We start from the raw sequence: 53986 nt of genomic DNA, 5'->3' as shown, positions 1-53986 counted from the left end.
GCTTGTCCTTGTAGCGTTGCTGGATGAGGATGATGTTGCGAATCTTCTCCTTCAGCTCGTCCATCAGCTGCGGACTTACCAGACTGCGGTAGGCGGCTACCTTTTCCTTCTTCTCTGTTAAATTATCTTTAGCCATAACCTGTAGGATTTTTTTAGTTACCACTTAATAAATATGGTGCAAATATAATCTTTTTTATCTGCATTGTCAAGTATTGCGCTGAGTTTTTTCAAGTCTTTGGTCATTATTTTTCATCATGCCGCATGTCTCCGCCCACCCGTCCTGGCCGTTGTCCGCCGGCTGTCTCCCGTCCCTGCTGTCTGACTCCCTCCCCTGCCGTCAACATGTTGCAGACAAGTGAAAAACTGTTATGCCCCCACGTGTTCAGCCGCCCTTTAAGCCAAGAGGTGTTGACACATGTCAATAAAAGCAAAAAAAACGGCGATTTCTGCTGAAAAGTTTTGCTGTGTGCGCAAACAATCGTACCTTTGCACCGTCGAAAGACAAATAATAGATTGTTTAGGTTAGTAGTAATAGATTTAGGTTTTTAGTTATTAGGTTTTAAGGTAATTTGATAGATTGTTTAACAGATAACAATGAAGGCCGTGAGGTTTTCATTCGTTTAAGAAAAAGGATTTTTAGTTAAACATAAACTAAACGCCGGAGCTCGAGTTGAGTTCCGGCGTTTAATTTTTATGCCGGTACAACGTCGCCAACGATACTTTACTCATCAGCAACCAATTATCCTACCATCAACTCAATCCGTCATCCGCCGCTTTAAATTATCTCTTAACCTTCGGCAGCCAATCATCTAATCACCAACTCAACCCGTCATCCACTCTCCCCAACATGCCCTTCCAAGGTCATCGCTCCACCATCGTTTTCCGAAAGCGCAGCTTTGACCTTGCCAAAGGGCTGCTTTGAGCGTGTCATAACAGCCCTTTCGCAAAGCCATAAGGGGCCTTTCAACTTGTCATTGCACCCCTTTCATACAACCGAGGAAAAGGTATCACATTGTCAAGCGAAATGTATCGTGAAACAATGCCAAACGTATTGGAGTGCCAAGCAAACCGTATCAGTCTTTCTCTATCAGACAAACGGCATACGCCGAGATACCTTCCTCACGCCCCGTGAAGCCAAGTTTCTCCGTTGTTGTGGCTTTTATCGAAATCAAATCTTCGTCAATACCCATCACTTCGGCCAAACAAGCCTTCATAGCGGGCACATGTGGATTGATTTTCGGCCGTTCCGCGCAGATGGTAGCGTCGATATTACCTACCCGATAGCCCTTTTCGGCAAGAAGACTGATGACATCACGCAAGATGATTTTACTATCCATATCGAGCGTCGCGTCGCTTGTATCGGGAAAATGATAACCTATGTCACGCAGGTTGGCCGCTCCCAGCAGCGCATCGCTGATGGCATGGACCAACACATCTGCGTCACTATGGCCCAAAAGGCCCATGGTGTGCGCTATCTTTATACCTCCCATCCATAAATCGCGGCCTTCCACCAACTTATGGACGTCAAAACCCATTCCTACTCGTATCATAATATCAAGATAATTTGTATTTATTTTCTAAACAAGTCCTTTATTCCGTCCATGTCAAAGCTGACGGTGAAGCGCAACGTCTGGTCCAGTGGATTGCTCTTGGCGGTGGCTATGACGTAGCCGGCGTCAATCGACATGACGTTCATCTTGAAGCCCGCACCCACCGTAAAGTACTTCATGTTGCCCTTGTTCTCGCTCTCATGATGGTAACCCGCACGCACGGTGAACTTGTCATTATAGGTATATTCGCCACCCAGCGACCACTGCACTTCCTGCAACTCCTCCTTCATGCCGCCCGGAGCGTCGCCAAAGCTCTTGAAGATTCCGGCTATACTCGACACCTCGTAATAGTCTTTTTGCAGACGGGCGTCGTAGTCCGTGCCAGCCTCATCGGCCTTCTGAATAGGGTAAGTAGGCACCAAGAGCTTATTCACGTCGGCCGCCACCGTTATTTTATTGTAGCTGTCGATGGGCACCATCAACGAACCACCCAACCGAAGATTGGTGGGAATAAACTCGCTGTCGTCCGATCCGCCGAACGAAATCTTGCTTCCAATATTCGATATGTTCAATCCCAAGCCCAATTGGCACTCACGCTGTCCTATCGTAACATAGTCCTGATAGTACGCCGAAATATCCGCGGCGAAGGCACTTCCGGGCGTTGTCTCCTGCGTATAGTCGTAAGTAAGGTCGGAATAAATCCATCTTACCGCCGCACCCAAGGAGAATTTCTCGCTCAACATGAGCGAATAGGCCACGTCCAACGACATTTCGTAAGGGTGAATGCTCATGTCGTACTTGCCATCACCACTGCTACTGAAGCCCACCTCGCCCAATGAGAAATAACGCAACGAGCCACTCACGGCGCTGTAATTGCCGATACGATAGTAGCCCGAGAGGTAACCTAAGTTCATGTCGTTCACCAATTGGCGCAGCCATGGCGTGTAGCTGATGGCCACACCGGCCCTTGAAATGGTGAAAGGGTACTTCGCCGGGTTCCAATATTGCGACACCACGTCGGGATCAGTGGCCACACCCACGTCGCCCATACCGGCCGATCGGGCGTCGGGAGCTACGAGCTGTGAGGTTACGGCATATCTTACGGGATTGAAAATCTTATCCTTTTGGGCCGATATACCCAGCGTATATGCCAATAGGGTTATCAGTGCGAGGGAGCGTAAATGATGACTCATGATTCTGTCTTAGATGTTTCTACTTTGATTTCACTATCTCCATAAGAAACGATTTCTTTGGTTATTTATTGCCCGCGATGATGAGTTTCTGCGCCTTCGACGCCATTTTACCACTCTCATCGCCTACTTTTATCCGATAAATATAAATGCCCGGCTGTAGCTTGGCGCCGTTTCGTTGGCGCAAGTCCCAGCCTATGCGATAGTCGTTGCCCAACGACACGCCTTTCTCCACATGCGACCAACACGGCCGACCGGCCACGTCGAACACGTCGACCGCCACCTCTATCTTGCTGCCACGCCTGTCATGGCCGATGACAAAGGTCGTGGCGGTGCGCGCCGGATTATCGGTGACACCCACGCTGAGTATCTTTGGGGGCAAGCCTCGGGCCACATGAAAGGAGAGCTCGGCCGTGGAGGAATTGTTCAACACGTCCCACACCCTGAACAGCAGCCTATGATGGCCCTCCTTCAGCTCGGGAATGCTGAAGGCAACGCTGCCCTCGGTGTAACTTCCAAAGTTGAACTTGAAGTACTCATTCAGCTTATAGGTCTTGCTCATGTCGCCGTCTATCACCAGCTCCATGTCGTGACCAATGCCCGCTCCCGAAGTGTTGATACCGTCCTCGTCCTTCACTTCGGCCACGAACAAGGGCGTGGCATTCACTTTATCGCCATCGGTAAACCGCGAACTATTCAAGTAGCACACGATCGAAGGCCCGGTCTCGCTGTCATTCGGGGCGTCGGCGCCGTCCAGCAAGAAGTTTTCGGAGGCGCCATGGGCCGTCAGCCCCTGCGTCATATCCACGCCATAAAGATTGATAAGGCCCGTTCCGGCACTGTAATTCATGTCCTTCGGCACGGCAAAAGTCATGTCGAAACGGCCGTTCCTTATGCTATCGGTGCCACTGAACAAGGTATTGACACGGTCACGGTACACAAACGCCGTATCGGCACCTTCCTTATGGTTGAGCCGACATACGATGGATTCCTCCGTATCGCGCACCGTCAGGCTCACTACTCCGTTGAAAGTAGGCTGTCCTTCCACGTGTCCTACGACACGAACCTTCATCCCCGCCCGCAAACGAGGCGTCTCTCCGCCGCTCACATCCACGCCATTGATGGCGTCGATCACCATCCGACAGCCGGGAAGGTTAAGCGCCACGGCCGGATCACCTAACAAAGAGTATTGTAATTTATTGATAGTGAGGTCCAGCCGTGAGTCTATCATCTCTATCTTCGCTAACCGCTGGGCCTCGCCTATGGTGACCGGACGCCCGTCGCGCCGGCTAAGCACATGCTTCAAATAGGCTTCATTGAGCACCCTATTGTAGGATTCATACACCGTCCGGGTAGTTCCGTAGAAGGCAAAAGCCCCTCCTTGGGGATTGAGCACGGCCGTTTCGCCAATGGTGGGCACGTTACCGTCGAACGGCATGATGTCGCACGAGGCGGTAATCCATAGCGGCAGGTTCTCGTTTCTGAACGACTCAAAGTCGGTTATGCGCAGAACCGCCTCGTCAGAGAGCTGATATTCAATGCCATGGCCGGCATAATCCATCACCAAGGCGCCCGCCTGCTGCTGTCGGAGAATGGCCCTTGCGGCGTCAGCATAGCGATGGCCCACGGCTGAAGAGGTGCGTTCGTAGGCGTCCCACATGACTTTACGGGTCACATAGCCCGGATGAGCGGCCCCAACTTGGTCGGCCGCCTCATTGGCTTGAAACATGTGAACATTCTGATTGCCGTCATCGCCCATGAACATCAGCACGTTCTGCCAAGCGCCGGCGTTCTCGTTACGCACGTAACGAATGGTTTTATCGACCATGACACGGGCCTCCTCGGGCGTCACCACGGGCATGCGCCCCACGGCGACGTCAGACTTGCCGTAAGAATAGAACTCATCCGAGGTAACCAACTGCTCATCATCGTCCATGAGGGTGAAGAAATCATCCGTCACATAGCACTTGATGGCGTTAAAGGAGTTCTCGCTCTCGTAGCACAACAGATAGTCGTCGGGACGCCGGTCGCCGGCTTCGGCCGTCAACATGCGGTTGTCCCAAAAGGCGTCTCCCAAGAGCAAGAGGTATCGGGGGCGGTCGGTTTCCGACGCGGCCTTGTCGTACAGCATTTTCAGATAGCGTTTATAGGCCGTAGCGTCGGGCGTTCCGCTGGAGAACTCATGGTACAGTTTATCGGCCGTAACGGTTCTTACCCGCAGTCCGTCGTGCTCCTCATGGAACCGGCGGAGCCGCTCTGCCTGCTCCATGAGCTTGCCCGAGGCAGGCAGAATGATGACCATGTCAGCCGGACCATCGCCATGCAGGTTCTGATTTTCCACCTTTCCCACATATTCCGGGGCGAGAAAATCGGCCTGAAGGTCGGGAGCGGCCATCGGCTCGGCCCACGCCATCGACACATAGTCAAGCCTCATGGGACCTCCCGAGACCACCCGCAGCGACAGATTGTTGCGCTCCGCAAGGTCGGTAACTTGATAAACGCCGGCCGCCTCGCCACCATGGTCGTACTCATCGGCCGGCTCCACGGCTATCATGCCCAGCACCTTATCGTTCAACACCACCTCCACGGTGGTGTTCTTTCCCGCGCTCACGTTGACCGACAAAGTGCCCCGACTGCTCCGTTGCGGATTGTCGATGACGAGGCGGCGGGTCTGTCCCGTGGCGGTAGCTTCGGTATCAAAGAGGTTTCGCCCACCATGATACCACGAATAGCCATCGGTTTCGTAAAGCGAATGGTAGAAATCGGGCGATGGATAGAAAGAAGCCAAAAAATCATCGGCGCCGACAGACGCCACCGGAGCGTCGCTTTCGGTGAGGAAATAATAGCCGTAATCCGAATAAGGATTGCGAACACGGCGGACAGAGGCCTTATCGGGCCACGACACGGGCCCTTGGGCATAGAACAAATGCTTGCCACCAACCACGCAGCGGGTCACCTCGTGCAAGTCGTCATGGGCCAAGAGATAGTCGGCCGAGAGCACTTCGGGCTGCAAAGCGCCGCCATAACCGTAGATACGAACCTTGTTTATATCGGTAAATCCGGCCTTGCGGACCAGCTCATCGGTAAGCCGGAAGACGCCCGAAGACGGCACCCTCACCTTTACCCAGCGGCCCGAGGCCAGCACGGAGGAGGGCGCATAGCGGTCGGCAGGGGCCATGGGAGCCCGCCGCAGGCCATCGGCACGGGTGGCAGGAGCAGCGGCCCGGGCCGTAACACGGAGCATGAAACTCGTAAGATAGCGGTAACGGCGCTCACGAAAGACCACCGGCAGGAAATAGATTTGCAGCTCAGGCCGCTTTTGGTTGAACGCAATACGGCGGTCAACAACGGGTTGCGCCGGCGGCTGAAGCCCTCCCTTACGCCGATAAGCGGCCACTTCGGCCGGCGTAAGGTCGAGATATTCGGGGTAAAGGATTTCAACCTGATAGACGGAATCCCTATAATCAGCCGGCAGGGGCAGGGAGAACGCGAAACGAGGCAGCACGCTATCGACCCTGACCTCATCGTAAGTCAGGTGGAAAAAGCGATCATAGGCACGGGCCTGAAGGGTAGCCAACAGCGCCACAAGCCAAAAAACATACCTTAAATGCCTCATTCGTTTACTCTTATAGGTTAGCGTAAGCAAGCTCACTTGCAATTGAACTCAAGCACCTTACGGTCTTCCAAATAGCCTTCCACGTGGTCATCGATACGCACGGGGCCACAATCGGCGGGACAACCCGTGTAGAGTATGTCGCCGGTCTTGAGCGTAAAATAGCGGCTGATGTAGGCTATCAGCTCGTCCACCTTATATAACATGTCGCTCGTACAGCCTTCCTGCACCGTAGCGCCATTGACATCGAGGCGGAAACGGAGGGCCTGCACGTCACGAAACTTATCCAAATCGACCCACTGACCCATGGCGGCGGCCCCGTCGAAGCCCTTGCATAGGTCCCATGGCAGGCCTTCGGCACGTAGCTGTTGTTGCAATTGGCGGGCCGTGAAGTCCACGCCTACCGTCACCGCATCGTAATAACGATGGGCAAAACGCTGCGAGATGGTCTTGCCCAACTTACAGATACGCACCACCACTTCGGCCTCATACTCGATGGGACCCAAGTGGTCGGGGATGAAAAAAGGCTTGTTGTCCTTGAGCAAAGATGAGTCGGCCTTCGTGAAAATGACCGGTCGCTCGGGCCTGAAAGCCGATTCCTGCAACGATTTATTGTGACGGGGATAGTTCATTCCCACAGCAAATATCTTCATGTGGCTACGCTATAATGATTTGGTTTACAAAGTTCACCATTTTTTTTGATACGGGCAAACATATCCATCGTTTTTAGAAAAGCCGACCAACGCAAAACAGTCATACCCCTTAAGCCCAACCGCCACTCGACAAGTGGCCATGAGGAAAAAGGCAGGGGAATGGCTACGAGAATGCCATCGCGGGCCGGCGGCACCATAGGAAACAACACTACACGACATAAAACCCCTCTTCTGACAATTGCGAATTTATTTTACAACAACCCCATGAATGCTTGCGTTTTTTCGCACAAAAAGTTTTTCGCCGGCAAATAGGCGAGTTTTGAGCGTTTTCATACCCAATTGATAACCAATAACTTGCGATTTATTTACCCAAAATCATGGCCTTATGACCGTGCAAAACGTGGCCTTTCGAGCGTTCAAAGCAGCCTTTTGAGCGGGTAAACACGGCGCTTCGAGGGCGTCAAAGCCATGTTTCGAGCCGGCAAAAGCTGTGCTTCGGGTGAATCATTCCCCCGATTCGAGGCCCGAGCCCATGCGCTTCGACCTCATTCAAGCGCTCAAACCACGAAACGGGAAAGCCGGATGGCATTTTCCAAAAGTGTTAAAAAACACTCTGCTTTCTTTACAAAAAGAGAAGCCTTAGCAGGCTCTCACCCAAGGGGAAAGCAGTAAAAAGCGGGCCGCAAATTTGGAAAGAAGTATTTTTTTTATAATTTTTGTGTCACAAACGGCCTATTCCTACGTATTAAGAGTAGAAATAGCGCAAGCGAAAGCAACGAGAGTTAAGGCTTGAATTGCCGGGCGCAGCCTATTTTACCCATAGAATCCAAGAACCTCGATGACAGTCGACGAATATAAAAAGGAGGTCTGTCGCATCAGACCACAGCTGCTTCTCACGGCCCGACGCTACATGGGCGATGAGGACGAAGCCGAAGACGTGGTGCAAGATGTGCTGCTGAAGCTGTGGCATATCCGCGAAATGTTGCGGCTGCCGATTGACCGTTTGGCGATGGTATTGGTTCGCAACCACTGCGTGGATGAGCTACGGCGCAAGCGCAAAGGGCCGGCAGTAAGTGAGAACATGGTCGAGGAAAGCAGCGACGGCGACGAGCGGATAGAGCAAATGATGGCTATCGTCAACCGATTGCCCGGCCTGCAACAGACGATTCTCAGGCTACGCCACATGGAGAACATGAGCATGGAGGAGATAGCACGGCTCACCGGGAGCACGGAAGTGGCGGTAAGAAAGGCATTGAGCAGGGCCCGACAAGCCGTAAGACTGCATTTTTTAAAACAAAACGACAATGAATAGAAAGCACGATATACACCGACTGACGGAGCGTTTCTTTGACGGGGAGACGACGCGGGACGAGGAGCAGCGGCTTTATCGCTACTTCCAAGGCAGCGACATCAGCGACGATTTGCTCCCCATGCGTGAAATATTCTTGGCTTTCAGCGCCTTGCAGGTTCCACATGACGAGCATTCCATGGTGGCGAAGGTACCGTCCATCCAAACGAAAGCAAACTTATGGCTGCGATGGGGCAGGTTTGCCGCAGCGGCGGTTGTGGCCTTTGGTGTTTTCGGAGCGGCCACGAGGTCGTACCATGAGCAAAACTATTGCGAAGCGTATGTCAACAACCGGCGGCTGACCGATCGGGAAGTGGTCATGGACCGGGTGGCACAGACCATGCAGGTCATCGACAAGAGTGGGGCTACCGATGTCGACAACCAATTGCATGAGCTATTCGACGAATGACAACGAATCGTATTTTTTTTATAAAAATATCTTATACAAGAGCAACAATGAGCAGACGAATCTTTCTTATGATAACCCTATTTTGGCTTGCCACGGCGGTTCATGCCCAGCAGGGACTGCACATCAACGGTCTGTTGAGTGGCAAAATCATCAGCCAAGGCGAGATGGCTGCCATCGGTGGCGTGGAAGTGAGGGTGAGAGGCAGGGCTTTGAGCAAATATAATCTCAACTTTTACCACAGCTATCACTTCATGGCGACGGCCGGCCAAAAGGCAAAAGTAGACGAACTCATAACAAAAGACCGACTGAAAGCCATCAGCAGCGAGGTGACAACGAAAGGACGGGCCGTCACGACCATCCTTACCATGCCCGCCGAGGGGGCCAACAACCGCTTCATTTGTTACATTGTACGCCCCAAAGGCAAGGCTGCGGAGCTGACGGTGGTCTACATGGAAGGGCGGGTAAGGAATATTTCGGAACTTAGAAAATTGATAAAATAACTTTATAAAACAGCTACACTATGAGAATTTTACTACTCCTTATGGCGGCTACCATCAGCGGTCAGGCCTTGGCCAAGGACATTGCGCAGGGCGACACGGCGGTCATCGACAACCCTAAAAGGGTGACTATCATCACCAACGATTCGCTGCAATCTGTCTATGTGGAAGGTATGAATGGTCAGCCCGACTTCAAATGCAGCTATACCATGCGGCTGGGCGACGGTAATTTTACGAATGAAATGGCGCTCAATGACGAGACGTGGCTTTTTTCCATCGGTGGCATGAAGAAGAAAACGGCTAAATTGCCACGCTACGAGACTGCCATGACGTTTGCCGCAGGCTTCTGCGACGTATCAGGATTGCCCAACCGGGCGACCATCAGCCCGTTTAAGTCGTGGGAATTGTGGTGGATTATCGCCGATTGGCGCTATCGTCCCCATCGCAACCACCATGTGTTTTCCTATGGAATTGGCCTCGATTGGCGTAACTATCGCATGACGGACGAGCAACGCTTCGTTAAACAAGATGGTCAAGTGGTGATTGAGAATTACCCGGAGGGTACTGCGCCTAAATTCTCACGTATCAAAGTGTTCAGCATAACGATTCCTATACGCTATCATTACAGCGATGGCAAGCATTTAGGATTCAGCGTCGGACCGGTCATCAACCTCAATACGTACAGCAGTATCAAGACGCGTTACCGCCAAGATGGCAAGAAACATAAGGATGTGGATAAGAATCTGAAAGTCAATCCCTTTACAGTGGACTTCATGGCCACGGTAAATCTCCCCCACTCTCCTGACATTTACTTCAAATACAGCCCCTTTAACTTAATAAAGGATGGCCATGGCCCAAAATTCAAAACGCTGTCTTTCGGCCTCATATTCTGATATTCTATTTGGTGATTACGGCAAGAGAACAGCACGAAACCGCATGAAGTAAAAATAAAAAGGCTCAAATTGTCATGATGACAATTCGAGCCTTAACTTTTATATGTGCGATATTAACAAGTTCCACTCAGTGGACCTGCGTTTATTAATCAGCAACAAGAGTGAAGCGCTTGTAAGCGACAATCTCAAGACCTTGGCCTTTCAACCAATCCTTAACGGTTACTTTATCGCCTTCTGTGAACTGGAATTCCTGATCAACGAGGCAGTTCTCCTTGAAGAATTTAGCCAAACGACCATTAGCAATGTTATCAATCATAGCCTCATTAAGGCTTGCAGCCTTCTCAGCAGCTACGGTTTCCTTAATCTGCTTAGCCTTGTCAGCGTCTTCCTGAGTCAACCAGCCCTTCTTAACATTGCTCTCGATATGGTCCTCAGAGTCAACGTGAGCAGGATTGATACCGGCCTTCTTCAAAGCAGCGGCAACAGCCTTCTCTACCATTTCTTCCTTGGTCTTCTCCTTGGCAACCTTCAATTCCTCGTCCTTAACAGACTGGGGAACAGATGATTCGTCAAGAGCTACCGGCTTCATAGCGGCTACCTGCATGGCAATCTTGTGACCGGCTTCCTCGTTTTCTGCGTTGAACTGAACCATAGTAGCAAGAGTGTGCTTGCCCATGTGGTCGTAAACAGAAACGTTATCACCCTCGATGAAGTTGTAACCGTCAAGCTCCATCTTCTCACCGGTGATACCTGAACGCTGTGTAACGACAGCTTGTGCCTCTTCACCGTTAGCCAATTTCAAGGTCTTAACTTCGTCCAAAGACTTAGCTTTAGCAGCAACAGCGGCGTCAAGGATTTCTTGTGTCATCTGAATGAAGTCCTTACCGTTGGCAACGAAGTCAGTCTCGCACTTCACAGCAACCATGGCGGCGAAGCCATCAACTTTCTTTACGAGTACGCAACCATTGGAAGTTTCACGGTCAGAACGCTTTGCGGCGATAGCCAAGCCACGCTCACGAAGCAATTCCTTAGCCTTATCGAAGTCACCCTCAGCCTCTGTGAGAGCCTTCTTTACGTCTGCAAGACCAGCGCCGGTCATAGCACGGAGCTTCTTGATATCTTCAATTGAAATAGCCATAATATTGTTTTTCTTTTATAATGTTCAAAAAAAAGATAGGGACTTATACGATTGACAGGGTCTTACAGATCCTATCAAATCCTATAAGACCCTATGTATAGAATATTATTCTGCGGCAGGAGCCTCTTCAGCTTCTACCTCAGCGTCTTCTTCCTTACGAGCTTTATGGGCACGCTTTGGCTTTGCGTCAGCCACTTCTTCAGCCTGCTCGGCAGCAGCTTTCTCATCAGCCTTCTCAGCCTTACGCTCTTCCAAACCTTCAGCGATGGCACCGCAAACAGCAGAGAGGATTACCTCAACGCTATCCTTTGCGTCATCATTGGCGGGAATAACGAAGTCAATGTTCTTAGGTTCTGAGTTAGTATCAACAATACCGAACACTGGAATACCCAAACGGTTGGCCTCTTTCACGGCGATATGCTCTTTCATAACGTCAATTACGAAGAGAGCGCTCGGCAGACGAGTAAGGTCGGCGATAGAACCAAGGTTCTTCTCGAGCTTAGCACGCTGACGTGTCACCTGCAACAACTCACGCTTTGAAAGGTTAGCAAATGTACCGTCATTCATCAGTTTGTCGATGTTTGTCATTTTCTTTACTGCCTTACGAATGGTAGGGAAGTTGGTCAGCATACCACCGGCCCAACGTTCGTTCACGTATGGCATGTTAACTGAGGCAGCCTTATCGGCTACTACGTCCTTGGCCTGTTTTTTAGTAGCGACAAACAAAACCTTCTTTCCTGACTTGGCAATTTGCTTCAAAGCCTCTGCAGCCTCATCAATCTTGGCTACAGTCTTGTTCAAATCGATGATATGAATGCCGTTACGCTCCATAAAGATATAAGGAGCCATAGCGGGATTCCACTTGCGTTTGAGGTGACCAAAGTGGCAACCAGCCTGAAGTAATTGGTCAAAATTTGTTCTTGACATTTCTTTTTGTTTTTTAATTGTTTACTTTCCGTGTAAATTCTCTTAGAACCAGCTCGACAGTAATCTACGCTGTCATGGCATGAAAACCAACCATGACACATAAAGTCTGCCGGGTTTGGATGCTAAACGTGTAGTCCAGTGATTAACGCTTACTGAACTGGAAGCGACGACGAGCCTTGGGTTGACCCGGCTTCTTACGCTCAACAGCACGGCTGTCACGTGTAAGGAATCCGGCATCCTTCAACTGTTTCTTATCCTCAGCGTCCACCTTAACGAGTGCACGAGCAATAGCGAGACGCAATGCTTGGCTCTGACCGGTGAAACCACCGCCATCAAGGTTAGCCTTTATGTCATACTTGCCCTCAGCTTCAAGGAGCTGCAGTGGCTGCTTAACCACGTACTGCAGAATAGCTGATGGGAAAAATTCTGTCAAATCTTTCTTATTGATAGTGATCTTACCGGTACCTTCTGTCAGGTAAACACGAGCCACAGCGCTCTTACGGCGACCAATTGCGTTAATGATTTCCATCTTTATCCTTATTATTTATACTGGTTAATATCAATTGCCTTTGGCTTCTGAGCAGCCTTATCATGCTCTGTACCTTCGAAAACATAAAGATTGCTTATCAAGGTACGGCCCAGACGACCCTTCGGAAGCATACCTTTAACGGCATGACGAAGTATTTTATCAACGCCATCCTTGCGAGTGCGCAACTCAGCAGGTGTGTTAAAGCGCTGACCACCGGGATAACCAGTATAACGAGTGTAAACCTTATCAGTTTCTTTCTTGCCGGTGAATACCACCTTAGCGGCGTTGATAAGAATTACATTGTCTCCACAGTCTACGTTAGGTGTGAAGCTTGGTTTGTACTTTCCGCGAAGCAGCTTGGCTACTTTAGAGCAAAGACGACCAACAATCTGATCGCTGCAGTCGATTACGACCCACTCTTTCTTAGCTGTTTCCTTATTAACGGAAATAGTCTTGTAACTTAAAGTGTCCATCTTAAAAAATAATTTTACTACTAAAAAACTTGTTTGATACTTTCACGATAACAGAGACCTCGCGGCGCCTCCAGTCTAAAAGAGACCATCCACAGCATTCTCTCTGTTGCATTGGTTGATTCACTAACCGCTCTCCTCGGCCAAAAGAAGAGCTATTAACACAACCATGCTTATGGAAATTCTAAGAGTCTTTCCACAATCGGATTGCAAAGGTACATATTTTATTTAAAGGATAGAAGTTAATACAAGTACCGTATCGATATAATTAAAAACTATTAACAATATTATACATAATTAACTCTACCATCACTCCATACAAATGGAGAAATTAAATATAAGTGGTTAACAACAAGGCCATGGCAAAATTATAAAAAAAGCAAAAAGAATGGAGGAACAGAATAATATCATTATTTTTGCAAATACCTAATTTTTAAAACATAACTACAAACTAATCAACAGCAACAAGGAAGTGAATACTGCCCTCTTGTTGCTCATTTTTCAACACAGTATGAAGCATACAGTATTATTCGCGCTGACCTCATTGTCTTGTTTAGGCATGGGGGCGCAGAACAAGGAGGCCATCCGCCTCAACCAAGTGGGCCATTTTCCCCTTCAGGAAAAGTACGTTGTCGTAGACGGGAAACACACAACAGCAGAAATGACAGTCACTGATGACCAAGGCCGCGTTGTCGTCCAAAAAGCTCCCACACGCACAGTCGTATCGCCATGGTCAGGCAAGAAACGCACACTTTACGACTTATCCGAACTACAAAACACGGGATTATACACCGTAAAGGTCGACCGTCTGCAAGCCCCTCTCACCATTAACGACCGTCCTTTCCACTCTTTGGCCTTAGCGTCGCTACGCTCTTTCTACCTCATCAGGTCGGGAATCGACATCAGCAAAGAGCTTGGCGGTGTCTATGCACGTAAGGATGGCCATCCCGACACTAAGGTTTATATCCATCCCTCGGCCGTTTCGCCCGGCAGACCCGCCGAATCTGTCATCAGCTCCCCGTATGGTTGGTACGACGCCGGTGACTATAATAAATATGTAGTCAACTCTTCTTTCACGATAGGACTTATCCTTCAAGTCTATCAACAAATACCCCAATACTTCCAAAAGCTCAATACGAACATCCCAGAAAGCAACAATCAGACGCCGGACCTGCTCGATGAAATGATGTTTAACCTAAAATGGCTGCTCACCATGCAAGATCCGGCCGATGGTGGTGTATATCATAAGCTGACAACACCACAGTTTGAATCGTTCGTCATGCCCACCGAATGCCATCAAAAACGCTATGTGGTGGCCAAGAGCGTAACGGCTGCCCTCGACTTTGCGGCCGTCATGGCCATGAGCGCCCGCCTCTTCCAAGGCAACAAGGACTATCCGCAGTTCAGCGCACAAGCCCGTACTGCCGCACAAAAAGCCTATGCGTGGGCTCTCAAGAACCCTTCCGCCCTCTACCAACAAGCAAAGATGAACCTCAAGTTCACCCCTCAAGTGGCAACCGGAGAATATGGGGACAACAATGCGCAAGATGAGAAGTTCTGGGCAGCCACCGAACTCTATCTGCTTACGGGCAAAAAAACATACCGCAACGACGCTTTGGCCCTCTTCCCCGCCACGCTCGACGCACCGTCATGGGCCACCGTGGCCACATTAGGCCAACTCTCATGGCTTCAATCCAAAGACTCAGCGCTTAAAAAACGCACCCTTCAACAGCTCCAACGGTATTGCGACCAACTCATCAGCCAAGTGAGCACCTCTAATTTCCAAGCTCCTTACGGCGATAAGGCCACCGATTTCGGTTGGGGATGTTTGGGTGGAAGCTGCTGTACGCCCGGTATCCTCCTGCTTTTTGCCGACCGCTACGTGCAACCTTCGCACTATTTTAAATATGCTTTGCAAAATCTCGACTATCTCTTGGGCCGCAACGCCACCGGCTATTGCTACGTTACGGGCTTTGGAAATCAGCGTCCCATGCACCCGCATCACCGCATTTCCGCTGCCGATGGTATCACAGAACCTTTCCCCGGACTGCTTGTCGGAGGACCAAACCCCATGCAACAAGACAAAGCTTCCGACAATTTAGTCTATCCTTCCAACCATCCCGATGAGTCATATTTGGACGAACAGCCTTCGTATGCGTCCAATGAAATAGCCATCAATTGGAATGCGGCCCTCGTAGGACTGGCCTGCTGGATAGACGCCTCGGCCGCCCAATAGCGTTCTTTTTTGAGAAGCATAACATAATTATTTGACCCCTATTTATATTTTTAGTAACTTTGCTTTCTATAAAATCGATAGAAAGCAAAGTTATTTCTTTATATGGACACCCTCAATACGCAACAACGCATAGGCGAGTTAGACTTTCTAAAAGGCATACTCATCCTCCTTGTCATCAGTTTTCACTTGGTTTATATAGGTAATTCCTATCCTTATATAAAACAAATCGTCTATACTTTCCACATGCCGGGCTTCCTTTTAATCTCCGGTTACCTGATGAGCCTCCACCATAAGCCTAAAGATTTCCTCCGCACCACGGCATGGCTGGCCGTGCCTTACCTGCTTCTTGAGAGCGGTTACACCCTGATGGCAGCCCTACTGCCCATCCGCGACCACATCGACCGGCTCACTCCCGCCCTCTTTCTCGACAAACTGTTGCTCCATCCCTTAGGTCCTTATTGGTACTTACATACCCTTATCCTTTGCAGAGTTGTTTATTACTTCATTAACCACGCCTTTCCCAAGCACTCATACGTTAAACTCCTGCTCGTCGCCATGGTCTTTTTCGGCCTTGCCCTCTTGGGTTTGATGTCGTTCTCGTGTGCTTGTTACTTCTTGGCAGGGGCCATCTTACGGTGGCGAGGCCAACTTTTCACCGACTTTTTCCGCCCCTCTTTCGTGGCACTCATCGCCTTTGGTTTTCTCATTACTAAAGAATCTTTCCTCGATAAGTCCACCATCGGAGGCATACTCATCGTGTATTGCGCCCTCAGCAGCCTGCTTCTCCTCCACCGTTACCTGCCCGAGCGCATCCGTCGGCACACTTATTACTTGGGACGCAACTCCCTTTTGCTTTATCTTTTCTCACCCATATTCACCATTCTCTGCAAATTCATGCAACCGCTTTTTGCCTTCGACCCCACGGCACTTTTGTTTTGGATGGTCGCATTGGCCCTTTGCGTCGGCGGATCACTGCTGACGGGATGGATCATAGAGAAGATGCAACTCGGCCGTTTCATCTTCGGTAAGCAGAAAGTTATCGTTTAAAACGCTTTAAGAAATAGTTTATAAGCCCAAGAAATCAAGCCATTCGGGCGTATAAACCTTTGAACTGTCGGTCGAAACTACCTTTGCCGGATTGCCCGCAACCACGCAATAGGCCGGCACATCGTCCACTACGACGGCATTAGTGGCTACCACCGCCCCGTCACCGATGGTCACTTTGCCCACCACTTTGGCTCCCGGAAACAGCATTACGTTATCGCCGAGCGTTGGGCAGCCCGCTTTCGGCCCCGCATACACACGCCCCAACGTCACGCCGTGGTGAATGGAGCAATTCGTTCCTATCCTCACGCTGAGCGCCGACACGATTCCCGTGAAATGAAAGAAGCGCAATCCACCGCCCACATGCTCTGTTCCAATGTAGAATTGAATGCCTGTACGGTGCACGTTGCGCCGTTGCATCGCCCTGCAAAGGGCCAACAACAACCTCGAACCCACGTCCCGACGTCGCAAACAGTAGTTACCTAACCTGAACCAAAAGGTTATACAGAAGGAATCGTCACGAAATATACGCCTCACAAACTGCAACCTGCCCCGTAATCCGGGCTTCGGACGGGGCACGATACGCCGATAGTCCTCGGCTATCAACCTTTTACAATCATGAAAAGTCATTGTCATGAGAGCGATTTTATCAAGTGGTCATACATCACGAACGGCTCAAACAGCGGTTGCCATCCTAACGATCGCACCTTTGAAACGTCCAATCTCAACTTCGACGCGGGCGGATAAGGCGCCTCGGGGTCCACGTCTACCACCACCTTACTGCCCTTTCCGAAATGACTCACCATGTATTCGGCCATCTCACGGATAGAACAATAAGTATCGGGCGTGGCCACATTGTAGGTCTCGCCGTCACTTCCCAGCGCCAAAATCGTAAGGATGGCCGTCACCGCATCGAGCGTATAACAGTGGTCGCTGCACGTTTCGCCCGGGCTTTTCAGCACCAAGTCGGCGCCCGCCACTATGTTTCGGGCAAACTGAGTCGTCACTCTGCCATCGCTCTCCGGCACTCCCGGTCCGAACGTTTGGCATAAGCGCACCATCCTTACGGGCACTCCGTATTCCGAGAAATAAGCATAACATAGGTTCTCGGCCATCCGTTTGCCCTCCGAATAGCTGCTTCGGGCCGACCGAAGGTCGATATATCCGCCCTCTTCCTCACGTAGCGCGTGGTCATCAGCCGTCACCCGCCCGTAGGCTTCCATCGAAGAAAGATATACAAAGCCCTTTACCTTTTGCTCATTGGCCAACGCCAACAGACTGTCAGTACCCCCTACGATGGTGCGAATGGTCTCTACGGGATTGGAACAGAAGTAACCCGAGGTAGTGGGCGCAGCCAAATGAATGACGAAATCAAACGACCTGCCGCGCAATCCCTCCAAATGGGCCATGTCGCCTTCTACAAAACACAACTCGTCAGCTTCGCCAAAGAGCTGCCGGGCCTTTGCTTCGCTCCTCACCAAGGCCAATAGTTGCATGCCCATTTCTTGCCTTCGGTTCCATGCCAGCAAACAATGAATGAGCGCTTGGCCCAAAAGTCCCGTGCCACCCGTAATGAGCAGCGTCCTACCCGCTAAACGGGCGTCGGGCGTAAAGCGGTCGCAGAGCCACTCTATGTCGTCTTTCAGCACACTGTTCATCACAATCCGAAGATTTGTTGGTTCTCATGTACCTCTATCATAGCCCGCAAAACGAAGAAGTCAGTAGGCGTGGTAATCTTGATATTCTCCATCGGTCCCATCACCGTACCTATCTTGTAACCGTAATAACTCATCATGGTACACGAGTCGATGAAGTCGTGGCGCCCCTCGGCCAAGGCCTTCCTATGCGACGAAATGATGTCGGTCAGTCGGAAACTCTGCGGCGCCCGGGCTATGAAAGAGTGGTCACGGGTAGGTATTTCCAGCGTGTCGTCGGCCTGACGCACGATAAACGTTTCCGTGGCAGGCACACATGTAACACACGAACCACACTCCTCTACCTTCCGAATGTTATCAGTAATGGTTTCCTCGTGGATGAGTGGGCGCACGCCATCATGAATCAACACCGTCGTTTCCTGCCCGGCGGCGTACTCCTCGGCAGCGCACAGCCCCTTATAGATAGAGTCCTGACCGGTAGCCCCGCCCGGAACGATCCTCACCACCTTTGTTATTTCAAACTTATTGAGCTGCTTTTGCAGATAAGGAATCCAACTCTCGATACACGCTACCACGATAGCGTCTATCTCGGGATGGTTATCAAACAACTCCAGTGTGTAGATAATAATCGGTTTCCCGTTTAAATCGAGAAACTGTTTGGGCTTCGATTTCGTGTGCATTCGCAAACCGGAACCACCTGCAAAAATAACGGCAATGTTCATATTTGTTCGTTTTTTACAAAGACAGAGCCAACAACCACCATGCGATTTACTCACAAAAACCCGAGTGCCGCCTATCTTCTACAAAGATAGTGCAAGCGAGCGCCATGGGAGTTTACTCACAAATGGCCGAGGGCAGCCTATCTTCTACAAAGATAGTGCAAACCATTGGAAAGCCAAAACGAATGAATGTTTTATTTCAATACCAGCTACCGCCTTCTCCATTAACACACTTTAATACCCCTAAGCCCATCTTCCACGCGCGCACCCGCTACCCTTCATCGGCCTGCCAAGCATAAACCGTTCTTTAACCACTACTTTCCTACTCCCCCGGGCGCTATATATAATAAGGTGTAAAAGCCATTCTCGCCCTATGGCACGCCTTTTGCAAATCTTTCAAAGAGGCCCTTTCGCCACAGCACAGCCCTACGGCGGCGCCTCAAACCAAAGAAACATTTAACCAACACATCAACTACGAAAGGAAAAAAAGATATGGAAAAGAAAATAAGACAAGTCATAAAGACCGTTCGCGGACAGCGAACCACCGACGGGGCAGGCGTCAGTTTGGTGCGTGTTTTGGGCAATGATACGATGTACGATTTTGATCCCATCCTCATGCTCGACTCCTTTGACAGCACCGACCCACGTGATTTCAAGGCCGGTTTCCCCACCCATCCCCATCGGGGCATAGAAACCGTAACGTTCATGGCCGAGGGCAGCATTACCCATCGTGACAACTTAGGCAATAAAGAGACCGTGGGCAATGGCGAAGCGCAGTGGCTTACGGCCGGCTCGGGCGCCTTTCACTCCGAGTATTTGGCTGCCGACAAGCGCTTGTTGGGCCTTCAGATGTGGCTCAACATGCCACGCAAAGACAAGATGGCGCCCCCTTCTTACCACGGTATTCACAACGATAAGATACCCACGGTAACCTTTGAGGGCGGCCGTTTGCGGGTGCTCACCGGCTCGTTCCAAGGCCACGAGGGTTTCCAAAGCCCCCATCTGCCGCTCGATTACTACGATATAACGCTCCAACCCCATGCCCGATTGGCCTTCGACGTGGCCGATGATCGCTCCGTCATGGCCTTTACCCTGCAGGGCACGGCCGTTATTGGCGGCACAAAGGTAGGCGAGAAGACGGCCGCCAAGCTCGGCGAGGGCAACCATATCACCCTTGAGGCGGGCGAAAAGGGTGCCGAGGTGATGATTATGAGCTCACGCAAACTCGACGAACCCATAGCGTGGTACGGCCCCATTGTGATGAACAGCATGGGCGAAATCAAGCAAACCGTGCGCGAACTCAATGAGGGCACTTTCCTCAAGAGCAAGCTCGACTACCGCAACAAGTAGTCCCCGGCGTATCACTGCGCCACTCATCCCCCATACGAAAGGTATCTTCGGACGGTCCGAAGATACCTTTATTGTTTCCCCTTCGCCGCCCCTATCGCCTTACTCCTCAACAACCATTTTCCTACATCTACCCTTTCGCCTCGCCATAGCAGCCCTTTCATGCGGTCAAAGGCCCTCTATGACCGTGTCAAAGCTGCCTTTTTGTCACGTTAAAGGACTGCTTTCACGAAGCCAATGGCCGGTCCCTGCTCTGCCATAACGGCATATTCTTTACTAAATACCTATCTATCAACTACTTACATGCTTATTTTCTATTCCTCGAAAAGCACTTTACGAAGGAGCAGGAACAGAAAGTTTACCGCTTTCGCTTTGCGCTTTCTGCAAATAATACTATCTTTGCAACATAATCACCCATCATGTTCAGAATATATTTTGAGAAACTAAAGCTGGCTCTCCAAAAGCGAATCAAGTCGGCACAAACCCAAAAGAGTTATGCCACATGGAAGGCCAAAGGCTACGACAACAGCCCGTTGGTAACAGTAATATTCCAAACCCACAACAAGAGCGTGCAGATATGCCACCTCCTCGGCAAGCTGCGCAAATCGCCACTGAAGCCCGAGATTATCGTCATTGACGACGGTTCGTCGCTCGAACATACGCAACGGCTGGCCCAAGCGCTCACGGGCGCCAACGAGTTTCTGCTCCGTTGCAACGATCTTTACGAGAACATAACCTACGATAAGACCATCCGCATGGCCAACGGGCGCTACATTGCCCTGCTCCAAGACGACGATGATTTCGCCGATACCCGATGGATGGATGAGGCGCTGGCCCTCTTCCGTCGCCATGAAGACATGGCCATATTGGGCGGTAATTGGAAAGTGGACTTGGAGTTTCTGCCCGACACCCGGCAGCGACGGGGCACCCGCATTACCGAAGGTCCGCAATCGTTTTGCTTCGCGCCATCGGTTAACCGGGCACCCATGTGGATCAACAAGGAGCTTTTCACCACTAAGCTCCATCATATCGACTTTAATTTCGCCCCGTTCCAGTACGATGACGATGAACTTTGCCTGCGGGCATGGCTCGAGGGCTGCAGCGTAGGCTGGTACGACGCCCGTTTCAGCTCGCTCGCCGCCGGCGGTATGCGCCTATGGAACAATGGTTTCTCGGCCGAGCAGGCCCGTAAGAACGGCCATTTGCTTTACACCATGTACGCCCATCGCATGGAAGAGATAACCCGACTCGTAAGCCTCCGCAACCAAAAGCTCAACGAATAACCTCGTTTTATGTCAACGCTCAAGGAAAAAGCAGCCCACGGTTTGTTCTGGGGAGCGGTGAGTAACCTGCTCACTCAGCTCATAAGCGCCGTCATAGGGTTCTACTTAGGCCGCATACTTGTGCCGTCCGAATACGGCTTGGTGGCCATGTTGGCCATCTTCTCGGCCGTGGCCGGCGTGCTGCAAGAGAGCGGATTTACCGCCGCCTTGACCAATCTGAAGGAGGTAACCCACCGCGATTACAACGCCGTTTTTTGGTTTAGCACCCTCATGAGCTGCACGCTTTACGCCGTATTGTTCTTCTGTGCGCCGCTCATAGCCGACTTTTACGGGCAGCCAAAGCTCGTAGGACTGTCGCGATTGGTATTCGCCTCCTTCGTCATGGCAGGCATAGGAACGGCCCATGCGGCCTACATGTTCCGCAACATGATGAACAAAGGCAAGGCCATCATTGGCTCCGTAGCCTCTGTTACCTCCGGACTTACGGGCCTGTACTTGGCCTACAACGGCTATTCTTACTGGAGTTTGGCGTGGCAACAGTTTGTTTTTATCACCGTGACCAATATCGGTCGGCTTTATTATGTGAAGTGGCGACCCGATTTCCACATTGATTTCACGCCCATACGCAGCATGTTCGGCTTCAGCAGTTCTATCATGCTGACCTCGCTTATCACGCAAGTAAACAACAATATCTTATCAATCATCTTCGGAAAGATATTCTCCACCAAGTCATTGGGCAACTTTACGCAGGCTTTTAAGTGGGACTCAATGGCTTATACCTTTGTTTCGGGCACGATAAATCAGGTGGCCCAGCCCGTACTTTCGTCAATCAACGGGCAGGAAGAGCGCCAATTGCAAGTCTTCCGCAAGATGTTGCGCTTCACGGCGTTCCTCTCTTTCCCCGCCATGTTCGGCCTCTCGCTCGTCTCACGTGAGTTTATTCTCCTCACGGTACGGGGCAATTGGGTCGACAGTATTCCCCTTTTGCGCGTTCTCTGCATAAGTGGCGCCTTCTTACCGTTCTTTACTCTCTATCAAAACATGGCTATCAGCCGAGGTCGTTCCGACATTAACATGTGGGCAACGGTGGGCCTTATCGTGCTCCAATTGGGCCTTTTCATTACTTTCCGCCACTATAGTATCCTGCATTTGGTAATACTCTACTCGGTCATCAATATTTTATGGGTGGGTGTTTGGCAAACCATAGCCCGCCGACTGATACGCTTCGGCCACATGGCTTTCCTGAAGGACATACTACCTTTCATGCTTACGGCGGCCTTGGCCTGCGCTGTGGCCTACTTCCTAACGCTCTCCGTCACCACGCTTTGGCTCGTCTTATCGCTCCGCATCGTCATCGTGGCGGCGATATACTTAGGTATCATGAAGCTGGCCCATGCCCAAATATTGGAGGAGTGCATAGCTTTTGCAAGGCGCAAAAAGTAAGGCGACAAACATTTTTCTTGTTTATCGCCCTACGGTTTGTACGAGTTTGCGCTGATAAAATACGGCCGTCAGCGGGAAAAGAAGTGCCCTTAGCATGTTTTGAGGGTCGCGGCCGACGGTATGAAAGAGCTTTCGGCGGTGTCGAAAGCAAAACGCTTGAAACATGATAAAGTTAAGAATACCCCGCCTTGTTTGGTATTCCATCATCCTTACGGCCAGCCTATGCGACATAGTTTCGGCCGGCAAACGCCGTAAAAGTTCCAGCCAGCGCAGGTAAAAGTCGTTGCCCCGCCGCTTTACCTCCCCGTAATGGCGCAGGCACCACGCTATCATACGCAGTCCGTTGCCCACGGTGGGCAGGCTATCGGCATGAGATGAATAGGTCGAAGCCTTGCGATAGCGCCGTTGGTTCACCAATTTATCATTCAGATACACCACTCTTTCGTACACGGCGGCCACCTCCGAGAGTATCATGTCGTAGTAGTTGTGGCTGAATATGGCGCAATCCATTGGCAATAAGCCCAATAGTTCACGGCGAAAGAGCATGGTATGGCCCGCTATTTCCGCACAATAGAGCATTCGGAGCGGAGAGATATTGGGCCGTCGTGGGTCATCATGAACGAAAGAACCATCCTCCGAGAAGGGCACCGTTCGACCGGCGCACAGCAGATTATCACCTATGGCGGCCAATTGGCGGGCGAGTTTGTCGGTTTCCCATAGGTCGTCTTGGTCGCAAATGGCGATATAGTCGCCCCGGGAGCGCTCCATGGCCGAGTAAAAATTGGCATTCACGCCCAAGGGAGTGGCGTTACGAAAGACCCGAATCACGGGAAAGCGACGGGCATAGTCGTTGAGTATATCCATCGTAGCGTCGGTAGAACCGTCGTCTTGTATGATAATCTCATCGGCAGGACGGGTTTGTGCCAGCACCGTATCTATCTGTCGGGCCACAAACGCTGCCCCGTTATAGGTGCAGAGCACCACGGAAACCGTTACATTGCTCATCGCTTACGAATTAGTTTTTGGATGGTGGGCAGGTCGACCCTCGCTTCCATGTTGAAATAAACCTTCTCATGATGTGATTGGCGCTGCTCTTCGGGGGGCAATTGCATGTAATCTCCGAAGAAATGACGCAAGTAATCGTCGTATCGTAAAGGCAGATCGACCGACAAACCCTCGAACGTGAAGGGCGTCACTCCTACGATCCACTCCTTCGGGTAAACCTCTTTGGCATGGTAAACGCCGCTGTAGGTAACTACGTTGATGGCCTCCTCAAAGCCGTGGCGATAGCAAATGGCGTCCATCTTACGGAGCAAATGACGCCTGTAAGCCCCCCGGGCAAAGAAGCCGATGGTCTTACGGACAAAGCGTCCCCACTCGTGTGGGCGGGTCAAGAGCGCCATGTAGTCGGTAAAACGATAGCGAGTGGAGATGGCCTCCATACGGTTTTGTATCTTCTCAAACCTGCGTTTAAGGCGCAAGGCCTCATCCATGTCGTCGGCAGTGCCGTCTAATGGGAAGATGTCGATGAACATTCCATAGACGCAAGGCGTATCGGCACGCTCCATAATGGTCGTGTCGCGGCGGCATAACTTCGAAAAGTACATGAAATAATTGGGCGTATTATAAGGTGTGCACAGCTCATATACACCCAAATCACGCTGTGCGCACAATTTCAAAAAGCGGTCATAATCGGGACGGGGCATGAAAACATCGATGTCATCGTCCCACGGTATGAAGCCCTGATGGCGGATGGCGCCGATTGCAGTGCCCCCCGCACAGTAATAAGTCAGGTCATTGGCCTTGCAAATGGTAATGAATTGTTGAAAAATATCAAGCAAAACAGCATTCCATCGTGGCTGTAACTCCGGCGTTAAGATCATCATAAGCAAGCTATATATAGGCCACAAAGTTACTATTTTTTATCCTCCTTCTGAAAAATCACTGCTTTTTTATTTCCCACATGGGCTTTTTTCCTATCTTTGTAAGAGTAATCATTGCTCACAATATGACCCGACTTGCCTTTTTGATTTCGGCCCATACCGACCCGCAACAGCTTTGCCGATTGGTAAAGAGCTTGCCCGAGACAGCCCAATTCTTTATACATGTCGACGCGAAAAGCGACATCAAACCCTTTCAATCCTTGTTGGCCGATTGCTCGCGGGCCCATTTCGTGGCGCCGAGAGTCGACGTGATGTGGGGCAGTATAGGTGTGGTCGATAGTCAGATGGCCATGATTCATGCGACGCTCAACGCCGGTCAACCCTTTGATTACCTTATTTCGATGAGCGGACTCGACTATCCTTTATGGCCAAACGAGCGTATATTGGAGTTTTTCAGCCAAGCTCCGGGGCGCGAATACCTGCATGGCGTGTGCATGGAAAACCAAGAAGAGGCTCGTTTTCTCTACACCCAACACCGTCCATTCAACCATAAATCGTGGCGATATGGCACGTTAAAGAGCAAATTCAGGGTGGCTTTGCGCAAGATTATCTACGCTTTGGGCATACGGAAGGCCCTCCGTTTCAAGGCCATGGGTAAGGAATACAAACTTTACAAGGGTTCTATGTGGTGGGCCATCACGCCCGATTTGGCCCAAAAAGCTTATGAAACATGGCACGATAACGCAGAATATACCCGCTATTTTCATGATTCGTTCGCCCCGGACGAGACGTTTATCCACACCATTGTGTTCAATTCATCGTATGCGGAGCGCAGTTTGGGTGAGATAGAGCGCTTTACCAAGCTCGAGGAAGTGACGCCATTGACGTTCATTGACTACACTCACGACATTAAAATCTTTGATGAAACCGACTTTGAACTACTCCTTGGGTCGGGTAAAATGTTCTTCCGAAAAGCCATTACGGGCAAGAGCGACCGGCTCTTAGACCGTATCGACGAGATTCGCAAGGCTTAGTGGGCCAACAGATGGGTGGCGATGAGCCGCAAGTTATGGCCATAGAGCACCACCATCAGCACCCCTACAAGCAGTCGGGTGCCTATAAGCATGCGCCCAAGGGTAAGGTTTTGCCCGGCGCCCTGCCCCATTCTACGCAATAAGTAACCCATGGCTATCGGGATAAAGAACAGCCAATGGGCGCCCATAATGTAGACTTCTTTCAGCGCAAAGCCCGGTATGAAGTGAAGAAACAGTGTAAAAGCCATCCAAGAGGCACTCATCCGCATGAATGTATCACGCCATCCAAGCGCCAATCCGGCCACCGTCAGCAGCAATATCACACCTATTATTATATAACTCCACAGCGATGAGTAAGCCACGATGACCGGTCGACCTTTTAATTGGTCCTCAAGCAGGTGGTCATCGTGCAATAATACCGACTCGCCAACGAAGTTTTCGACGAACGAAGCCATGCGAGAAGTGGATGTATCGAGCCATCTCGAGAGGTTGAACACGTCATACGAGTGGGCCGTTCCTTGTTTTTGAGCGGGCGAAAGCTGTGCTTTGGCGGCGTTGTTTGCCTTTTCTTTCTGAGCTAAAGCCCGTTGTTGCCGCTCCATTCGTGGCTTTACGATATGTTCTTGTTGGTAAATACAAAGGCCAAACATCAACAATGTGGGCACCACAAAGACCAACAAGAGATTGCGCCATGCGAAAACCTTTCGCCCGTTACAAGCCCATTGGGCCAAGAAAGTGTACACGCCGTTGCTCAAAGTGGTACCGGCCGTGAGCAGATAGAGCACCGCCGTCGGTGCCAAAGTCAACGGGCGACGCTCCTGCAATCGGCTTCCGGCCACGTACAAGGTCAACAGCAAGAGGAACATTGACAAGCAAAAGTGGTCGGGAACGATGATGGCAAGCACGATATAGCCGAAAGAAAAGAAGAAAGAAGCCAACAACCACGCGTCGAAAGCGGGCAACTGAACGAGCCGCCGCAGTATTCTGAACAGGAATATATAGGCATAAAACGCCAGCAAAGTGTGGATGACGGCGACGGTAAAGATAGCAAAATTGACGTCGGTGCTCATCATCAACCAATGATTCAGTCGAGCCCAAGGATACCAAAGATAAGCTAACAGCGGGTGACGGTACACTGCGTAATACACATCCCAGCGTGATAACGTGAGATAAATGTAAGGATCGAAGCCCGAAAGATTGAACTTCGACATGAAAACCGACCAAAACCCGAGGTTTCCTCCTCGTGTATAACGCTCGAAATGATAAGCTAACATAAGGCCTTGGCTGAACAACAGCATGACCATTACGGGCAAAGAGCACAGCAACTCCTGCTTCGTGACACCGAATAAAGCCGTTTTCTTTATCTTTTCCATCCTATTCCTACCGCCTTTTAGATAAAGTATTTCACGATAATAGTCCCATTGTAAGCCACCAAATACACCGTAAGGAACAGCAAAACACAGCGCAACAGCGTGGCCACAGCTTCCTTTTTAAGCGTCGTTAGCAGGCTTCCGATGGCGATAGGTATCACGAATATCCAGCCCGAACTCATGATATAAACCTCGTTTAAGGCGAAACCTAACACGAAATGCAGCAAAACATCGAAGAGGAAACAGCCCAACATCATCCTCACAAACCGATTCTTGCGCCCTCGACATAGGCCAACGACGAACAAGATAACCACTACCGACTCTATCAGATAGTTGACAAAAGTGTTGTATTTTACGAAAACGGGGCGGTTATGGCTCGCGTCCTGCAGCGCATAATCGCAGTGAAGCTGTATCGACTCGCCAAAAACATTCTCCACCAAACTGGCCCATCGGGGCGTCGAAAGCGTAATCCACTTGGCTATCTCGCCATCGCCCAAGTCCTTGGAATTGAGCTTTGCCTGCGTCTTTCGCCCGCCCTCACGGGTTTTCTTCACCCTTTCGGGATCCTTCTTCTCCAAGTTTCGCTCTATCCTTTGTATGTCCCGGGCCTGCGGAATCTCAAAACAAGCGTGGTTGAACTGCCAAATAGCGACCAATAAAGCCAACGGCAACACTACTATCAGCAAGGTCTGACGAAGCCGAAACAGCCTTTTGCCCTTCACGAAGAGGGCACACAGATAGGTCTTAACAATGTTTGAAAGCGATATACCGCCCGTAAGAAAGGCCAGCAAACCCAACTTCCATGCCGCCACATCGCCATTGTCACGCAATGCCCGCCCACAAACATAGAGCGTAAAGAGCAACAAGAACATCGAAATAGCGAAATGATCGGGCACCATACAAGCCAATGCCACATGGCCGAAAGAGAAATATAAGGCTACGAGCAATCTACTGTCAACCGGTCGCAAGCCCAAAAGCTCACGCAAGATCCTAAACAAGAACACGCCCGAATATACCGTTGAAAAGAGCAACACGCCCCCCATGAGCACCACGGCACAGTTATGTCCCGTCACCGCCATGAGCCCTTGATTCAACCAATACAGCGGATAAAGAAGCGAAAAGAACAGCGGATGGCGCATAGTATCGAAGTGAATGCGCAGTCCCGACACCGTAATCCACGACCAACAGTCATATCCCGACACCTCAAAAGCCTTTCGGAAGATGGTCCAAAACCCACCATGAGCGCCTAAGAAATAAGCATGGGTATGCTGACTGATAAGCAATGACTGTAATCCGACAAAGAATAACAGCACCAATAATACCAATCCACACTCCTCGCGTCGGATTTTGAAGATATGAAATATAGACATGTTCACGATTTACATCAGCAGATAGCCTTGTAACAGCCACCCATTATATACCAATAAGCCCAATGCCAACAAGGCGACAAGACCACGACAAACTCCTCTCAACGCCTTTCCACGCAAGAGGAAAGCCATCGACAGCGGCAAGAAAAATATCCAATGGCCCGCCATGATATACACTTCGGATATGCCGAAGCCCAACCACAAATGGAGCACAAGGTCGCTTCCGAGGAACGACAGCAGCAATCCCATGAACCGCTCACGGCGTCCTTGCCACACGCCGGCTAAGCTAAGAACCAACAATACACCTATTATTATATAGGGCACAGCCGAAGAATAAGTCACGATTTCGGGCCTATCACGCAGCACGTCGCCCAAAAGCCACGCCTTATGAAACACCACCGACTCGCCAATAAAGTTCTCTACAAAAGCCTCTCCCCTATCGGTTGATTTGTTGGTCCAGCTCAATAAGCCCGTATTTTTAAAGGGAATACCCGTCTTTCCATGGTTTCGGCGATATTGTTCGTGCGCTTCGCGGCGCAATTCCTTGCGCAACTGCTTCTCCACCAATTGCGAATCACGCACCGAAATGGTGTCCCAAATGGCACTGCGAAGCTGCTCTTTATGCGTCGCCCGGGCCTTATCGGCCAATAACTTTCGGGCTTCCACCCGCGGAAGTTCGAACCATCCGTACTCCGCCATGGCTATTCCGCCCAACAACAGCGTAGGCACAATAACCGCACCCAATAGATAGCGGGGCCTGAAAAAGCGCTTTCCATTTACGAACAAGGCCGCTAAAAACGTTTTCAAACCATTGTTCAGCGACACGCCCGCCGTGAAAACGAAGAGCCAAACGGTCTCCCCGACGCCCATCTGCCTACCCTCTTTCATCAGCTTACCGCTCCTCCAAAGGGTCAGCAGCAGCAACATCATCGACAAACAGAAGTGATCGGGCACGCAAATCGTCAGCATAACGTAGCCAAACGACATGAAAAGCAGCGTCAGCAAATTGCTATCCAAGGCCGTCAACCCAAGCACTTCACGCAGCAATCTTCGCAAAAACACAAGCGCATAGAAGCCACTCAAGCCGTTGAGAGCACCCATCAGAAACATGCAAACATTACTTCCCACCAGCCACCGCAGGCCTTCGTTCACCCAATACATAGGATATAAGAAGAAAGCTATCAACGGATGGCGGTATATATCATAGGCGGGAAACCACCGTGTAAGTATTTCGTAGCTCCAAGCGTCGAACCCCGACACTTGAAAATGGGCTATCAACTGTTGATGAATGTCGTCCGTCACACCACCGAAGCGCATAAAACCATAGCGCACACCTAAGAACTGAAGGGCCGCCACATAGACTATCGCCACCACGGCAGGCCACCATTCTTCATTCGTTAACCGAAATATATTGAGAATTTTCTTCATTAGGAAGGTTTATTTGCCTGCAAAAATACGAAAAAAAACTACGATAACGCCACTTTCACCCGCTTTCGTCATAGCCTCGAAAGCTATCCGCCACTAAATACGAGTGCCATCACCGCCCTTTCCCTCATGACTTTTTACGAAATCATCTGCCCCTCGTAACGCAAAGAACCGAAAGAAATACTTATCGCTAAATACTTCTTTCGGTTCTTCATTTTCACCAATCAATAAGATGATCGGTCATGTTTTATTTTACTTTTCGGCTATAGGACGAACAGCAAAAGCACTCGACCGACCACTATGATATAGAGGATTTATTAGCGATTCGGTAAAACGCAGGGCACAACCTTCTTTATTTTCATAAGGAATAGCTGCCCAATAACGACCTTCTTCATCCTGTTCACGCAGATAAGAGATACTATAATCACGATAACCTGTCGCAGGGAAATAAATAGACTCGCCACTTCCAACACCTGTTTTAAAGTGCCATCCCTTATCCCAAGAGCCACTTACTTTCCAATCTGCCGGAAGTTTGGCTTCTGTTCCTGTAAGAGTAAAGCCTGTAAAAGCATTGCTTGGAGGCATTTTAAAGCCGACAGGAGATGGATCATAAATAGTCTTTACTACATTATTATCGTTAAAACTCTCCGCAGTATTATTGATTGACCACAAGTTTGTATATGACGTTTTATAAGCATCATGAGGGAAACCCGAGGCATAATAGAACGTTCCCGGATTTTGAATAAGTGTACTTATTTCTTGTAACCCTTGGCCTGATTTAACAGAATAGGCACCTGCCTCATACCTATCTGCGGGGAAAGGATCCTTTCGGCCAAACTGATAGAGCGTAGAAGAAACACTTTTCTCCCCTCCGGGTTTTTGTGAAATAGTGATAGTAGCCTCCTTCTTTACACCATTATTGGCTATAGTCTGTGCTATCTTTACACGAACTTCACGAACCTGCTTATAGTCAGTTCCTTTCCATTTAAGATAAGAGAAACCAACTGTTTCTTTAGTAAAGTTATAAGTTTTGCCCTCTTTGTTCTTTACAGCAATAACATCAAGCGCTTCTTTTTTCGCAAACCACAAATGCCAAGACCACATAATAACCCCTTGAGAGTTCTTTACTACAATGACAGCATTACCACTTCTAATTTTCTCTTTAGAGATATGGAAGTTCATAAAGAAGCCATTTATAGAAGGATTTTCTACAATACCTCTTTCTTCTTCCCATAAAACCTCTGCCTTTGTAGCAAGGTTATCTGAATTCTGTGTATCAATATAAGCATATCGAATATCTTTACCTTCATGGTCTTTGAAGTTCTGTAAGACATTAGCTCCATGTACATCTGTTTTGAAAGCCTCATAATTCGGTCTGCCATCCTTGATTGCATTGCCGTAGACAAGTGGGATACGATAATACCCCGGAGCAGAGATAAGATAGCAATTGGCTGTATTTTGCACATCTTCTGCTCCTGTAACATTAGACAAATTATAGTAATTACCTGCATTTCCTTTAGAATCTGCCCCCTGCAAATCTTTATTATATCTATCTAAGTAGTCAACTATGCCGGGGCTAAGCATAGCTTTTCCCTTTTCTGCTGCGACACCTCCATCACCTTTCATAGCACTAAGAGAAGTGAGCCATTGGGGCTTTTCATCCATAGAAAAGGTATTATCGTTATTATTATCATAACCTACGACCTCCCACGCGACAGGCTCTTGCTTACCATCTACCATACGATAACTCTGTACAGAATAATCTCCGGTAGAAGTAGCTTCGTACTCTGCAAGTGTAGGTCCTGTCACAGTAAGTTCATATTGCCATGAAGATTTCTTCTCCGAAAGGGCATAAGTCTTCGTTGTTCCTGCTTCCCATGAACCTGAAAGTTTAGTTTTGACAGTTGTATTATCCGAGAAATAGATATAAACACTTACACCCTTAAGGTCTTGAGGCACCATATAGAATACTCCATTGTCGTTATTCTCGCCTATGATAACCTGATTTACGTCAGTTGAAGTACTTACATTCAAGTCTGATAGAGCAAAAGTTGTCGGAGTTTCCTGCTCACTCCACTCTGCATTATTGCCATTCTTGCCCGAAGCAAGTGTATAACGGCCCTCACTTTTCGCACCTCTAATCTCTACTTTCTTTATCGTTTTGTTGTAAGAAAGGTTCTGACCAACCTTAAAGCGCACGGCTGTGAGCGCATGACGGAACTTCAAATCCACAGCCGAAGCTGTATTCGTACCATCGTAATGCACCACATCCGAACAAGCAGTCATAAGGTCTTTCTGATTCTTCACATCCTTCTCTACTTGGAAATCTACGTAAGGGGTAGACTTATAATCATGGTTCGAGAGTTTAATTTTCTCATTACCAAACGCTGCATGAGGTGAGATACCATAAAAACGAGCGTAAGGTTGCTCCTTATCCCAATAGATAGAAGTTACCAACTGACCATTAGCCTTGGTCTCATTATTATGAAACCATGGGTCTTTATTAATGTTTTCAACTTCTTCTGCACTCTTACCATTATACCCAATGGCGCTAAACTTATCTTTAATTTCGGTGGCCACATTCGCACGTGTTTGGTTACTTTCGTCACGCTTTACGGGAACTACACCGGCCACAGTGGTCTCGATAAGGCATGCCTCGGTACCATCGGAGCTCACGGCGGGCAGCGTTTGGTGAACAAGGTCCTCGGGAGTAAGGCCTTGGGGCAACAATAATTTGGCGAAAGAGGCCCGCGTCATATAAGCGGAAGCGGCCGTGGCGGCGTCCTCACTCTGCGCATCGATAATGTTAAAGCGCACGAGCGCACCCTTATTCTCTTTGGTTTCGGGGCGTACCAAGTCGTCGTCGGCACACGAAACAAACGTAAGTCCGGCAAGACAAGCGCTGACATACGCTATTTTGCAGGCACTCTGACTAAAAAAGTCCTTTATTTTCATCATGTAGTTATTACTTTAAAAGAAATCATTTTATGAAATATGACTCTCTATTTTGACCTTTGCGAAAAACTTAAAACGTAGGTTAATCCTTGTTGGAACTCCAAAGCTTGCTCTGCATACTGAGCGCTTCGTGGGCCTCTTCCAGCATTAAATCGGTATCATTATTATCGTCTCGGGAATTCTCTACGCTGGGATTAAATCCTACATTAGCGCTTCCTGCAAGCAAAGAGTGCTCGAGCTCAAGGGCTACTACATGAGTAGTGGGCTTTACATAGGCCCGCTTCTTGGGTTCATTTACTGTCATAAGTTTTGAGTTAAGTTAATTAATATTTTATCATAAGCCCGTTGTGCCGCTATCGTCCGAGCCTAAAAAGAGCGCCCGGGCCTTAAAGTCAATCACCATTGATGAGCATAACAAGGGGCTGCAAAGGTCGAAATAAAATTTGAATTACGCAATAGTTTTGTTCTAAAAACCATATAATATCATAGTATTTTCGGTTTTTTAAACTCTAAAAATAGACTTGAGTTTTCTCTAAAAACATGCTTTTTACTACGTAAAACGTAACAATAATGGCCCCAAAAGCCCATTTCCTCGATTTAAAAGCGTATCTTTGACACGCAGAAAAAGGCGCTCCGCCAGCCGCTCGTAGGCCCTTTGGCGGCGCCCACTGCCCACTTTTATTCATCAACAAGTTAAAAATATGAGCACAACCAAGGACAAAACGAAACTCTTATTTATATGTTTGGGCAACATTTGCAGGTCGCCCGCGGCCCACGCCGTTATGCAACAGATGGTCGATAACGCAGGCCTGACCGACCAATTCCTCATCGACTCGGCCGGCATAGGTGGCTGGCACGTAGGCCAACTGCCCGATAAGCGCATGCGACAGCACGGCGCACGCCGGGGATATAGCGTGGACCACAAGGCCCGACAGTTCACGGCGGCACACGATTTTTCACGCTTTGACCGCATCATCGTGATGGATGAGGAGAACTACAGCGCCATAACGGCGAAGGCAACGACCGAGAACGACGCGGCTAAAGTAGTGCGCATGGCCGATTATTTCAGCCGACACGATAGGCCCAATGTGCCCGACCCATATTATGGCGGGGCAGAAGATTTCGAGTTGGCGCTCGACTTGATAGAGGACGGATGTGAGGGATTGCTCCGCCATTTTCTCCATAAATAACCCTTTCAAAACGATAACCACCATGTTACAAACCTACCATCACTTAGCCACGCTCATCGATTTACCCACCGAAACGACACGGGCCGCCCTGCCTACCCTGATGGACGACGTCGTGGGTGAGGGTCTTCTGTCGGACGAGAGCTTGGAAACGCTCAACGAGTTCGTGGAATACGCAGCCTCGTTTGCCACCCTCGACGAATGGACGGCCGACTACCTGCAATGCTTCGACCACACTGCCATCGGTTCGGCGCATAGCTTGGCGCTCCATTTAGATTACGTGGCGCAGGCCGCCGACATAGAAACGGCCCACCAAAGGCTTACCCTCGGTTACGAAACGGCCCAACGCCTGCGTGACCATTGCGCCACGGCGGAATGCCCATACGCCCCGTTGCTCGACCTCGTACTCCACGCTTAACACATCGCCCGGGCCACAACGAATGGGCCGACGACGACCTTTTGCCCGGCCATATCCTATCAATGATAGGGTAAAAACACAGTTTTGAGCACATGAAAAGCGACGTTTTAAGAAGCAAAAGCGCAGTTCTTAAATCCTAAAACCTATGTGTTAAAAATTAGGATTTTTCTTTACAAGCCCTCAAAAACCACTGCGTTATTTCCTACCAAGCCCATTAGTGGCGGGAAATAACGCAGTTTTCATTTCTTCGATAAACCACTATCTATCAACCATTTAGCAAAACCGAATAAGCCGCAGACCATTTTTTACCGGCTCAAAGCAGCCCTTTCGCCCACTCAAAACGGGCTTTCGGGCACGCCATCATGGCCTTCCGGGCGGCCCAAAGCAGTGCTTTGACCCAACGAAAGGGACGCTATGGCCCAATCATCAGCCTACGACAAGGTTTTTAACCCAAGAAAACGACCCTTTAATCTCGCAACGGCTATGCGCCCAAGTGTTAAAAATCGCTCCGCTTCTTTTACAATTTGGCATAACAACTTTTGCAAGATGGCATAACAATGTTTACAATTTGGCAAAACAACTTTTACTGAAAGCCATAACAACTTTCACAACACGGCATAAAAAAAGGGTGCAACCCACGTAATAGGATTGCACCCTTCTGTCGCTCGAACGACTTATTTGCGATACTTCTCGGCCTGCGAACGAATGAGCTCGGCGTCGTTGAAATAATCTATTTGCATAGCTTTGCGCACCTCGTCCATGGTTTGCGAGGCCACCTCACGGGCCGCCTCGGAACCTGCTTTCAGTATGTTATAAATCTCGGGAATATCCTGCTCAAAGGCGTGACGGCGCTCACGGATGGGCGCCAACATCTTATTGAGTACCTCATTGAGGAATTTCTTACACTTCATATCGCCCAATCCGCCGCGTGTGTAATGGTCCTTTAGCTCGTCCAAATTACGATACTCGGGCCAAAACTCCGCAAAATCGGCGTCGGTGGAGAACGCGTCGAGGTAAGTAAACACGGCGTTTCCCTCCACATGACCGGGGTCGGCGAGGTTTATATGGGTAGGATCAGTGTACATACCCTTTACCTTTTTCCACACGGTATCGGCGTCGTCGCTCAGGTAAATGGCGTTGCCAAGGCTCTTGCTCATCTTCTCCTTACCATCGGTACCGGGCAATCGGCGGGCCGTTTGGTTAACGGGCAGCATGATTTCAGGCTCTACCAGCACCTCGCCATAGGTTTGGTTAAAGCGTCGCACCAGCTCGCGCGCCACCTCAATCATAGGTTCCTGATCTTCGCCGGCGGGCACGGTAGTGGCCTTAAACAGCGTAATATCGGCGGCTTGGCTCACCGGATAGCAGAAGAAACCTAAGGGAATATTGGCCTCGAAGTTACGCATCTTGATCTCGGTCTTGACGGTCGGGTTGCGCTGCACACGGCTTACGGTTATCAGATTCATGAGATAGGTGGTCAACTCGGCCAGTTCGGGAATCTGACTTTGGATAAAGAGCGTGCACTTCGTTGGGTCGAGACCCACCGAAAGATAGTCGAGCGCCACCTCGATGATGTTCTGCCGTATCTTCTCGGGGTTGTCGGCATTGTCGGTTAGCGCCTGCACGTCGGCCATAAAGACCAACATGCGTTCATAGTCGCCTTCGTTCTGAAGTTCGACACGACGGCGAAGCGAACCCACGTAGTGGCCCAAATGGAGCTTGCCCGTGGGGCGGTCGCCGGTCAGGATAATTTTTCCCATCTTATTTTAATTCGTTTCTTTATATACCATTATTTAATACATATAACCCAACCAACGCAGGATGTCGTTAAGGTTGGCCACGATCATGAGGAGCATGAGGATTCCTATACCGACGTACTCGGCCACGATCATGAAGCGCTCGGAGGGCTTGCGGCCCGTCACCATCTCGTAAACGAGGAACAACACGTGGCCACCGTCGAGGGCGGGAATGGGCAGTATGTTCATGAAAGCGAGGATAATGCTGAGGAAGGCGGTCATCTTCCAGAAGAGATACCAGTCCCACGAGGAGGGGAAGAGGCTGCCGATGGCGCCAAAACCGCCCAAGCTCCTCGCGCCGTCGGCCGAGAACACGTACTGCATGTCGCTGACATAACCCTTCAATACGTTCCATCCATAGACGATACCGGCCGGGAAGCTCTCGAGGAAACCGTAGCTTACGTGGGTCTGCTTATAAATTTTCTCCATGGAAACGAAGCGCACGCCGAGCTTCAAATCGGGCGAAAGGACGAAGCGGGTGCTCAGGGTGTCGCCCTCGGTGTTAAGGTAATTGAGGTAAACCGTGCGAATTTTAAGGCTGTCGGCATGGGTTTTGGCGGCGGTCATCATGTCCTCCAAGCGTGAGGTTTGCTCCAAGAACTCGTTGGCCGAGCCTATGGGCTTATCGTTGAAAGCCACAATCTTATAGCCCGGAGCCAGCACGCCGTTGGCCGCCGGACTGTCGGCCACCGTGGTATCGATGACAGCCGGGAGGAGCGGACGACAGAAAGCGGGCGTCGACTTGAGCATGCCCAGCAGGTTGATGTCGCCCGAGAGCGGAATGCTTACCTGACGGCCGTCGCGCAAAACGTCGACACGGGTGGCACGGGAGATGGTGCGGAACACGTCGGCATTGAAGTCCTTAAACCGGCCCTCGTTGCTTCCAAGGAGGATGTCACCGTCTTGGAAACCGTAGCTCTTGGCCTCCTTATTGAACCTCATACCCATCTTCATGTCCTTCAGGAGCACGTAGTCCTCGCCCCAAGCGAACATAATCATGGAGTAAATGAACAAGGCCAGCAGGAAATTGACCAGCACGCCGCCCACCATAATGAGCAGTCGTTGCCATGCCGGCTTAGCCCTGAACTCCCAAGGCTGCATGGGTTGCTTCATTTGCTCGGTGTCCATGCTCTCGTCTATCATGCCCGCTATCTTGCAATAGCCGCCAAGGGGCAGCCATCCCAAGCCGTAAGCGGTGTCGCTGTTCTTAGGTTTGAACTCGAAAAGATGGAACCACGGGTCGAAGAAAAGATAGAATTTCTCCACTCTGACTCCGAAAAGTTTGGAAAAGAAGAAGTGGCCTCCTTCGTGAAGGAGCACCAAAAGAGAGATTGACAACATGAATTGTAACAACCTGATCAGAAATACTTCCATAAGTAAATAATAACTTTCGATTGATTTTTGATGATTACTTTTTTAATAAAAACAGGCTTTCACGGGTAAAGGAAAGCCTTTGGGCCGCCATGAATGTCAAAGCATTTCGGCGGCAATGCGGCGTGCCTCGGCGTCGGTAGCCACGTAAGCCTCGTAGTCGGGGGCCTCGATGAAGGTGGCACGTTGCATGGTTCGCTCGATGATGTCGGCCATGGCCAAGAACGAGCAACGGTCTTCACGGAAGGCAGCGTTGACCACTTCGTTGGACGCATTGAGGATACAAGCCATGTTACCGCCCTTATTGAGCGCCTCGTAGGCCAATGCCAAGCACTTGAATTTCCGCATGTCGGGCTCAAAAAACTCGAGGGGCCGGCTGAAAAGGTCGAGCCGCGGGCCGTCGAGGTGCAACCGTTGCGGGAAAGAAAAGGCATACTGAATGGGCAATCGCATGTCGGGCACGCCCAACTGGGCCTTTACGGCGCCGTCGGCATACTGCACCGCGCTGTGAACAACGCTCTGTGGATGGATAAGAACTTGTATCTTATCGGCCGGAATGCCAAATAACCACTTGGCTTCCATGACCTCAAAGCCTTTGTTCATCAAGGTAGCGGAGTCTATTGTGATTTTGGCGCCCATGTCCCATGTGGGGTGTCGCAGGGCGTCGGCAGCCGTCACGTGGGCCAACTGTTCGGCCGTGAAGTTACGGAAAGGCCCACCCGAGCAGGTGAGGAGCAACTTTTCGACCTCGTTCATGTCCTCGCCTACCAAGCATTGGAATATGGCGCTGTGCTCACTATCTACCGGAAGGATGGGCGCATGGTACTCCATGGCCAGTCGGGTGATGAGCTCTCCGGCCACGACGAGGGTCTCCTTGTTGGCCAAACATATCTTCTTACGGGCTTTGATGGCACGAATGGTCGGGGCAAGGCCGGCATATCCCACCATGGCGGCTAAGACCATATCAACGGGTTGGGCCTCAACGATTTGCTCCAAGGCGGCCGCCCCGGCGTAAACTTTTATGTCGGGCTCATCGGAGAGCAGCTCTTTCAGCCGCCCATAATGAGCTTCGTTGGCTATCACCACGGCCGCGGGCTTGAATTCATGGGCCTGAGCGGCGAGTTGGTCCACACGGTTATTGGCCGTGAGACAGTAGACTTCATACAGGTCGTTGTGCTGTCTGATGACGTCTAAGGCTTGCGTTCCAATGCTCCCCGTGGAGCCTAAAATACATATTTGCTGTTTCATTGTAACTCGGTTGTGACAATTTTATAAGCTATTCTCAAAGTTCAAAGATACCTTCGGGCACTCTTACGTGAATGTGGCGTTGGGCTTTGTCAATCCCCTCTATCAACTCTTCGGAAGCCGGTATCAAGACTTCCCGGCCGTCGGTGGCCCTTACCTCGAACAAAACATTGATGGTGGCGTCGTCGATGTGGGTAATCTCGCCCACGGAGGTGCCTTTCGACGCGTCGATAAGCGTGTAACCAATCAGCTCGGCCCATGAGGTGGCGTCGTCTTGGCTGTCGGCCAACGCCCGCGGAAAGTAGACATCGCAGCCCGTAAGCTCACGGGCACGGCTGTCGGTATCGACGTCCACGAATTTCATCAGTACCTGATCGTCGTTTCGGAAACGATATTCCTCCATGAAAAAAGGTACCAATATGCCGTCAATCTCAAGCACGAGATAGTCGGCTTCCACACGGTCAAAGATGTCATCGGTGAACATCATGCCCATCTCTCCTTTGACTCCGTGGGGTTTTCCCAAGCGTCCTATTTTATAAACGCTGTCTTTCTTAATCATTTACACGTGTGATTTTGGCGCCCAAAAGGTTCAGACGGGCTTCTATATTCTCGTAACCACGGTCTATTTGGGCGATATTGGCGATTCGACTGGTGCCTTCGGCGCTTAAAGCGGCTATGAGTAAGGCGATTCCCGCACGAATATCGGGACTTGTCATGCGGCCCGCACGCAGCTTGATTTTGCGGTCATGGCCAACGACAACGGCTCGGTGGGGGTCGCAAAGAATGATTTGCGCACCCATATCGATAAGTTTGTCAACAAAGAACAAACGACTTTCAAACATTTTCTGATGGATAAGAACCGTGCCGCATGCCTGCGTCGCCACGACAAGAAGGACGGAAAGCAGGTCGGGAGTGAGCCCGGGCCACGGCGCATCGGCCAAAGTCATGATGGTACCGTCGATGAATGAGTTGGCCACATAGTGGTCCTGACGGGGTACGAATAGGTCATCGCCCTCCACATTGATTTGGATTCCCAATCTCCTGAAGGCCTCGGGGATGATTCCAAGATTAGCTACGGAAACGTTCTTTATGGTAACGCCGTCGCCAACCATGGCCGCCATGCCGATGAAAGAGCCTACCTCGATCATGTCGGGCAGCACGGTATGGGTGGCGCCATGGAGCTTTGACACGCCAACGATGGTCAATAGGTTGCTCGCAATGCCGCTGATGTTGGCGCCCATGGCGTTAAGAAGGTGGCAAAGTTGCTGAATGTAAGGCTCACATGCCGCATTATAGATGGTCGTTGTGCCCTCGGCAAGCACCGCGGCCATGATAACATTGGCCGTACCGGTGACCGATGCTTCGTCGAGAAGCATGTAACTGCCTCGGAGGTTCTTACCTTGAATGCGGTAAACGTCACGGTCTGCGGCTTTCTCAAACCGAGCGCCAAGATTCTGAAAGCCCAAGAAATGAGTGTCTAAACGCCGCCGTCCTATCTTATCTCCACCGGGTTTGGCGATGGTTGCCATGCCAAAACGCCCCAGCAGTGGACCTATCATCAGCACACTGCCCCGCAACGACGCGCATTTTCGCACAAACTCCTCGCTATCAAGATAACCAAGATTCAGCTCATCGGCCACAAACGTATAGTCACCCACACCGTTATGGGTGACTTTTACGCCAATCTCTTTCAACAATTTGATAAGATTATTGACATCCAAAATATTGGGAATATTCTTGATTCGTACCTTTTCTGAAGTCAGAATGGAAGCACAAATCACTTGCAAGGCTTCGTTTTTAGCACCTTGGGGAACAATTGTTCCCTTCAAACGGTGGCCGCCTTCAATGATAAAAGACTCCATGCAAAAGCTTATCTTTTCTTTTTGTTATTCTTCACAACTGGCTCTTTGTCATTTATTTTCTCGAAACGGAAACGGCTGAGGTCCAATTGTATCTTGCCATCGGTGAACCTTGCCAAGTCTTCCGCTACCTTTTCATCGTCGGCAGAGCCATGACTCCAATGATTCAAGTTGCGCTTCATTTGATTGGCGGCTAACTTCATCAGCTCGTCTCGCTCCTCTCCGGGCTCCATGGTCTTGAGCCTTTCAAATATCTCGAACATCATGTTGCCGTAGTGGCGCACGGGAATGCGGCTCATGGGATAGGCCATCGGCTCTGGCTTGGCGGAGATTTTACCGGCCTGACTGATGTCTACGGGATAATCAATATCCAGCTTGAAAGCGCTCATCAATGCCAAGTGGTCCCATAATTTCTGCTTATGGTCAACGGCCTCGATGTCTTGTGGGAACATTCTATCCATGATTCCGATGATGGTTTCCGCACATTTCTGCCGCTCATCCTTCGTCGGCAACGAGACAGCATAGTCCACCATGCTCTGAATTTCACGGCCATATTCCGGTAAAATCAGCTTTTCGCGCTGCGTATTATAATCCAATCCTTCTATATTCATTACCATATTATTTTTCCAAATGGAGTGAAGCTAACATATCCTTGGATGCTTTCGCAACAAAATCCTTCAAGTAGAAGGGAACGAAATAAGCCACATCCTCAAACTGACTCAAAGCGATGCGGCGCTCGGCCAGCGGAAACATGTATTTGGCTAAAGGCTTTATATCTTGAATAAAATGAGCATTGGGGTGCCGGATAACGTCCATGCACTTCTCAGAACCATTGCCCATGAAGTAAACGGGGCCCTTATCAAGATATTCTTTATAAGAAGTTTCATCTACGATGTCGGCTTGTATGGGTCGAATCTCTTTGAGAGAACGGTCAAAGAGTTGAGCGTAGACCTCCATTCGGCGTGCATCGAGCATAGGACAGAGCAGGGCATTGTCGTCCGTAACTTGCTCCTGCAACAATACCGGGACCGTTATCAGCTCCAAAGTAGGCACCGCTATCAGTTTCACATCGCGACCATAACAAATACCTTTGGCCATACTTGCGCCAATACGCAAGCCCGTGTACGAACCGGGACCACAACTCACAGCCACCGCATCCAAAGGAATGGCATGGTTATCGATAAAAGACAGCGCCTCATCGACGAACTGTCCCAGCTTGACCGCATGATTAGGACCGCTATGGTCTTCCTCATTGAAGATACATTCCGCATCGTTACTTACCGCCACAGAGCACACTTCGGTACTAGTCTCTATATTTAATATACACGACATACTTAACTATTAAATCTTCTAAATAACGTGCAAATTTACTCTTTTTCCCGCATTTTTTCTTACTTTTGCAGAAATTTAACGTCAAACGAGTATGATACAATCTATGACAGGTTACGGGAAATCTGTAGCAACCTTTAAAGAGAAGAAGATTAATGTCGAGATAAAATCCTTAAACAGCAAATCATTGGACCTTTCTACACGTATCACTCCCCTCTATAGAGAGAAAGAAATGGAGATACGACAGCTCATTGCGAAGACCATGGAAAGGGGAAAGATCGATTTCTCCATTTGGATAGAAAAAGACGCCTCCGATGAAGTTGCCCCCATCAACACCGCTGTTGTACAAGCATACTACCAACAAATAAAAGATATTTCAAAAGCCGTCGGCATACCGGAACCCACAGATTGGTTCTACACACTCCTGCGAATGCCCGACGTTACGACCAAAAACGAGGTAGAAGAGTTGACGGATGAAGAATGGGCCGTTGCCCTACAAGCCATCAACTCGGCCATTGACGACCTCATAGCTTTCCGTAAACAAGAAGGCAAAGCCCTGCAACAGAAGTTTACAGAGAAGATAAACAACATCACAAACTTACTCTCCAGCATTGAACCTTATGAGAAAAGCCGTGTCGAAAAGATACGACAGAATCTCATCAAGGGCTTGGAATCGATCCCGGGAGTCGACTACGACAAGAACAGACTTGAGCAAGAACTGATTTACTACATTGAGAAGCTCGACATAAGTGAGGAAAAGCAGCGCCTCACCAACCATCTTAAATACTTCAGAGAGACCATGAACGAGGAGGGACATGGCGTCGGCAAGAAGTTAGGATTCATCGCTCAGGAGATGGGAAGGGAGATAAACACCACCGGAAGCAAAAGTAATCAAGCTGAAATGCAGAACATCGTCGTCAAGATGAAGGACGAATTGGAACAAATAAAAGAGCAAGTACTCAACGCATTATAATTTTTTGAAAGAAATGACAGCCTGCGACCATACCTCCACCACCCCACTTCCAAACCATAACCGAGGCAAACTCATCATCTTTTCCGCACCTTCCGGTTCGGGCAAAAGCACCATCGTGCAGTGGCTTATACACGAACATCCCGAATTCAACCTATCTTTTTCCATCAGTTGTACGTCCCGCCAGCCCCGAGGAGCCGAGCGGGATGGCATTGAATATTTCTTTCTTACACCGGAAGCATTCAAGGAAAAGATACAAGCCGATGAGTTCTTGGAATACGAGGAGGTATATGAGAACCGCTTTTACGGCACCCTCAAGAGCCAAGTAGATAAGCAAACAGAGGCCGGAGAGAACGTTATCTTCGATGTAGACGTGAAAGGTGGCGTCAACATTAAGCGCTTTTACGGCGAAAGAGCTTTGAGCATATTCATTCAACCGCCATCAATCGAGGAGTTGAGACGCCGCTTGGAGGGACGGGGCACGGACGCTCCCGAGATGATAGAGCAACGGTTGGCAAAAGCCGATTACGAGCTGACCTTCGCATCACAGTTTGATCACATTGTCATCAACGACGACTTGGCGAAAGCACAACAAGAAACCTACGAGCTCATCAAGGCATTTTTAAAATACTGAACTTTATTTTCATGACCCGGCAAGCGGATAACGACACCTTGGACGGACCCATTCCATCGCATAAAGAGGGGCAAACCGAGGGCCACATCGGTATATTCGGCGGTTCGTTCAACCCCATCCATACCGGTCATATCGCCATGGCACGCCATCTTTTGCAAGCTACCACGCTGCAAGAGATATGGTTCATGGTGTCGCCACAGAACCCTTTAAAGCGCAACAGCTACCTGCTGGACGACCAAAAGCGGTTGGAAATGGCACAAATAGCCTTGGCCCATGAGGATAGGATTAAGGTTTCAGACTTTGAATTCCACCTGCCCAAACCTTCCTACACTCTCCACACACTGCAGGCTTTGTCGAAAACATACCCTCGTAAAACGTTCTCCCTGATTATCGGAGGCGACAATTGGGAGGCTTTCGACCGCTGGTTTGGCTATCAGGACATTCTTAGCGATTATTCCATCCTCGTCTATCCACGCCCCAACGCCCACATTGACAAATCCTCACTGCCCCCAAGCGTGACGGTCATCGACATGCCGCTGCTCAATATCAGCAGCACGCAAATCCGCCAAAACATAGCCGAGGGCAAGCCCATTACGGGCCTTGTACCCGCCGAGATAGAAGAAATGGTTATCCAAAACTATCGGGAAGCCACGCCGAGATAGCCCCACCTATTCCGTCAAAGCACCATTTACATACAATAACAAAAACGCTCCGATGTCGACAGAACCGACATCGGAGCGTTTCATTTATACCTCGCTATCCACTCGCAGCTTCGTAACCTTGCTCTTGAAGCGGCCCGCCTGCCGAAGCGGAAACACAAGCGTACTGATATAATACATGTCGCCCCGCTTGCCGAAACTCATTTTCCTCACGGGCAAATCGCTCACCATGCGCCCATTGACATAAAGAGTGGTCGTCTCCTGATTGCCCACCACGGTTACATGAGCTTTCTCACCGGGGTGGAACTGATAATCAAACGTGTTGAGATAACCGTCGCGCGAGAAACCGATTTTGCCCGAAATAGGGTCGGACAGATAGAATTTCGTGTCGCCATTGGCCATCAGCACCGTGCCGCGGGCCTCCTCGCGTGCCTCAATGTCGAAGCTCACACGATATTGCCAGCCTATTTGCGCCGGCTCAAACGACGCTCCCGGCTCCACCGTCGCCACTTCCAACACCCTTCCCCTCGGATAATAGCCCGCATAATTCAGCCCCGGCGCCTCGCTCAACAGCTTTCCTGCCTCGACAAAATCGTCGTAGGCAAAAGTCGGCCGGGCCCCGGTCCACATCTTGGTGGCCATCGTCCGCAGCGCCGGAAGCACCCGGTAATGCACATCCTTGTCGCTGATTCCATTGCCCGATATGTCATTCCACACGGCAAAAGCGCCACCCTCAATCATTTTATGGCGTTCCTCAAACTTCACCCCGTTAATATCAGCGGGCGTCCACTCGGCATACAGTTTCCTCGTATTGAGATAATCGAAATAATAACCCGCCTTGGGCACGATATAGACCTGCCCATCCGGAATGCTCACCAAGTGATAACCAAGCTCCATCATGCCCGCGGGATCAGCGTAATCGTTAGACCATGCGTACATCAAAACGTCATTTACCTTGATGGGCGTTGAGCCCTTGGCATGCGTCTGCTGACCCCAAATGACAGCCTTGCGGCCATATCGCTCCACCAATTTTATGTAATGGTCGGTAAACGAGCGGAATTTCTCCACCACGTTTGGGTCCTTGTTTGAATACTCATCCGTGCCCACATGCACGTACTTGCCACGAAACACGGGGGCAGGCCCCGAAAGATACTCCGTGAAAAGCGAGTCACAGAAATCCCATGTCTGTGGGTTGAACAAATCGAGGTGGTCGGGTGGGTAATCCTTACTGGCGAGATTGGGCCGATAACGGGTGAGAGCCAAGCAGTGAGCCGGCACGTCTATCTCGGGAATTATCTCCACTCCCACATCGGTGGCCAACCTCTGAAGGGCCGCGAACTCATCTTTGGTGTAATGACCGTCACGGGCCGTCAGCCCCGGAAAGTACTCGCTCTCCAGCCGGAAGGCCGCCGGCGTGCGATTCCAGTCACCATTGTAGAACCACGAAAAGGCGTTGTCGTTCAGGTGAATATGAAAAACATTCATCTTGTAATAGGCCATCATGCGGACATAATCGCGCAACATATCCATCGAAAAGAACTTACGGCCACAGTCGAGCATGAAACCTCGGAACGGATAATCGGGCTTATCGCTGATAAACCCACGGGGCAAGGCCCGCGACTTTGCCTGCTCGAACAATTGCAACAGCGTCCGTGTGGCCCAATAAAGCCCTTTCCGATGGGCCGCCATGACAACGATTTGGTCCTCGATGGCCATGGTGTAGCCTTCCTCGCCCAGCTTCTTTGGGCCTTTTAAGCGCAATACGATGTCGCCCTTACGGGCCTTTTCACCTGATACGGTCAGCTTTCGGCCGAACATCGCCTCATAATCAGTCGCCAATTGGTTAGCCACACGCAGTTCTTCCTTGCCGTCCCAGCATATCCGCCCGGAGCATTCCAGCATTCCATCGCCACCTTTCCACTCCTTGATTTCGGGAATGGTGAACGGCTTTTTGTTGATGGCAAGCAGCGACAAGCCCATATTTGCCAACACAAGCAGCAGTAATAACGTTTTCTTCATAAAGATTCTGAGTTTTACATGGCACTTTTTGAGCACCCCTTTGTTTGTAAAACGCCCAATGCCCATATTTATTTTATAGCTTCCACGCTTTTCTTCACCTCGCCGGCGGCGGCCCCATTCTTTAGCCATCGTTTACCATCTTGCCCACGATAAATGACATTTTTCCCCACCCTATATAATAAAGTAAAGGGCGCCAATGGCCATCGGGCAACCTCGCCGCCGCCTGCTTTGCTCGCAAGCCCCTGCCCCCGACTTTCCCAAAAACGGCCTTTCACCTTATGAAAGGGCTGCTTTGAGACAGTCAAAGGGCTGCTTTGGCGTGCTCATAAGGCTGCTTTGAGAGGGTCAAAGGGCAGCTTTCACAAAGCGAGGAAACGGCCTTCCGAAAACCACTCGCACACGCTTTGCCAATTAAAGCCGAGCGCCCGTGAAATCATTGCCCCACAATGCGAAAACCATAGCCTGACGACAGGCCTTCCATCCCCCCACCACTGACGCTTGGCGGCTTAACGACGGGCTTTCCGACGCTATCCGCCAACGCTATCGATAGTTTTCTTTGGCGAACAAGGAATTATCAAGAAAAAGATATATCTTTGCAGAAAAATCATACGTTTGATGACATTTCTGAAGACTATTGGCAAAGCAGCGGGGTATCTTTTCCGCCCCATCCAAGTGAACGCGCTGTTCTTTGTGTTCATGTATCTGCTGGGATGTGTTTGCGCTTGGACCACTTTACCCCATTACAAAGGTGCCCATCTCTATGAGAATCTGTACCTTGAGCTCTTCATTGACCTATATCTTTGCTGTCTTTTCTTAACGATTATCCCCAAGAAGTTGCGCCGCTGGCTGCGACTGTTGCTCTATATCGTCCTCTATGCTACCGCCTTGGCCGATGTTTACTGCTTTACGAAGTTCGATTCCACGCTCAATCCGTCGATACTCATGCTCATCGGCGAGACCGATAGCCGTGAGGCGGGCGATTTTCTCTCGTCCGTATTGTCTTTAGATGTCATCTTCAGCAACGTGGGATGGGTGCTGCTCCTGATGATTGTCAACCTTCTGTGCCACTATCTGCCCCGTCGCAAGCGCGTCATGCTGCCCCGCTTTCGGTTCAAAGCCCCGCTGCAACAAGGCTTGGGCCTGCTAACGGCCGTACTGTTGACGGTAAGCGCCGCCTGCTCATGGCACAACAAAGCGGCCACGGCTAAGCTCATGAGTGGCAAGACCATAGGCGAGGTGGAACATACGCTGACCGAGAAAGACCACGCCGTGCTCTATCTGCCCATCTATCGGCTTATTTTCAGCGTTTATGCCAACTCTTTGGCGGCCCAACAAGTCGACCAGCTCATCGCCGCTGCCGACAAGGTAACGGTTGACAGTTGCGTTTATCGGTCGCCAAACATAGTGCTTATCATCGGCGAAAGCTACGGCAAGCACCATTCCGGGCAGTATGGATACTTCATGAACACCACTCCGAGGCAGTCAAAGCTCGAAAAGAGCGGCCGATTGGTGAAGTTCAACGACGTTGTTTCATGCTGGAATCTTACCAGCTTCGTATTTAAGAATGTCCTATCGACCCACGTTGTCGGGCAGAAAGGTGAGTGGTGCGACTATCCTCTCTTCCCCGAGCTTTTCCGTAAGGCAGGTTATCAGGTGACGTTCCTTACCAACCAATTCCTTGCCAAGGCCAATCAGGCGGTCTACGACTTCAGCGGTGGCTTCTTCCTTAACAACCCCACGCTCAGCAAATATCAGTTTGACTTGCGCAATGATGCGCTCTATCCCTACGACGATGGGCTGCTCCAATGCTATGACGACTTTGCCAAAGCGGGCAAAATAAAGCCCAACAACCTCACGATTTTCCATCTTTTGGGCCAACATGTCAACTATAAGCAACGCTATCCGCGTGATCGTACTTACTTCTGGGCCAGCAGTTATGAGGACAAACGCCCCGAGCTGACCCATAAGCAGCGCAAGGTGTTGAGCCAATACGACAACGCTTGTCTTTACAATGACTCCATTGTAGACCAAATCGTCAAGCGTTTTGAGGACAAGGAAGCCATCGTTATCTACATGCCCGACCATGGAGAGGAATGCTACGAGGGCAATCGGGGCTTTATATGTCGCAACCACAGCTCGGCTATTGACTACGACTTGGCCCGCTACGAGTTTGAGATTCCTTTCTGGATTTACTGCTCTCCACGTTATATCCACGCTCATCCCGACATCTACCGGCAGATAGTACAAGCCCGTAACCGCAGGTTCATGACCGACGCCCTGCCCCATCTGCTGCTCTATTTGGCCGGAATCCACGCCAAGGACTACCAAGAGCGCCACAACGTGCTTAGCGAACAATACGACGAAATGCGCCCGCGGATTCTCAAGGGCACCACTGATTATGACAAACTCCGTAACAACTCTGCCGTTACTCACAAAGACTGAGTGCAACATTCTGCGAGGAATAGCCATCATCGGCATATTCCTGCACAACTACAGTCACTGGCTTGGCCCCATCGTAAAGGAAAATGAGTATCAGTTTTTCCAACAAAATGCCGACCGGTTCCTGCAGGTTGTCTTGTCGCCCGACAGCAACCTGCCGCTCCATCTGCTGTCGTTCTTTGGCCATTACGGCGTTCCCGTGTTCTTATTCCTAAGCGCCTATGGCCTCGAACTGAAATACGGGCAGGCCCAAACGCCATCCGCCGACAGCCATCGGCCATCGGCCATCGCTTTCATCCGCCAACATTACCTTAAACTTTTCAAGATGATGATTGTCGGTTTCGTAGCTTTCACGCTGGTAGATTATGTAACGCGGGGCCCACATCACTACGCTTTCCTCGATGTTGTGGCCATGCTGGGCATGTTCAACAACCTTCTGCCTCATCCAGATCAAATAATTTGGCCGGGACCGTACTGGTTTTTCGGTCTCATGTTGCAGCTTTACGCCGTTTATCGCTTGCTTCTGTACCGTCGTTCATGGCAATGGACGGTGGCGCTCATGGCCATCTGCTTGCTGATACAATGCTTTTTGGCCCCCGAAAGTGAGGCGCTCAACCGCTATCGCTACAATTTCATGGGCGGAATGCTGCCCTTCGGGCTCGGCATTCTCTATGCCCGCTTCGGCAAAGAGCTGTCCTTACAAGCTTATCTCAACATACTGGTACTGTCATCTATCATGGCCGTAGCCTTCAGTCTTAACTTCTACGCTTGGACTTTGGTGCCCGCCTTTATCTGTAGTGGCAGCGTTGCCTTGGTCAAAATCATCACCGCGGGTGGTCAAAAGCCCGTCATCGGCAGCTTAGCCGCCTTCTTCAGTTGGATGGGAACCATCAGCTCGGCCCTCTTCGTGAGCCATCCCATCACCCGAAAGATATTTATTCCCATCAGCAGGGATGGCGACGTATATGCCGGACTCATCCTTTACATCACGGCAAGTCTGCTCATAGCGGCCATGTGGCCTGCCATTCAAAAGAAGAAAGCATAGGAAACAAAAGGCTCGCCGGGACTTTCTTTCAGGCCCCGACGTCCTCTTCCACCCTCTATAACCACCATTCATCACCCAATATTCACCAATGAGAATCAAGGACATAGAACTCTCCAACATTTCCAAATACCGAGGCGAACTCATGGGAGCGGCCATGCTTTTCATCATATTGTTCCATGTGAGCCTGCCACGTTACGACATGTTTTTCGGTCTAAGGCGCATGGGCAACATCGGAGTTGACATCTTCCTCTTCCTCAGCGGTATCGGCTTGTGGTTCAGTTGGACCAAGAACCATCCGCCCGCGGCCGACACCGACAGCCCGGGACTTGCTTTTCGATATAAGTATATCGACTTTCTGAAAAGGCGATTCCTGCGCATCTGTCCGGCATGGCTCATCATTGCCTGCCTCTTTTACATCCCCCGATTCCATGGCGACACGCTTATGGCGTGGATAGACCTCATCGGCGACATCACCATTAACTGGGATTTCTGGCTCCACGATGAGCTTTCGTTTTGGTATATTCCCGCTATCATGATGTTATACCTATGGGCACCGCCCTATATGGAGCTTATCCGACGCCATCCCATCTATCGTTGGCTGCCGGTAGTGATGGTCATGTGGTGTATCTTGGTGCAGTGGGTAACGCCCATCCACAACCTTGTGGGCCATATAGAGATATTCTGGAGCCGTGTGCCCATCTTCTTTATAGGTATCAACATGGGTGAAATGGCCCGACAGAAACGCACCATCGACGGCGCAGGTATATGGATGATCGTCCTCATGTTTGTCATGTCGCTGGCCGCAAGCATATTCCTTGAGCAGACAAAGCACGGAATGTTCCCCCTCTTCATTGAGCGAATGCTATACATTCCGCTCACAGTGACGACTATTCTCTTACTGAATCGCGTCTTCAGACGCACGCCCGAGCGGCTCAACGCCATCGTTCGCTTCTTCGGAAGCCTGAGTTTGGAAGCCTACCTCATCCACAGCCATTTCGTACTAGCCTACCTCCCATCCGAATGGAGCTACTGGCCCACGTTCTTCGTGTGTGTCATCTGCACCATGCCATTGGCTTGGCTGCTCCACAAAATAGCCGACCGCATTGCCGACTTCATAGCCGGTCAGCCTGCAAAAGCGACTCATTAATCACGATATAATATGTCAAATCAAGCTATTGACAACACCAATGCCTGCCCCACGCCGGGCCCGACACCCGACCCAAAGCCCGTAAAGCCCACCCCGAAAGGGGCCTTGGCACTCATACGCCCTCACCAATGGATTAAGAATTTCTTTGTTTTTATTCCCATGTTCTTCGGAGGAAGCCTGCTGAACATCGAGGATATATGGTCGTCTGTTATCACTTTCTTTGCTTTCAGCTTCGCCGCGTCGTCCATCTATTGCTTCAATGACATCTACGATGTGGAGGCTGATAGGCGTCATCCCGTGAAATGCAGGCGTCCGATAGCCTCCGGCGCAGTCTCCATACGGAGCGCCTACCTGCTAATGGGGCTGATGTTTGTTAGTTCCATGACCATTCTCCAACTCTTACCCCACAACAATCTCCAAGTAACGGGCGTCATATTCTTCTATTGGTGCATTAATTTGGCCTATTGCATGCGGCTCAAGCGCTATGCTATTCTTGACGTGTGCATCGTCAGTTTCGGCTTCGTGCTGCGCATCATCGCGGGAGGTGAGGCCACCGATATTGTGCTGAGCCGCTGGATAGTGCTCATGACATTCCTGCTATCGCTGTTCTTGAGCTTCGCCAAACGGCGCGATGACGTGCTCCGCATGAACGAAACGGGACAGGCACCACGGCAGAACACCAGTCGCTACAACCTCACTTTCATTAATCAGGCCATCACAATCACGGCCAGCGTGACGCTCGTTTGCTACATCATGTACACCGTAAGCCCCGAAGTAGTGGCCAATTTCCACTCGGATAACCTTTACCTTACGAGCGTATTCGTGCTGCTGGGACTGCTTCGCTACATACAACTGGCCGTGGTCGACAAGAAGAGTGGCGACCCCACAAAGGTCATCCTGCGTGACCGCTTTACGCAGTTCATCGTGTTGGGATGGCTCACCGCCTTCCTGCTCATTATCTATCTTCACTGACAAACGACCGTCCCCTGCCTACGGGACATGGCCTTTCGTTTTCTTATTCCACGCAACGATTATGAAACAACTGCTGCTGAGCGATTTCGACGGCACGCTCACCACCCGCGATACCCTACCTACTTTCATCCGTTATGCCTGCGGATGGAAGAGAATGGCCGTAGGTTTCCTTGTCTTTAGCCCTATTCTCATCCTAATGAAGTTAGGTTTTTATCCCAATTGGAAAGCCAAGCAACGCCTTTTCAAATGGTTTTTCGGGGGCATGAAAATAGACCGTTTCAATGCGCTTTGCACCGGTTTTGCCGCCGAGAACGCCCACCTACTGCGCCCGCAGATGGCGCAAATCGTAGCCGAAGCTGTGCAGCGCCATGACCGAGTGGCCGTAGTGAGCGCCTCCATCGACAATTGGGTGGCCCCGTTCTTTGGCGATGGCATTCAGGTTATCGGCACACAGATAGAAGTAAAGGACGGACACATAACGGGAAAGTTTAAGACCAACAACTGCTATGGCCCCGAAAAGGTAAATAGAATAAGGCAGGAAATAGGCTTGGAGCCGCGAAATGAACTGCTGATAACGGCTTATGGCGACAGCCGAGGCGACCGAGAAATGCTGGCTTTGGCCGATAGCGCCTTCAAAGTGATGGGCAATGGGCAGCTCCGTGAGCTGCGATCGGCCAACGAAAAGCCCTCCGCCACAGCGCAAACCTATGGCGAAATCATCCGTTTTGGCATTGTCGGCCTTGCGGCCACAGCCCTTCAGTACGGCGTTTACCTGCTTTGCCTGCCGTTGCTGGCCCGACTGTTTCCCGCAATGGCCGACAATCCATTGGCCACAACGGCCAATACCGTGGGTTACATCATCAGCTTTGTGTTTAATTTCATAGCCTCCACACGCTACACTTTCCGTGTGAAAGCCAACGCACGACGGGGCGCCGGATTCGCCTTGAGCCATGTAGTGAACTATCTCTTGCAGACCGCCACGCTCAATCTTTTCATCCTCTTTGGCCTTAGCAAACAAGTGGCCATGCTGCCCATGTTCTGCGTCTGCGTGCCCATCAACTTTCTCTTGGTGCGCTTTTTCCTCAAAAGAAAATAACCGGAGCGCCTTTCTCCCATAACCTTACCGTTTTTCTCATATTACCCTACCATTTTTCTTATATTACCCTACCGTCCTCCTCATAACACAAAAGCTACGCTTTGGCCATGTCAAAGCTACCTTATGGCAACACAACTAATCAAAGAAAATGAAGAAAAGTCGAAGTTGTTGCAAATTAACTGATAATGAGAAGGAAACGGAACGATTTGCATAAGACTGCCCTGTTCGTAAAGGGCAGTAATATGCAGATTTAGGCAGAAGTTCAGTTACCAAAGCGTTACCCGATTTTACCATAGGTAACGATGGAGTAATATTCGGTAACTGAATTATTTTCGCTCGTGTGGCTGTTGCTTCTGTCGGCAGTTTTCTGCATAGGTGAGGAACGCTTTAATTCGGGTAACTTTGCCCATAAAAATTAAAGCGTATGAAAACAGAAAAGATGAAGGTGTTGCTCTACCTTAAAAAGAGCGGTCTTGACAAGTCGGGAAAGGCTCCGATTATGGGGCGCATCACACTTGGAAGAAGTGTTGCGCAGTTTAGTTGTAAACTCTCCTGTAATCCCGACTTGTGGAATCCCCGTGAGAGCCGAATGGACGGAAAGAGCCGTGAGGCTGTAGAGATAAACGGCAGGTTGGAGAGTTTGCTGTTGTCTGTTCAGTCGACTTATCAAGCCTTACTTTCCAAAGGTTGCCCGTTTGACGCAACCGACGTGAAGGAACAGTTTCAAGGGAGTGTGCAAACAAGGTGTATGCTCATTGAGAGGCTTGACATACTCATCAGAGAGAAAGAAAGCCATATCGGTATAGACATTAGGAAAGAGTC

General features: G+C 50.2%; 49 protein-coding genes and 1 pseudogene (1 of these 50 running past the window's edge). 21 read left to right on the top strand and 29 right to left on the bottom strand.

Features of this window, described 5'->3' with window-relative positions:
• From VIR50_RS01380 to VIR50_RS01355, 6 genes and pseudogenes are all read right to left on the bottom strand, one after another.
• Positions 1–136: pseudogene (locus VIR50_RS01380) on the bottom strand (AraC family transcriptional regulator); the annotation flags it as partial.
• Between the two features lie 685 nt (positions 137–821).
• On the bottom strand, positions 822–953 hold the full coding sequence (locus VIR50_RS01375; RefSeq protein WP_331933355.1) for a hypothetical protein: 132 nt from the start codon (positions 951–953) through the stop codon (positions 822–824).
• A gap of 120 nt (positions 954–1073) precedes the next feature.
• Positions 1074–1550: a 2-C-methyl-D-erythritol 2,4-cyclodiphosphate synthase gene (gene ispF, locus VIR50_RS01370; protein WP_331933354.1), complete on the bottom strand. Its 477-nt coding sequence runs from the start codon at positions 1548–1550 to the stop codon at positions 1074–1076.
• Positions 1551–1570: 20 nt separating this feature from the next.
• Entirely contained in the window at positions 1571–2743 is a 1173-nt protein-coding gene (gene porV, locus VIR50_RS01365) for a type IX secretion system outer membrane channel protein PorV (RefSeq protein ID WP_331933353.1), read from the bottom strand.
• A 61-nt stretch (positions 2744–2804) separates the two neighbouring features.
• Entirely contained in the window at positions 2805–6356 is a 3552-nt protein-coding gene (gene porU / locus VIR50_RS01360) for a type IX secretion system sortase PorU (protein ID WP_331933352.1), read from the bottom strand.
• Positions 6357–6388: 32 nt separating this feature from the next.
• Entirely contained in the window at positions 6389–7006 is a 618-nt protein-coding gene (locus tag VIR50_RS01355; RefSeq protein ID WP_331933351.1) for a fumarylacetoacetate hydrolase family protein, read from the bottom strand.
• A gap of 838 nt (positions 7007–7844) precedes the next feature.
• Between VIR50_RS01355 and VIR50_RS01350 the strand changes: the two genes are divergently transcribed.
• The 4 genes from VIR50_RS01350 to VIR50_RS01335 are packed head-to-tail and all read left to right on the top strand — an operon-like array spanning position 7845 to position 10153.
• On the top strand, positions 7845–8318 hold the full coding sequence (locus tag VIR50_RS01350; protein WP_331933350.1) for an RNA polymerase sigma factor: 474 nt from the start codon (positions 7845–7847) through the stop codon (positions 8316–8318).
• Positions 8311–8763, top strand: coding sequence for a hypothetical protein (locus VIR50_RS01345; protein WP_331933349.1), 453 nt, complete (start codon positions 8311–8313; stop codon positions 8761–8763). The genes VIR50_RS01350 and VIR50_RS01345 overlap by 8 nt, the downstream gene beginning before the upstream one ends.
• Before the next feature lie 47 nt (positions 8764–8810).
• A complete protein-coding gene (locus VIR50_RS01340) occupies positions 8811–9263 on the top strand; it encodes a DUF6108 family protein (protein ID WP_331933348.1) in 453 nt (150 codons plus the stop codon).
• A gap of 20 nt (positions 9264–9283) precedes the next feature.
• A complete protein-coding gene (locus VIR50_RS01335; protein WP_331933347.1) occupies positions 9284–10153 on the top strand; it encodes a hypothetical protein in 870 nt (289 codons plus the stop codon).
• A 145-nt stretch (positions 10154–10298) separates the two neighbouring features.
• Here the strand turns inward: VIR50_RS01335 and tsf are convergent, their stop codons facing one another.
• The 4 genes from tsf to rplM all read right to left on the bottom strand — a co-directional run bounded on the left by tsf (position 10299) and on the right by rplM (position 13220).
• Positions 10299–11291 (bottom strand): translation elongation factor Ts, encoded by a 993-nt coding sequence (gene tsf, locus VIR50_RS01330; protein ID WP_331933346.1) that lies wholly within the window; start codon positions 11289–11291, stop codon positions 10299–10301.
• Between the two features lie 105 nt (positions 11292–11396).
• Entirely contained in the window at positions 11397–12218 is an 822-nt protein-coding gene (gene rpsB, locus VIR50_RS01325; RefSeq protein ID WP_331933345.1) for a 30S ribosomal protein S2, read from the bottom strand.
• Positions 12219–12360: 142 nt separating this feature from the next.
• Positions 12361–12747, bottom strand: coding sequence for a 30S ribosomal protein S9 (gene rpsI, locus VIR50_RS01320; protein WP_331933344.1), 387 nt, complete (start codon positions 12745–12747; stop codon positions 12361–12363).
• Positions 12748–12758: 11 nt separating this feature from the next.
• Positions 12759–13220 (bottom strand): 50S ribosomal protein L13, encoded by a 462-nt coding sequence (rplM, locus tag VIR50_RS01315; protein ID WP_331933343.1) that lies wholly within the window; start codon positions 13218–13220, stop codon positions 12759–12761.
• Positions 13221–13728: 508 nt separating this feature from the next.
• On the opposite strand from rplM, the gene VIR50_RS01310 reads away from it, so the two are divergent.
• Both VIR50_RS01310 and VIR50_RS01305 read left to right on the top strand, forming a co-directional pair.
• The gene (locus tag VIR50_RS01310) at positions 13729–15453 is read left to right on the top strand and encodes a glycoside hydrolase family 9 protein (protein WP_331933342.1); all 1725 of its coding nucleotides are present in this window, start codon (positions 13729–13731) and stop codon (positions 15451–15453) included.
• A 102-nt stretch (positions 15454–15555) separates the two neighbouring features.
• Positions 15556–16500, top strand: coding sequence for an acyltransferase family protein (locus VIR50_RS01305; protein WP_331933341.1), 945 nt, complete (start codon positions 15556–15558; stop codon positions 16498–16500).
• 18 nt (positions 16501–16518) lie between these two features.
• Here the strand turns inward: VIR50_RS01305 and VIR50_RS01300 are convergent, their stop codons facing one another.
• The 3 genes from VIR50_RS01300 to VIR50_RS01290 are packed head-to-tail and all read right to left on the bottom strand — an operon-like array spanning position 16519 to position 18874.
• Entirely contained in the window at positions 16519–17133 is a 615-nt protein-coding gene (locus VIR50_RS01300; RefSeq protein WP_331933340.1) for a serine O-acetyltransferase, read from the bottom strand.
• Positions 17130–18155 carry an NAD-dependent epimerase/dehydratase family protein gene (locus tag VIR50_RS01295; RefSeq protein WP_331933358.1) on the bottom strand — a complete coding sequence of 342 codons (1026 nt, stop codon included), beginning with the start codon at positions 18153–18155 and terminating at the stop codon, positions 17130–17132. Before VIR50_RS01295 ends, VIR50_RS01300 begins: the two co-directional genes overlap by 4 nt.
• Entirely contained in the window at positions 18155–18874 is a 720-nt protein-coding gene (locus tag VIR50_RS01290) for an IspD/TarI family cytidylyltransferase (protein ID WP_331933339.1), read from the bottom strand. Before VIR50_RS01290 ends, VIR50_RS01295 begins: the two co-directional genes overlap by 1 nt.
• Positions 18875–19363: 489 nt before the next feature.
• Here VIR50_RS01290 and VIR50_RS01285 point away from each other — a divergent pair, with 489 nt between their 5' ends.
• The 3 genes from VIR50_RS01285 to VIR50_RS01275 all read left to right on the top strand — a co-directional run bounded on the left by VIR50_RS01285 (position 19364) and on the right by VIR50_RS01275 (position 22944).
• Positions 19364–20221: a pirin family protein gene (locus VIR50_RS01285; protein WP_331933338.1), complete on the top strand. Its 858-nt coding sequence runs from the start codon at positions 19364–19366 to the stop codon at positions 20219–20221.
• A gap of 416 nt (positions 20222–20637) precedes the next feature.
• The gene (locus tag VIR50_RS01280) at positions 20638–21501 is read left to right on the top strand and encodes a glycosyltransferase family A protein (RefSeq protein ID WP_331933337.1); all 864 of its coding nucleotides are present in this window, start codon (positions 20638–20640) and stop codon (positions 21499–21501) included.
• Positions 21502–21510: 9 nt separating this feature from the next.
• Positions 21511–22944, top strand: a complete 1434-nt coding sequence (locus tag VIR50_RS01275; RefSeq protein WP_331933336.1) for a lipopolysaccharide biosynthesis protein — start codon at positions 21511–21513, stop codon at positions 22942–22944.
• Between the two features lie 21 nt (positions 22945–22965).
• Here VIR50_RS01275 and VIR50_RS01270 read toward each other — a convergent pair whose 3' ends face one another.
• Both VIR50_RS01270 and VIR50_RS01265 read right to left on the bottom strand, forming a co-directional pair.
• Complete coding sequence (locus tag VIR50_RS01270) at positions 22966–23949, bottom strand: glycosyltransferase (protein WP_331933335.1); 984 nt, start codon at positions 23947–23949, stop codon at positions 22966–22968.
• Positions 23946–24830, bottom strand: coding sequence for a LicD family protein (locus VIR50_RS01265; RefSeq protein ID WP_331933334.1), 885 nt, complete (start codon positions 24828–24830; stop codon positions 23946–23948). The genes VIR50_RS01270 and VIR50_RS01265 overlap by 4 nt, the downstream gene beginning before the upstream one ends.
• 122 nt (positions 24831–24952) lie before the next feature.
• Between VIR50_RS01265 and VIR50_RS01260 the strand changes: the two genes are divergently transcribed.
• The gene (locus VIR50_RS01260; RefSeq protein ID WP_331933333.1) at positions 24953–25861 is read left to right on the top strand and encodes a beta-1,6-N-acetylglucosaminyltransferase; all 909 of its coding nucleotides are present in this window, start codon (positions 24953–24955) and stop codon (positions 25859–25861) included.
• Here VIR50_RS01260 and VIR50_RS01255 read toward each other — a convergent pair.
• The 5 genes from VIR50_RS01255 to VIR50_RS01235 form a co-directional block, all read right to left on the bottom strand.
• The gene (locus VIR50_RS01255) at positions 25858–27234 is read right to left on the bottom strand and encodes a DUF6080 domain-containing protein (RefSeq protein ID WP_331933332.1); all 1377 of its coding nucleotides are present in this window, start codon (positions 27232–27234) and stop codon (positions 25858–25860) included. The genes VIR50_RS01260 and VIR50_RS01255 overlap by 4 nt on opposite strands.
• 17 nt (positions 27235–27251) lie before the next feature.
• Complete coding sequence (locus VIR50_RS01250; RefSeq protein WP_331933331.1) at positions 27252–28601, bottom strand: DUF6080 domain-containing protein; 1350 nt, start codon at positions 28599–28601, stop codon at positions 27252–27254.
• 9 nt (positions 28602–28610) lie between these two features.
• Complete coding sequence (locus VIR50_RS01245) at positions 28611–30026, bottom strand: DUF6080 domain-containing protein (protein ID WP_331933330.1); 1416 nt, start codon at positions 30024–30026, stop codon at positions 28611–28613.
• Positions 30027–30275: 249 nt separating this feature from the next.
• Positions 30276–32981 (bottom strand): fimbrillin family protein, encoded by a 2706-nt coding sequence (locus tag VIR50_RS01240; RefSeq protein ID WP_331933329.1) that lies wholly within the window; start codon positions 32979–32981, stop codon positions 30276–30278.
• 79 nt (positions 32982–33060) lie between these two features.
• Positions 33061–33282: a hypothetical protein gene (locus VIR50_RS01235; RefSeq protein WP_331933328.1), complete on the bottom strand. Its 222-nt coding sequence runs from the start codon at positions 33280–33282 to the stop codon at positions 33061–33063.
• A 397-nt stretch (positions 33283–33679) separates the two neighbouring features.
• Between VIR50_RS01235 and VIR50_RS01230 the strand changes: the two genes are divergently transcribed.
• Both VIR50_RS01230 and VIR50_RS01225 read left to right on the top strand, forming a co-directional pair.
• Positions 33680–34168 (top strand): low molecular weight protein-tyrosine-phosphatase, encoded by a 489-nt coding sequence (locus VIR50_RS01230; protein WP_331933327.1) that lies wholly within the window; start codon positions 33680–33682, stop codon positions 34166–34168.
• A 22-nt stretch (positions 34169–34190) separates the two neighbouring features.
• Positions 34191–34583 (top strand): hypothetical protein, encoded by a 393-nt coding sequence (locus VIR50_RS01225; protein ID WP_331933326.1) that lies wholly within the window; start codon positions 34191–34193, stop codon positions 34581–34583.
• Between the two features lie 674 nt (positions 34584–35257).
• Here the strand turns inward: VIR50_RS01225 and trpS are convergent.
• The 7 genes from trpS to tsaB form a co-directional block, all read right to left on the bottom strand.
• Positions 35258–36343 (bottom strand): tryptophan--tRNA ligase, encoded by a 1086-nt coding sequence (trpS, locus tag VIR50_RS01220; RefSeq protein WP_331933325.1) that lies wholly within the window; start codon positions 36341–36343, stop codon positions 35258–35260.
• A 33-nt stretch (positions 36344–36376) separates the two neighbouring features.
• On the bottom strand, positions 36377–37753 hold the full coding sequence (gene rseP, locus VIR50_RS01215) for an RIP metalloprotease RseP (RefSeq protein ID WP_331933324.1): 1377 nt from the start codon (positions 37751–37753) through the stop codon (positions 36377–36379).
• A 96-nt stretch (positions 37754–37849) separates the two neighbouring features.
• On the bottom strand, positions 37850–38998 hold the full coding sequence (locus tag VIR50_RS01210) for a 1-deoxy-D-xylulose-5-phosphate reductoisomerase (protein WP_331933323.1): 1149 nt from the start codon (positions 38996–38998) through the stop codon (positions 37850–37852).
• Between the two features lie 34 nt (positions 38999–39032).
• Complete coding sequence (rimM, locus tag VIR50_RS01205; protein WP_331933322.1) at positions 39033–39554, bottom strand: ribosome maturation factor RimM; 522 nt, start codon at positions 39552–39554, stop codon at positions 39033–39035.
• A complete protein-coding gene (murA, locus tag VIR50_RS01200; RefSeq protein ID WP_331933321.1) occupies positions 39547–40857 on the bottom strand; it encodes a UDP-N-acetylglucosamine 1-carboxyvinyltransferase in 1311 nt (436 codons plus the stop codon). Before murA ends, rimM begins: the two co-directional genes overlap by 8 nt.
• Before the next feature lie 8 nt (positions 40858–40865).
• The gene (locus VIR50_RS01195) at positions 40866–41465 is read right to left on the bottom strand and encodes a DUF4290 domain-containing protein (protein ID WP_331933320.1); all 600 of its coding nucleotides are present in this window, start codon (positions 41463–41465) and stop codon (positions 40866–40868) included.
• Positions 41466–41472: 7 nt separating this feature from the next.
• Positions 41473–42186 (bottom strand): tRNA (adenosine(37)-N6)-threonylcarbamoyltransferase complex dimerization subunit type 1 TsaB, encoded by a 714-nt coding sequence (tsaB, locus tag VIR50_RS01190; protein ID WP_331933319.1) that lies wholly within the window; start codon positions 42184–42186, stop codon positions 41473–41475.
• Between the two features lie 91 nt (positions 42187–42277).
• Here tsaB and VIR50_RS01185 point away from each other — a divergent pair, with 91 nt between their 5' ends.
• The 3 genes from VIR50_RS01185 to nadD are packed head-to-tail and all read left to right on the top strand — an operon-like array spanning position 42278 to position 44449.
• Complete coding sequence (locus VIR50_RS01185) at positions 42278–43156, top strand: YicC/YloC family endoribonuclease (RefSeq protein WP_331933318.1); 879 nt, start codon at positions 42278–42280, stop codon at positions 43154–43156.
• A 13-nt stretch (positions 43157–43169) separates the two neighbouring features.
• Complete coding sequence (gene gmk / locus VIR50_RS01180) at positions 43170–43787, top strand: guanylate kinase (RefSeq protein WP_331933357.1); 618 nt, start codon at positions 43170–43172, stop codon at positions 43785–43787.
• Positions 43788–43798: 11 nt separating this feature from the next.
• Positions 43799–44449 (top strand): nicotinate (nicotinamide) nucleotide adenylyltransferase, encoded by a 651-nt coding sequence (gene nadD, locus VIR50_RS01175; RefSeq protein WP_331933317.1) that lies wholly within the window; start codon positions 43799–43801, stop codon positions 44447–44449.
• An 84-nt stretch (positions 44450–44533) separates the two neighbouring features.
• On the opposite strand, the gene VIR50_RS01170 is transcribed toward nadD, so the two are convergent.
• Together VIR50_RS01170 and VIR50_RS01165 are read right to left on the bottom strand one after the other, a co-directional pair.
• Complete coding sequence (locus VIR50_RS01170; protein ID WP_331933316.1) at positions 44534–46465, bottom strand: family 20 glycosylhydrolase; 1932 nt, start codon at positions 46463–46465, stop codon at positions 44534–44536.
• A gap of 68 nt (positions 46466–46533) precedes the next feature.
• Complete coding sequence (locus VIR50_RS01165; protein WP_331933315.1) at positions 46534–46770, bottom strand: hypothetical protein; 237 nt, start codon at positions 46768–46770, stop codon at positions 46534–46536.
• A gap of 310 nt (positions 46771–47080) precedes the next feature.
• On the opposite strand from VIR50_RS01165, the gene VIR50_RS01160 reads away from it, so the two are divergent.
• The 6 genes from VIR50_RS01160 to VIR50_RS01135 all read left to right on the top strand — a co-directional run.
• Entirely contained in the window at positions 47081–48907 is a 1827-nt protein-coding gene (locus VIR50_RS01160) for a phosphoethanolamine transferase (RefSeq protein WP_331933356.1), read from the top strand.
• Positions 48864–49949 (top strand): acyltransferase family protein, encoded by a 1086-nt coding sequence (locus tag VIR50_RS01155; RefSeq protein ID WP_331933314.1) that lies wholly within the window; start codon positions 48864–48866, stop codon positions 49947–49949. Before VIR50_RS01160 ends, VIR50_RS01155 begins: the two co-directional genes overlap by 44 nt.
• A gap of 88 nt (positions 49950–50037) precedes the next feature.
• Positions 50038–51096, top strand: a complete 1059-nt coding sequence (locus tag VIR50_RS01150; protein ID WP_331933313.1) for an acyltransferase family protein — start codon at positions 50038–50040, stop codon at positions 51094–51096.
• 12 nt (positions 51097–51108) lie between these two features.
• The gene (locus VIR50_RS01145) at positions 51109–52068 is read left to right on the top strand and encodes a decaprenyl-phosphate phosphoribosyltransferase (protein ID WP_331933312.1); all 960 of its coding nucleotides are present in this window, start codon (positions 51109–51111) and stop codon (positions 52066–52068) included.
• Between the two features lie 61 nt (positions 52069–52129).
• Complete coding sequence (locus tag VIR50_RS01140; RefSeq protein WP_331933311.1) at positions 52130–53164, top strand: HAD-IB family phosphatase; 1035 nt, start codon at positions 52130–52132, stop codon at positions 53162–53164.
• A 424-nt stretch (positions 53165–53588) separates the two neighbouring features.
• Positions 53589–53986: the beginning of a site-specific integrase gene (locus tag VIR50_RS01135; protein WP_331933310.1), read on the top strand. The gene runs 832 nt beyond the window's last position; the window shows 398 of its 1230 coding nt (coding positions 1–398); the start codon lies at positions 53589–53591; the stop codon falls past the right edge of the window.

Source organism: Prevotella sp. (assembly GCF_036570325.1).
In the GTDB taxonomy this organism is placed as follows: Bacteria; Bacteroidota; Bacteroidia; order Bacteroidales; family Bacteroidaceae; genus Prevotella.
This window is presented reverse-complemented; position numbering and strand designations above follow the sequence as displayed.

Bases quoted from the DNA above. Each gene is read 5' to 3' on its own strand.
- VIR50_RS01375 (WP_331933355.1), bottom strand. From the start codon at position 953: ATGGCTTTGCGAAAGGGCTGTTATGACACGCTCAAAGCAGCCCTTTGG.
- ispF (WP_331933354.1), bottom strand. From the start codon at position 1,550: ATGATACGAGTAGGAATGGGTTTTGACGTCCATAAGTTGGTGGAAGGC.
- porV (WP_331933353.1), bottom strand. From the start codon at position 2,743: ATGAGTCATCATTTACGCTCCCTCGCACTGATAACCCTATTGGCATAT.
- porU (WP_331933352.1), bottom strand. From the start codon at position 6,356: ATGAGGCATTTAAGGTATGTTTTTTGGCTTGTGGCGCTGTTGGCTACC.
- VIR50_RS01355 (WP_331933351.1), bottom strand. From the start codon at position 7,006: ATGAAGATATTTGCTGTGGGAATGAACTATCCCCGTCACAATAAATCG.
- VIR50_RS01350 (WP_331933350.1), top strand. From the start codon at position 7,845: ATGACAGTCGACGAATATAAAAAGGAGGTCTGTCGCATCAGACCACAG.
- VIR50_RS01345 (WP_331933349.1), top strand. From the start codon at position 8,311: ATGAATAGAAAGCACGATATACACCGACTGACGGAGCGTTTCTTTGAC.
- VIR50_RS01340 (WP_331933348.1), top strand. From the start codon at position 8,811: ATGAGCAGACGAATCTTTCTTATGATAACCCTATTTTGGCTTGCCACG.
- VIR50_RS01335 (WP_331933347.1), top strand. From the start codon at position 9,284: ATGAGAATTTTACTACTCCTTATGGCGGCTACCATCAGCGGTCAGGCC.
- tsf (WP_331933346.1), bottom strand. From the start codon at position 11,291: ATGGCTATTTCAATTGAAGATATCAAGAAGCTCCGTGCTATGACCGGC.
- rpsB (WP_331933345.1), bottom strand. From the start codon at position 12,218: ATGTCAAGAACAAATTTTGACCAATTACTTCAGGCTGGTTGCCACTTT.
- rpsI (WP_331933344.1), bottom strand. From the start codon at position 12,747: ATGGAAATCATTAACGCAATTGGTCGCCGTAAGAGCGCTGTGGCTCGT.
- rplM (WP_331933343.1), bottom strand. From the start codon at position 13,220: ATGGACACTTTAAGTTACAAGACTATTTCCGTTAATAAGGAAACAGCT.
- VIR50_RS01310 (WP_331933342.1), top strand. From the start codon at position 13,729: ATGAAGCATACAGTATTATTCGCGCTGACCTCATTGTCTTGTTTAGGC.
- VIR50_RS01305 (WP_331933341.1), top strand. From the start codon at position 15,556: ATGGACACCCTCAATACGCAACAACGCATAGGCGAGTTAGACTTTCTA.
- VIR50_RS01300 (WP_331933340.1), bottom strand. From the start codon at position 17,133: ATGACAATGACTTTTCATGATTGTAAAAGGTTGATAGCCGAGGACTAT.
- VIR50_RS01295 (WP_331933358.1), bottom strand. From the start codon at position 18,155: ATGAACAGTGTGCTGAAAGACGACATAGAGTGGCTCTGCGACCGCTTT.
- VIR50_RS01290 (WP_331933339.1), bottom strand. From the start codon at position 18,874: ATGAACATTGCCGTTATTTTTGCAGGTGGTTCCGGTTTGCGAATGCAC.
- VIR50_RS01285 (WP_331933338.1), top strand. From the start codon at position 19,364: ATGGAAAAGAAAATAAGACAAGTCATAAAGACCGTTCGCGGACAGCGA.
- VIR50_RS01280 (WP_331933337.1), top strand. From the start codon at position 20,638: ATGTTCAGAATATATTTTGAGAAACTAAAGCTGGCTCTCCAAAAGCGA.
- VIR50_RS01275 (WP_331933336.1), top strand. From the start codon at position 21,511: ATGTCAACGCTCAAGGAAAAAGCAGCCCACGGTTTGTTCTGGGGAGCG.
- VIR50_RS01270 (WP_331933335.1), bottom strand. From the start codon at position 23,949: ATGAGCAATGTAACGGTTTCCGTGGTGCTCTGCACCTATAACGGGGCA.
- VIR50_RS01265 (WP_331933334.1), bottom strand. From the start codon at position 24,830: ATGATGATCTTAACGCCGGAGTTACAGCCACGATGGAATGCTGTTTTG.
- VIR50_RS01260 (WP_331933333.1), top strand. From the start codon at position 24,953: ATGACCCGACTTGCCTTTTTGATTTCGGCCCATACCGACCCGCAACAG.
- VIR50_RS01255 (WP_331933332.1), bottom strand. From the start codon at position 27,234: ATGGAAAAGATAAAGAAAACGGCTTTATTCGGTGTCACGAAGCAGGAG.
- VIR50_RS01250 (WP_331933331.1), bottom strand. From the start codon at position 28,601: ATGTCTATATTTCATATCTTCAAAATCCGACGCGAGGAGTGTGGATTG.
- VIR50_RS01245 (WP_331933330.1), bottom strand. From the start codon at position 30,026: ATGAAGAAAATTCTCAATATATTTCGGTTAACGAATGAAGAATGGTGG.
- VIR50_RS01240 (WP_331933329.1), bottom strand. From the start codon at position 32,981: ATGATGAAAATAAAGGACTTTTTTAGTCAGAGTGCCTGCAAAATAGCG.
- VIR50_RS01235 (WP_331933328.1), bottom strand. From the start codon at position 33,282: ATGACAGTAAATGAACCCAAGAAGCGGGCCTATGTAAAGCCCACTACT.
- VIR50_RS01230 (WP_331933327.1), top strand. From the start codon at position 33,680: ATGAGCACAACCAAGGACAAAACGAAACTCTTATTTATATGTTTGGGC.
- VIR50_RS01225 (WP_331933326.1), top strand. From the start codon at position 34,191: ATGTTACAAACCTACCATCACTTAGCCACGCTCATCGATTTACCCACC.
- trpS (WP_331933325.1), bottom strand. From the start codon at position 36,343: ATGGGAAAAATTATCCTGACCGGCGACCGCCCCACGGGCAAGCTCCAT.
- rseP (WP_331933324.1), bottom strand. From the start codon at position 37,753: ATGGAAGTATTTCTGATCAGGTTGTTACAATTCATGTTGTCAATCTCT.
- VIR50_RS01210 (WP_331933323.1), bottom strand. From the start codon at position 38,998: ATGAAACAGCAAATATGTATTTTAGGCTCCACGGGGAGCATTGGAACG.
- rimM (WP_331933322.1), bottom strand. From the start codon at position 39,554: ATGATTAAGAAAGACAGCGTTTATAAAATAGGACGCTTGGGAAAACCC.
- murA (WP_331933321.1), bottom strand. From the start codon at position 40,857: ATGGAGTCTTTTATCATTGAAGGCGGCCACCGTTTGAAGGGAACAATT.
- VIR50_RS01195 (WP_331933320.1), bottom strand. From the start codon at position 41,465: ATGAATATAGAAGGATTGGATTATAATACGCAGCGCGAAAAGCTGATT.
- tsaB (WP_331933319.1), bottom strand. From the start codon at position 42,186: ATGTCGTGTATATTAAATATAGAGACTAGTACCGAAGTGTGCTCTGTG.
- VIR50_RS01185 (WP_331933318.1), top strand. From the start codon at position 42,278: ATGATACAATCTATGACAGGTTACGGGAAATCTGTAGCAACCTTTAAA.
- gmk (WP_331933357.1), top strand. From the start codon at position 43,170: ATGACAGCCTGCGACCATACCTCCACCACCCCACTTCCAAACCATAAC.
- nadD (WP_331933317.1), top strand. From the start codon at position 43,799: ATGACCCGGCAAGCGGATAACGACACCTTGGACGGACCCATTCCATCG.
- VIR50_RS01170 (WP_331933316.1), bottom strand. From the start codon at position 46,465: ATGAAGAAAACGTTATTACTGCTGCTTGTGTTGGCAAATATGGGCTTG.
- VIR50_RS01160 (WP_331933356.1), top strand. From the start codon at position 47,081: ATGACATTTCTGAAGACTATTGGCAAAGCAGCGGGGTATCTTTTCCGC.
- VIR50_RS01155 (WP_331933314.1), top strand. From the start codon at position 48,864: ATGACAAACTCCGTAACAACTCTGCCGTTACTCACAAAGACTGAGTGC.
- VIR50_RS01150 (WP_331933313.1), top strand. From the start codon at position 50,038: ATGAGAATCAAGGACATAGAACTCTCCAACATTTCCAAATACCGAGGC.
- VIR50_RS01145 (WP_331933312.1), top strand. From the start codon at position 51,109: ATGTCAAATCAAGCTATTGACAACACCAATGCCTGCCCCACGCCGGGC.
- VIR50_RS01140 (WP_331933311.1), top strand. From the start codon at position 52,130: ATGAAACAACTGCTGCTGAGCGATTTCGACGGCACGCTCACCACCCGC.